This is a genomic window from Tahibacter harae, from assembly GCF_024437735.1.
GTDB classification, from domain to species: domain Bacteria; phylum Pseudomonadota; class Gammaproteobacteria; order Xanthomonadales; family Rhodanobacteraceae; genus Tahibacter; species Tahibacter harae.
The window spans coordinates 1-57,671 of sequence record NZ_JANFQO010000017.1 but is presented as its reverse complement, the minus strand read 5'-3'; the positions used below and the strand labels follow the sequence as shown (position 1 = coordinate 57,671).

Annotated in this window: 47 protein-coding genes and 1 pseudogene (1 of these 48 running past the window's edge); 35 read left to right on the top strand and 13 right to left on the bottom strand. The window is 68.3% G+C overall.

The genetic code is table 11. From position 1 onward, the window contains the following. Positions 1–304 carry the 3' portion of an acetyl/propionyl/methylcrotonyl-CoA carboxylase subunit alpha gene (locus tag NM961_RS17180; RefSeq protein WP_255915643.1) on the top strand. It extends 1,721 nt beyond the left edge of the window, so 304 of the gene's 2,025 nt are visible here — the last part of the coding sequence; its start codon lies off the left edge, out of view; the stop codon is at positions 302–304. A gap of 121 nt (positions 305–425) precedes the next feature. On the opposite strand, the gene NM961_RS17175 is transcribed toward NM961_RS17180, so the two are convergent. The 3 genes from NM961_RS17175 to NM961_RS17165 form a co-directional block, all read right to left on the bottom strand. Next, positions 426–944 carry a phasin family protein gene (locus NM961_RS17175; protein ID WP_255915642.1) on the bottom strand — a complete coding sequence of 173 codons (519 nt, stop codon included), beginning with the start codon at positions 942–944 and terminating at the stop codon, positions 426–428. Positions 945–1,089: 145 nt separating this feature from the next. After that, on the bottom strand, positions 1,090–2,370 hold the full coding sequence (locus NM961_RS17170; RefSeq protein WP_255915641.1) for a patatin-like phospholipase family protein: 1,281 nt from the start codon (positions 2,368–2,370) through the stop codon (positions 1,090–1,092). A gap of 160 nt (positions 2,371–2,530) precedes the next feature. Next, the gene (locus NM961_RS17165; RefSeq protein WP_255915640.1) at positions 2,531–2,812 is read right to left on the bottom strand and encodes a polyhydroxyalkanoic acid system family protein; all 282 of its coding nucleotides are present in this window, start codon (positions 2,810–2,812) and stop codon (positions 2,531–2,533) included. 251 nt (positions 2,813–3,063) lie between these two features. Between NM961_RS17165 and NM961_RS17160 the strand changes: the two genes are divergently transcribed. The 4 genes from NM961_RS17160 (at position 3,064) to NM961_RS17145 (ending at position 8,420) form a co-directional block, all read left to right on the top strand. Further along, positions 3,064–3,699, top strand: coding sequence for a cupredoxin domain-containing protein (locus tag NM961_RS17160; RefSeq protein ID WP_255915639.1), 636 nt, complete (start codon positions 3,064–3,066; stop codon positions 3,697–3,699). Then, positions 3,686–6,355 (top strand): serine/threonine-protein kinase, encoded by a 2,670-nt coding sequence (locus tag NM961_RS17155; protein WP_255915638.1) that lies wholly within the window; start codon positions 3,686–3,688, stop codon positions 6,353–6,355. Before NM961_RS17160 ends, NM961_RS17155 begins: the two co-directional genes overlap by 14 nt. Before the next feature lie 2 nt (positions 6,356–6,357). Beyond that, positions 6,358–7,473 (top strand): putative porin, encoded by a 1,116-nt coding sequence (locus tag NM961_RS17150; RefSeq protein ID WP_255915637.1) that lies wholly within the window; start codon positions 6,358–6,360, stop codon positions 7,471–7,473. An 80-nt stretch (positions 7,474–7,553) separates the two neighbouring features. Then, positions 7,554–8,420 (top strand): FHA domain-containing protein, encoded by an 867-nt coding sequence (locus NM961_RS17145; protein ID WP_255915636.1) that lies wholly within the window; start codon positions 7,554–7,556, stop codon positions 8,418–8,420. 165 nt (positions 8,421–8,585) lie between these two features. Here the strand turns inward: NM961_RS17145 and msrQ are convergent, their stop codons facing one another. Together msrQ and msrP are read right to left on the bottom strand one after the other, a co-directional pair. Then, on the bottom strand, positions 8,586–9,215 hold the full coding sequence (msrQ, locus tag NM961_RS17140; protein WP_255915635.1) for a protein-methionine-sulfoxide reductase heme-binding subunit MsrQ: 630 nt from the start codon (positions 9,213–9,215) through the stop codon (positions 8,586–8,588). Next, positions 9,215–10,201, bottom strand: a complete 987-nt coding sequence (msrP, locus tag NM961_RS17135; protein WP_255915634.1) for a protein-methionine-sulfoxide reductase catalytic subunit MsrP — start codon at positions 10,199–10,201, stop codon at positions 9,215–9,217. Before msrP ends, msrQ begins: the two co-directional genes overlap by 1 nt. Positions 10,202–10,312: 111 nt before the next feature. Here msrP and NM961_RS17130 point away from each other — a divergent pair, with 111 nt between their 5' ends. After that, positions 10,313–13,516, top strand: a complete 3,204-nt coding sequence (locus tag NM961_RS17130; protein ID WP_255915633.1) for a PAS domain S-box protein — start codon at positions 10,313–10,315, stop codon at positions 13,514–13,516. Positions 13,517–13,774: 258 nt separating this feature from the next. Next, positions 13,775–14,857 carry a 3-phosphoserine/phosphohydroxythreonine transaminase gene (gene serC / locus NM961_RS17125; RefSeq protein WP_255915632.1) on the top strand — a complete coding sequence of 361 codons (1,083 nt, stop codon included), beginning with the start codon at positions 13,775–13,777 and terminating at the stop codon, positions 14,855–14,857. A gap of 457 nt (positions 14,858–15,314) precedes the next feature. Here serC and NM961_RS17120 read toward each other — a convergent pair. Then, a pseudogene (locus NM961_RS17120) lies at positions 15,315–16,892 on the bottom strand (ABC-F family ATP-binding cassette domain-containing protein); the annotation flags it as partial. 127 nt (positions 16,893–17,019) lie between these two features. Then, entirely contained in the window at positions 17,020–18,255 is a 1,236-nt protein-coding gene (gene serA / locus NM961_RS17115) for a phosphoglycerate dehydrogenase (protein ID WP_255915631.1), read from the bottom strand. Between the two features lie 155 nt (positions 18,256–18,410). Here serA and NM961_RS17110 point away from each other — a divergent pair, with 155 nt between their 5' ends. The 16 genes from NM961_RS17110 (at position 18,411) to NM961_RS17035 (ending at position 35,894) form a co-directional block, all read left to right on the top strand. Further along, the gene (locus NM961_RS17110; protein WP_255915630.1) at positions 18,411–19,793 is read left to right on the top strand and encodes a D-2-hydroxyglutarate dehydrogenase; all 1,383 of its coding nucleotides are present in this window, start codon (positions 18,411–18,413) and stop codon (positions 19,791–19,793) included. 84 nt (positions 19,794–19,877) lie between these two features. Beyond that, positions 19,878–20,981, top strand: coding sequence for a prephenate dehydratase (gene pheA, locus NM961_RS17105; RefSeq protein WP_255915629.1), 1,104 nt, complete (start codon positions 19,878–19,880; stop codon positions 20,979–20,981). Then, positions 20,978–22,090: a histidinol-phosphate transaminase gene (gene hisC / locus NM961_RS17100; protein WP_255915628.1), complete on the top strand. Its 1,113-nt coding sequence runs from the start codon at positions 20,978–20,980 to the stop codon at positions 22,088–22,090. The genes pheA and hisC overlap by 4 nt, the downstream gene beginning before the upstream one ends. Then, positions 22,087–23,400 (top strand): 3-phosphoshikimate 1-carboxyvinyltransferase, encoded by a 1,314-nt coding sequence (gene aroA / locus NM961_RS17095; RefSeq protein ID WP_255915627.1) that lies wholly within the window; start codon positions 22,087–22,089, stop codon positions 23,398–23,400. The genes hisC and aroA overlap by 4 nt, the downstream gene beginning before the upstream one ends. 19 nt (positions 23,401–23,419) lie before the next feature. Next, a complete protein-coding gene (locus NM961_RS17090; protein WP_255915626.1) occupies positions 23,420–23,812 on the top strand; it encodes a tautomerase family protein in 393 nt (130 codons plus the stop codon). Between the two features lie 293 nt (positions 23,813–24,105). Then, complete coding sequence (gene cmk, locus NM961_RS17085; RefSeq protein ID WP_255915625.1) at positions 24,106–24,792, top strand: (d)CMP kinase; 687 nt, start codon at positions 24,106–24,108, stop codon at positions 24,790–24,792. Positions 24,793–24,849: 57 nt separating this feature from the next. Next, positions 24,850–26,610 carry a 30S ribosomal protein S1 gene (rpsA, locus tag NM961_RS17080; protein ID WP_255915624.1) on the top strand — a complete coding sequence of 587 codons (1,761 nt, stop codon included), beginning with the start codon at positions 24,850–24,852 and terminating at the stop codon, positions 26,608–26,610. Positions 26,611–26,798: 188 nt separating this feature from the next. Beyond that, the gene (locus NM961_RS17075; RefSeq protein WP_133821022.1) at positions 26,799–27,095 is read left to right on the top strand and encodes an integration host factor subunit beta; all 297 of its coding nucleotides are present in this window, start codon (positions 26,799–26,801) and stop codon (positions 27,093–27,095) included. A gap of 43 nt (positions 27,096–27,138) precedes the next feature. Next, a complete protein-coding gene (locus tag NM961_RS17070; RefSeq protein ID WP_255915623.1) occupies positions 27,139–27,423 on the top strand; it encodes a LapA family protein in 285 nt (94 codons plus the stop codon). Positions 27,424–27,433: 10 nt separating this feature from the next. Next, positions 27,434–28,606 carry a lipopolysaccharide assembly protein LapB gene (gene lapB / locus NM961_RS17065; RefSeq protein WP_255915622.1) on the top strand — a complete coding sequence of 391 codons (1,173 nt, stop codon included), beginning with the start codon at positions 27,434–27,436 and terminating at the stop codon, positions 28,604–28,606. Positions 28,607–28,609: 3 nt separating this feature from the next. Continuing rightward, the gene (locus tag NM961_RS17060; RefSeq protein WP_255915621.1) at positions 28,610–29,623 is read left to right on the top strand and encodes an MraY family glycosyltransferase; all 1,014 of its coding nucleotides are present in this window, start codon (positions 28,610–28,612) and stop codon (positions 29,621–29,623) included. Positions 29,624–29,687: 64 nt separating this feature from the next. Beyond that, a complete protein-coding gene (locus tag NM961_RS17055) occupies positions 29,688–31,505 on the top strand; it encodes a nucleoside-diphosphate sugar epimerase/dehydratase (protein WP_255915694.1) in 1,818 nt (605 codons plus the stop codon). A 16-nt stretch (positions 31,506–31,521) separates the two neighbouring features. Continuing rightward, positions 31,522–32,394, top strand: coding sequence for a UTP--glucose-1-phosphate uridylyltransferase GalU (galU, locus tag NM961_RS17050; RefSeq protein ID WP_255915620.1), 873 nt, complete (start codon positions 31,522–31,524; stop codon positions 32,392–32,394). A 38-nt stretch (positions 32,395–32,432) separates the two neighbouring features. Further along, positions 32,433–33,617, top strand: a complete 1,185-nt coding sequence (locus NM961_RS17045) for a trans-sulfuration enzyme family protein (protein WP_255915619.1) — start codon at positions 32,433–32,435, stop codon at positions 33,615–33,617. A 28-nt stretch (positions 33,618–33,645) separates the two neighbouring features. Then, positions 33,646–34,617 (top strand): hypothetical protein, encoded by a 972-nt coding sequence (locus tag NM961_RS17040; protein ID WP_255915618.1) that lies wholly within the window; start codon positions 33,646–33,648, stop codon positions 34,615–34,617. Next, positions 34,614–35,894, top strand: coding sequence for an NAD(P)/FAD-dependent oxidoreductase (locus NM961_RS17035; protein ID WP_255915617.1), 1,281 nt, complete (start codon positions 34,614–34,616; stop codon positions 35,892–35,894). The genes NM961_RS17040 and NM961_RS17035 overlap by 4 nt, the downstream gene beginning before the upstream one ends. Positions 35,895–36,104: 210 nt before the next feature. Here NM961_RS17035 and NM961_RS17030 read toward each other — a convergent pair whose 3' ends face one another. From NM961_RS17030 to NM961_RS17020, 3 genes are read right to left on the bottom strand one after another with little or no spacing between them, the layout of a single operon-like run. Further along, the gene (locus NM961_RS17030; RefSeq protein WP_255915616.1) at positions 36,105–36,755 is read right to left on the bottom strand and encodes a DUF1266 domain-containing protein; all 651 of its coding nucleotides are present in this window, start codon (positions 36,753–36,755) and stop codon (positions 36,105–36,107) included. After that, complete coding sequence (locus tag NM961_RS17025; protein WP_255915615.1) at positions 36,752–37,864, bottom strand: hypothetical protein; 1,113 nt, start codon at positions 37,862–37,864, stop codon at positions 36,752–36,754. Before NM961_RS17025 ends, NM961_RS17030 begins: the two co-directional genes overlap by 4 nt. After that, positions 37,846–40,095: a hypothetical protein gene (locus tag NM961_RS17020; protein ID WP_255915614.1), complete on the bottom strand. Its 2,250-nt coding sequence runs from the start codon at positions 40,093–40,095 to the stop codon at positions 37,846–37,848. The genes NM961_RS17025 and NM961_RS17020 overlap by 19 nt, the downstream gene beginning before the upstream one ends. Positions 40,096–40,311: 216 nt before the next feature. On the opposite strand from NM961_RS17020, the gene NM961_RS17015 reads away from it, so the two are divergent. Then, positions 40,312–40,647, top strand: coding sequence for a tRNA-binding protein (locus NM961_RS17015; protein ID WP_255915613.1), 336 nt, complete (start codon positions 40,312–40,314; stop codon positions 40,645–40,647). Between the two features lie 187 nt (positions 40,648–40,834). Here the strand turns inward: NM961_RS17015 and NM961_RS17010 are convergent, their stop codons facing one another. From NM961_RS17010 to NM961_RS17000, 3 genes are all read right to left on the bottom strand, one after another. Then, on the bottom strand, positions 40,835–42,031 hold the full coding sequence (locus tag NM961_RS17010; RefSeq protein ID WP_255915612.1) for an acetyl-CoA C-acyltransferase: 1,197 nt from the start codon (positions 42,029–42,031) through the stop codon (positions 40,835–40,837). Positions 42,032–42,048: 17 nt separating this feature from the next. After that, positions 42,049–44,415 carry a 3-hydroxyacyl-CoA dehydrogenase/enoyl-CoA hydratase family protein gene (locus NM961_RS17005; RefSeq protein ID WP_255915611.1) on the bottom strand — a complete coding sequence of 789 codons (2,367 nt, stop codon included), beginning with the start codon at positions 44,413–44,415 and terminating at the stop codon, positions 42,049–42,051. A 258-nt stretch (positions 44,416–44,673) separates the two neighbouring features. Continuing rightward, a complete protein-coding gene (locus NM961_RS17000) occupies positions 44,674–45,294 on the bottom strand; it encodes a TetR/AcrR family transcriptional regulator (protein ID WP_255915610.1) in 621 nt (206 codons plus the stop codon). A 298-nt stretch (positions 45,295–45,592) separates the two neighbouring features. Here NM961_RS17000 and ndk point away from each other — a divergent pair, with 298 nt between their 5' ends. The 11 genes from ndk to NM961_RS16945 form a co-directional block, all read left to right on the top strand. Then, positions 45,593–46,018 carry a nucleoside-diphosphate kinase gene (ndk, locus tag NM961_RS16995; protein WP_255915609.1) on the top strand — a complete coding sequence of 142 codons (426 nt, stop codon included), beginning with the start codon at positions 45,593–45,595 and terminating at the stop codon, positions 46,016–46,018. A gap of 12 nt (positions 46,019–46,030) precedes the next feature. Next, positions 46,031–47,140 (top strand): dual-specificity RNA methyltransferase RlmN, encoded by a 1,110-nt coding sequence (gene rlmN, locus NM961_RS16990; protein ID WP_439334225.1) that lies wholly within the window; start codon positions 46,031–46,033, stop codon positions 47,138–47,140. After that, positions 47,130–47,888 (top strand): type IV pilus biogenesis/stability protein PilW, encoded by a 759-nt coding sequence (gene pilW, locus NM961_RS16985; protein ID WP_255915608.1) that lies wholly within the window; start codon positions 47,130–47,132, stop codon positions 47,886–47,888. The genes rlmN and pilW overlap by 11 nt, the downstream gene beginning before the upstream one ends. A gap of 110 nt (positions 47,889–47,998) precedes the next feature. After that, on the top strand, positions 47,999–49,036 hold the full coding sequence (locus NM961_RS16980) for a helix-turn-helix domain-containing protein (protein ID WP_255915607.1): 1,038 nt from the start codon (positions 47,999–48,001) through the stop codon (positions 49,034–49,036). A gap of 201 nt (positions 49,037–49,237) precedes the next feature. Continuing rightward, the gene (locus NM961_RS16975; RefSeq protein ID WP_255915606.1) at positions 49,238–49,915 is read left to right on the top strand and encodes a YfgM family protein; all 678 of its coding nucleotides are present in this window, start codon (positions 49,238–49,240) and stop codon (positions 49,913–49,915) included. Continuing rightward, complete coding sequence (bamB, locus tag NM961_RS16970; RefSeq protein WP_255915605.1) at positions 49,912–51,081, top strand: outer membrane protein assembly factor BamB; 1,170 nt, start codon at positions 49,912–49,914, stop codon at positions 51,079–51,081. Before NM961_RS16975 ends, bamB begins: the two co-directional genes overlap by 4 nt. A 186-nt stretch (positions 51,082–51,267) precedes the next feature. Then, positions 51,268–52,662, top strand: coding sequence for a ribosome biogenesis GTPase Der (gene der, locus NM961_RS16965; RefSeq protein WP_255915604.1), 1,395 nt, complete (start codon positions 51,268–51,270; stop codon positions 52,660–52,662). A 114-nt stretch (positions 52,663–52,776) separates the two neighbouring features. Next, positions 52,777–53,358: a molybdenum cofactor guanylyltransferase MobA gene (mobA, locus tag NM961_RS16960; protein ID WP_255915603.1), complete on the top strand. Its 582-nt coding sequence runs from the start codon at positions 52,777–52,779 to the stop codon at positions 53,356–53,358. Then, on the top strand, positions 53,345–54,586 hold the full coding sequence (locus NM961_RS16955) for a molybdopterin molybdotransferase MoeA (protein WP_255915602.1): 1,242 nt from the start codon (positions 53,345–53,347) through the stop codon (positions 54,584–54,586). The genes mobA and NM961_RS16955 overlap by 14 nt, the downstream gene beginning before the upstream one ends. 10 nt (positions 54,587–54,596) lie before the next feature. Beyond that, positions 54,597–55,763, top strand: a complete 1,167-nt coding sequence (moeB, locus tag NM961_RS16950) for a molybdopterin-synthase adenylyltransferase MoeB (RefSeq protein ID WP_255915601.1) — start codon at positions 54,597–54,599, stop codon at positions 55,761–55,763. Between the two features lie 903 nt (positions 55,764–56,666). Next, on the top strand, positions 56,667–57,671 hold a 1,005-nt coding region (locus tag NM961_RS16945; protein WP_255915600.1), incomplete at its 3' end, for a hypothetical protein.

Below are 57,671 nucleotides of genomic sequence, written 5' to 3'. Positions count from 1 at the left end.
CGACGGCGTACTTCGTTGCCACGAGGACAGAACCTATGCCGCTGCACCTTCGGCCGCAGCCGCCGGCGACGGCCGCCTGCTCGCGCCCATGGACGGCCGTATCGTTGCGCTGGCGGTGCAGCCGGGGCAGGCCGTCAGGCGCGGCGAATTGCTGCTCGCGCTGGAAGCCATGAAGATGGAATTTCCGCTGGCTGCCGCCTGCGACGGCATGGTGCAGACGCTGCACTGTCGTGTGGGCCAGCAGGTACGCCAGGGCCAGTTGCTGGCCGAAGTCGTCGCAACAGCCGCGGACGAACGGGCATAAAAAAACCCATCAACCAGAAACCGGGGGGAGGGATCCCGGCGTCGTTGGTGATTGATGGGCTGGAAAACGCGCGGCCGCCGTGGCGGCCGTGCTGTGATGAAGCGATGCGGCTGCGCCGGGCTTATTCCGCCGTCGGGGCGGGCTTGGCCTTGGGCTGGCGCTTGGCCTTGGGCGCGGCGGGCTTGGCGGCCGGAGCGGCAGCGGCGGCGCTGCGGCCGGGCTTGAGCTTGCGCACTTCGCGGGAGAGTTCTTCCACGCGCTCGGCGATCTCGTTGAGTTCGCGGCGGCCGGGGACGCCCAGCTTGCCCAGGGCCTTGGAAACACGGTCTTCGAACACTTTTTCCAGTTTGTCCCAGGTTTCCTGGGTGCGTTCCTTGACCTGGCTGACGCCGGTCTCGACCGCGTCGCGCACTTCGTCGGCCTTGCCCAGGGCGAGCTTGCGGGTCTTCTGTTCCAGGCTTACGCCTTCGCGGACCAAGGTGTCGAACAGCTTGGTGCCTTCTTCCTGCGCCTTGGCGAAGGCGCCCAGGCCGGCCAGCCAGATCTGCTGGGCCGATTCCATGATCGACTTGCCGAGGTTGTCCGCCGACTTCGGCGCCGGCTTGGCCTTACCTTTGGCTTTCAGTTTCGGTTTGCTCATACGACGCTCCTGAAGAGATGTTCCCCGGTACGCGGATACGCCCAAGTTTGCGCGGCAGTCTCGGGGCGGGGGCTAGAATAATCACACTATGGTCGGAGCGTGTCGCGTGCCGGCGACGCGGCAGCTTGGGTATTAAAATATAGAATTAGCTTTTTATTTTGCGCGCCTGGCGGGCGCGGCCGCGGGCCGGGGCGGCGTCGGCGGCGACCAGGCCTTCCAGCTCGTCCAGCGCCCGGCGCAGGCGCTGCGTCGCCGGCGTGGGCCGGGCCGGCGGCTGGTGCAGGCCGTCGCGCAGGCCGCGGCCGCTGTCGGCGAGCAGGGCATCATCCAGCGCCAGGCCGTGGCGGGCCAGCACCGGCTCCAGCTCGGCGCGCTGGCGGCGCAAATCGTTCAGGGTGGAACGGTAGGCGTGTTCGGCCACCTGCAAACGGTTGTCGTAGCTGAACACATTGGTGAAGAACATCTGCACATCGTCCGGATTGGGCTCGAACAGCACCACGTCGGACTTCTCGTAATGCCGCGCATACTTGGACAGGCTGGCCTGCATGCGCGATTGCAGCAGGGTGCGGAAAGTCTGCGACAGCACGGCCGGCAGGCCGCCTTCGATCAGGCTGCCGACCTCGGCCTGGCCGTTGGCCTGGGCGCGCCGGGCGTCGAAGGGCACCAGCGGATTGATGCCTATGACCAGGTCGGCGCCCTCGTCCAGGGCGACCGAGGCGTGCAAGGTGCGCTGCAGCGCGCCGTCGACATAGAGCTTGTCGCCGATAGACACCGGCGGGTACAGGCCGGGCAGGGCGGAACTGGCCTGGATCGCGCGCGAGATCGGCACGTCGTCGTGGCCCGGTGCGCCGAAGCGCACGGCCTTGCCGGTATCCAGCTCCACCGCGACCACGTACAGCTTGCGCGCCAGTGCGCGGAAATCGTTGCTGCGGCCGCCGTGGCTGAAAATCTCGCGCAGGAAGGCCTCGATCGCGGCGTTGTCGAACAGGCCGGTAGGCACCAGGGCGCCCAGGCGGATGAGGTTGTCGGTGAGGCTCTGGCCCAGCGGATTGGTGGCGACGGCGGCCATCCATTCCAGCAGCACGCGCGGCGCGCGCAGGGCGCGGCGCAGGTATTCGCCCAGGGCGGGCTGCACGAAGATGTCGGGACGGAAGCGGGCCTGGTGCGATTCGCCGGTCAGGAAGATGCGGCACATCTCGACCGTGTCCAGCCGGTTGGCCAGGCCGGCGACGATGAAGGCGCCGGAGCTGACGCCGACATAGACGTCCAGCTCCGTAGGCTCCAGGCCGGTCACCGCTTCCTCGATCGCGCGCAAGGCGCCCAGTTCGTACATGCCGCCGATGGGGCCGCCGCCCGCCACGGCCAGGCCTAGGCGGGGACGGCGACGCGGCTTCTGCGGCTGGCTGGCGGCCTGGATGACGAGCATGGCGATCCGGAAGGATGGGGAGGCGGCCGATTGTAGTCGAGGCGCCGTAGACCGCCTTCTCCCGTCGCCGCGCCGTAGCCACTCGTTGCAGTCAGCCGGTTGCGGCCGTCCCGCCCGGTCCGCCGGGGGCAGGGCGGCCGGCCTGGCCGCCAGGGCCGGCTCAGGCCGTGCCGAAGTGCTGCACCAGGCGCTTCTGGATTTCCTGTTCGACGGCGGGCTTGAGCATGGACAGCAGGAAGCTCAGCTCCGCGGTGACGTGGACCAGGCCTTTTTCCAGCGCGATCTGGCCGTTCACGCCGGAGCGCTCGAAATGCAGCACGTTGCCTTTCCAGCCGTAGCGCAGCTCGAACTTGCGCGAGATTTCCTCGGCCACCTCGCTGACGGCGATCTTGGCTTCCTTGACGGGTTTTGCGTGCTTGTGGCGTATATCAATGGACGGCATCGAAGGTTCCGCTGGTCTGAAGGGTTGCGGGCTGCTCGCCCCGCGGGCTTTGCACTATGATGCCGCGAGGCGGCGGTCTGCGCGTGATGCAGCGCCGCATGCTGCGACGATTGCGGCGGCAGGGGAATTTTCAAGCGAGCCGTTCGATCCGGACTGTCCGCGGCGTTTATCAGGGGAACGCCGGCAGCGATTTCAGGCGACGCAAAGGGGACGATGTGCGAGCAACAGCAGCGCTGCGGTGGGCGGTAGGAATGCTGGCCTGCGCCGGCGCCTCGGCCGCGACGATAGAAGGCCAGGTCACCCTGTCCCTGGACGGCAAGCCGCTGCGGCCCGAGGAGGCCGCGGAAGCCGTGGTGTATTTCCGCCCGTCCACGCCGGTGGCGGCGCCGCCGGCGCGCCGGCCGGTGGACATGACCACGCTGCGCAAGCAGTTCTCGCCGCGCATACTGCCGGTCACGGTCGGCAGCGAGGTGCGCTTCCCCAACCAGGATCCCATCCTGCACAACGCCTTCTCGACCTCGAAAGAAAACAGCTTCGACATCGGTCTGTACGGCCAGGGCGAGGGCAAGGCACAGCGTTTCGACAAGCCCGGCTACGTGCGGGTTTATTGCAATGTGCACCATTCCATGGTCGGCCATATCCTGGTGCTGGACACGCCGTTCTTCGTGCGGCCGGACGCCCAGGGCCGCTTCCGGCTCAAGGACCTGCCGGCGGGCAAGGGCGATCTGGTGGTCTGGCTGGACCGCGCCACGCCCTGGCATGCCCAGCTCGTCGCCGGCAAGGACGGGCCGGTGGAGGTCAAGCTGGAACTGGCGCAGAAGAAGGTTCCCCCGCACATGAACAAATTCGGCAAGCCCTACGGCAGGAGCAGCGATGGCGGCTATTGACGGGCCTGCACGCCAGCGCGGTTTCGCCCTGCCGCTGGCGATCCGTTTCTTTCTCGCCACGGCCGTGCTGATCCTGCTGGCGGTCAGCGCCGCCGTCGTCGTCACCTATGTGCAGGGGCAGCGCATCGCCGCGCGCGCCATCGACAAGACTCTGACCGCCAGTGCCGCGGCCCAGCGCGAGTTCGAGCAGCACCGCCTGGAGCAGCTGGAACTCAGCCTGCGCCTGGTCGCCTCCGACGCCAGCTTCGTCAAATACATCGCCGACGCCAACAGCACCAGCGACCTGCCCGGCCTGGGCGGCGATGCCGCGCCCGATACCATGTCCATGCGCGACCTGCTCGGCGATCGCCAGAAGGACATCGGTTTCAGCCTGGGCATACTGCTGGACGGCAAGGGCGAGGTGCTGGCGCGCACCGACCAGAACGAGGCCTTCACCGAATCGCTGGCGGCCGATGCACTGGTCGCGCCGGCCCTGGCCGAATCGCGCCCGCTCAGCGGCTACTGGCGGCACGAGGGCAAGCTCTACCAGGCCGCGATCATGCCGCTGGCGCAGGACCAGGGTGTGGTCGGCTATCTGCTGCTGGCCCAGGTGGTCGACGATGCGCTCGCGCGCAAGGTGGCCCAGGTCAGCGGCGCGGAGATCGCGTTCTTCATGCCGCTGGGCGGCAAGCCGGGCCTGGTGGCGTCCTCGCTTGACACCACGCCGGCGGCGCAGCTGCGCGAGCACATGGCCGGCCTGGCGCAGGCGGCCATGCCGGCTGGTGCGCGGCTGCAATTGGACGGCCAGGAATGGATCGCGCGCGCAGCGCCGACTGCCGCCGCGGACGCGGCCGATCTGGGCCAGGTCATGGTGCTGGCTTCCTCCGACCAGGTGGTCGCCAGCTATCGCGCCATCCTCAACAGCGTGCTGATCGGCGGCCTGGTCACGCTGCTGCTGGCATTGCCGCTGTCCTATCTCATTTCCAAGGGCATCCTGCGTCCGGTCAGTGCCATGGCCAGCGCGGCCGAACAGGCCGCGGCCGGCAATTTCCAGACCCGCCTGGGCACCGCCGGCAGCGATGAACTGGCGCGGCTGGCGCGGGCCTTCGACTCGTTGCTGTCGGACCTGCGCGAGAAAAGCGACATGGAGGGCTATGTCGGCAACCTGGCGCGCTTCCTGCCCGAACCCGGCCAGGAAGGTTCCGGCCTGGCCGTGCACACGCAGCCTATCGTTGCGTCCACGCCGCCGCGGCGCGAAAGCGCGGTGCTGCTGGGGCTGGAATACCGCCATTTGCTCAGCCTGCCCGCGACCACGGCGCCGGAAGCCGTGCTCGACGAGCGCGCGCAGATCCAGTCCCGCCTCGCGGCCGCGGCGGCGGCCGCGGCCGCACTGCTGCTGGACGCTCCCGGCGGCCGCTGGACCTTGGCCTTCACGGGGGCGCAGCCCCTGCACGCGGCGCTGCGCCTGCTGCGCGACGAATTCAACCGCGAAACGCCGCCGGCCGCGGCGCTGGCCGATGGCAGCATGGTGCTGGCCGAAGGCGGCAGCGCCAGCCAGCTGATCGGCGCGGCCCAGGTGCAGATCGACCGCCTGCTCTGTGATGCGGCGCCGGGCCAGGTGCTGGCCGGCCGCAGCATCGGCGAAAGCCTCAAACGCGAATTCGGCGCCGATGCGGTCGGCGTGGCCGCGGGCGGTTTCAGCAGCCGCCAGTTCTACGCGCCGGCCGCGGCGCTGCTGCAGCGCCTGCCGGCGCCCGCGCAGGACCTCGATGCCAACGACACCGTGCCGCGCGGCACCGCTGCGGTCACGCCGCGCAGCAGCGTGGCGCGCACGCTGCGCGACAGCGGCGAGCTGGCGCCGGGCGCGACCCTGGGCGGGCGCTACCGCGTGCTGTCGGTGCTTGGTGCCGGCGGCATGGGCGTGGTGTACAAGGCGCACGACCTGGAACTCGACGACGTGGTCGCCCTGAAGATGCTCAAGCCCGGCGCGCTGCTGGACGCCGAGCAGCTGGACCGGCTCAAGAGCGAGATCAAGCTGGCCCGGCGCATCACCCATCCCAACGTGCTGCGCACCTTCGATTTCGGCGAAGTCAACGGCCTGCCGTACATCTCCATGGAATACGTGCGCGGCATGACCCTGCGCTATCTGCTGCGCGAGGCCAAGCGCGTACCGTATTCGGCCGGCCTGCGCATCGCGCGCCAGCTCGCCGCCGGCCTGGCTGCGGCGCACGAGGTCGGCGTGCTGCACCGGGATATCAAACCCGAGAACCTGATTCTCGAAGCCAACGGCAATGCCAAGCTGATGGACTTCGGCATCGCCCGGCCGGCGCGCCGGGCCACGCCCGGCCATACCCAGCCGGGCACCTTCCTGGGCACGCCCAATTACTGCGCGCCGGAGCAGCTGGCCGGCGAGGAAGTGGACGAGCGCGCCGACATCTATTCCTGCGGCGTGCTGATGACCGAGATGTTCTGCGGCGCGCTGCCGTTCAGCGGGTCGAACACGATGGAGATTTACATGGCCCAGATGCAGGCCGAACCGACGCGCCCCTCGGCGCTGTGGCCGGAGATCCGGCCCGAACTGGAAACGCTGATCCTGCACTGCCTGCAGCGCCGTGCCGCCGACCGGCCCGCCAGCGCCGCCGAACTGGCCGCGGCCCTGGCCCGGCTGAGGGCCTGACCATGCACAGCGAAGGCTATCTGCTGCGCGCCGCACTGAGCGGCCTGCTGGTGCTGACCGGCCTGCTCGCCGGCCAGGCCCGCGGCCAGGACAGCATTCTCGACGGCAGTGCCGAGGAAGCTGCCGCCGGCGCCGGGCGCTGGAGCTGGTTCGGCGATTTCCTGCTGCGCTACGATCACGTCGAAGGGCTGACCAACGACCGCACCGTCAGCCGCTGGCGCGGCCGCGGCCGCCTCGGCGCCGAATTCGCTGCCATGCCCGAACTCAGCTTCGGCGCCGCGATCGAGCTGGCCCAGGGCAGCGACGACAACGCGACCAACCGCATCAACAACGACAACGAGCGCAGCGACGGCGCCAACCTCGATCAGTTCTGGCTGCGCTGGCAGCCGGCCGAGCACACCCGTGTTCTGCTGGGCAAGGCGCCGCTGCCGCTGGAGCTGTCGCCGCTGACCTGGGATGCGGACCTGCGCCCGGCCGGCATCAGCCTGGACCAGTCCTTCGCACTGGGCGATTTCAGCCGGCTGCAACTCGTCGTCGGCGGCTTCGCTGCGCAGCATCTGTACGAGGACGATACCCGTCTCGCCGCGGCGCAGCTGGCCTGGCGCTGGCGCGAAGGCGCCCCGGGCAATGCCGCCGTGCTGCTGAGCTATCTGGATTTTTCCGATCTGCAACAACTCACGCGGCAGGGCCTGACCCGCACCAACCGGCGTCTGGCCAACGGCCGCCTGGCCAGCGATTACCGCCTGCTCGACCTGCAACTGGTCGGCCGCACCGTACTGGGCGAATGGCCGCTGGAAGCACGCATCGACCTGGTGCGTAACCTCGGCGCCGACACGGCGCGCGACGGCGCGCGTTTCAGCCTGGTGCTGGGCGACCGCTTCCAGCCCGGCGGCTGGGAATTCGGCTATTCCAACCAGCGCATACAGCGCGACGCCGTGCTCGCCGCCTTCAACGAGGACGACTGGTGGTTCCACAGTTTCGCCAACGGCTTCATGCCGTGGATAGGCTATGGCCTGGACCGCAGCTGGAATCTGCGCCTGGCCGCATTCCGCGAGCAGCGCGAGGGCCTGGCCGAACATACCGACCGCATCCTGCTCGACCTCGGCGCACGCTGGTAAACCCCCGGGGCGCTCATGCTAAATTGCCACCGCGTCATCCCACGGAGCAGGCCGGTCAGCTGATGGAAATTCGCGCGCGCTTGAGCTTTCCCAACGGCGAGCACCCTGATTTCGTGCTGACGCCCGGCGTTTGCGGAATAGGCTCGGAGCGGGACAACCAGATCGTGCTGAACGCCTCCGGCGTGGCGGCGCATCACGCCCGTATCGAAGTCGACGGCCGCGGGCTCACCCTCGCCGTGCTGGATCCGCACGCCCATACCCATCTGAATGCGCGGCCGGTGCGCGAGAAGGGCATAGTCCGCCTGGGCGATGTGCTGAGCATCGACACCGTCCAGATCATCATCAAGCCGGAACGGGATGAAGTGATACGCACCACTGTGCCGGCGGATGCGCCCGGTGCGGATACGGCCGAGACGCGCCAGCGCACCATTCCGCCCAAGGTGGTGCTGCGCGGCGTATCCGGCGCGCAGTTCGGCCGTATCGTGCCGGTGCGCGGCCGCCTGACCATAGGCCGTGGCAGCGAATGCGACCTGTCCCTGGACGAACCGGAAATGTCGCGCCGCCATGCCCTGATCGAAAACAGCGGCGACGGCATCTACCTGCGCGACCTGGGTTCGGCCAACGGCACCTTCGTCAACGGCGTACAGGTGCGCGATGCGGTGCTGCATCCGGGCGACCAGATCGCCTTCGACCGCAACCGTTTCCTGCTCGAAGCGCCCGGCCTGCCGCTGCGCGGCGAGCTGGTCGAGGAACGCGGCCCCGGCTTCGCCCCGGCCATCACCCAGACCATGCAGGCGGTGAACCTGCCCGACACCCGGCCGTCCCGGCCGGCGCCGGCACCGGTCAACCCGGACACGGTATCCAGCCGCAACGAGATCTGGTGGCTGATCGCCGCCGCGGCGCTGATCGGCGGTGCGATCGCGCTGCTGCTGTTGTTCGGCTTCTGAGGCTCGGTGCCGCGCCGCTGTTCCTGTTTGCGTAGTGCAAAAGTATTGCAGTCCCGCCGCCGGCTAGGCGCGCCTGCCTGATCGGTGGAAAGGCGCGCAAAGGACTGGCGCGGCGCAGCCATACCGCTGTTCGCCGGCGCGGACTGCGGGCCGGCCCCGGGCAGATCACGCCGCCTTCCCGCGCAGCGCCGCCAGCCAGCGCCGCCACGGCAGCCGCAGGGCCATCAGCAGCAGGTAGATGGCGAGGTAGACCAGCGGCTCGCGCACGGCGATCTTCTGCCCGGACTTCACCAGCCACACATAGTGCAGAACCGCAAAAAGCCCTATCGGGTAGACCAGCCTGTGCAGCCGCGACCAGTTGCGGCCCAGCCGGCGCATCATGCCGCGGGTGGAAGTGACCGCCAGCGGCACCAGCAGCAGCCAGGCCAGGAAGCCGACGGTGATGAAAGGGCGTTTGAAAATATCGCTGAAAATCTGCCGCCAGAAACCGCCCAGGTCGATGAACAGGTATACGGCGAAGTGCAGGCTGGCGTAGAAAAACGCGAACAGTCCCAGCATGCGGCGCAAACGCAGCACTTCCGCCACGCCGCTGAGCTGGCGCAGCGGCGTCACCGCGAGGGTGATCAGCAGCAGGCGCAGCGCCCAGTCGCCGCTGCGATGCTCCAGCGCGGCGACGGGATCCGGGCCCAGGTTCTGCTGCTGCAGATCCCACAGCATTCCCGCCAGCGGCAGCAGGCAGGCGGCGAACAGCACTATTTTGACGATGACCAGGCGGATGTCGGCGGGGCGGCTCATCAGTAGTTCGCGCGCAGATCCATGCCGGCGTAGAGCCCCGCCACTTCCTCGGCATAGCCGTTGAAGGGCAGGGTGGGCACGCGGTTGGCGAACAGGCTGGTGCCGCTGCCGGCGATGCGCCGCTCGCTGGCCTGGCTCCAGCGCGGATGATCCACCGCCGGGTTCACGTTGGAATAGAAGCCATATTCGGACGGTCCGGCCAGGTTCCACGACGTGGCCGGCTGGCGTTCCCAGAACTCGATGCGCACGATGGACTTGGCACCCTTGAAGCCGTACTTCCACGGCACGATCAGGCGCAGCGGCGCGCCGTTCTGATTGGGCAGCTCGCGGCCGTACAGGCCTACGGCGAGTATGGCCAGCGGATGCATGGCTTCGTCGATGCGCAAAGCCTCGCGATACGGCCAGGCCAGCACGTCATAGGCCAGTCCCGGCATTTCTTCCGGGCGGTTCACGGTGGTGAAGGCAACGTACTTGGCGCGCGAGGTCGGCTTGAAGCGCTTGAGGCATTCGCCCAGCGGAATGCCCACCCACGGAATCACCATGGACCAGGCTTCCACGCAGCGGTGGCGGTAGATGCGTTCTTCCAGCGCGTGCGGCTTGAGCAGATCTTGCAGATCGAAGCGGCCTATGACTTCGGCGTGGCCGGCGATCTCCACCGTCCAGGGCCTGGGCTTGAAGCGGCCGGCATTGCGCGCCGGATCGCCCTTGCCGGTGCCGAATTCGTAGTAGTTGTTGTATTGGGTGGCGTCGCGCCAGCTGGTCAGCGCGTCCTTGGCGTCCCAGCGGCTGGGCCGGCTGGCCTGAAGTTCGGCGCCCGTGGGGCCGGTCGGCTCGGGCACCGCGGCGGCCTCGTCGCTGCGGCCGCAGCCGGCCAGCAGCAGCGGTGCGGACAGGCCCAGCTCGCGCAGGAAGCGGCGGCGCTGCAGGTAGACCGGCTCCGGCGTGAGTTCGGAGCTGGGGATGGGCGGTATGCGGAATCGCTTCATGGTCGGCCTCGTTTCCGCTTCAGACCGGGGCGGCGGCGCTGATCTTTCACCCGGCGCTGGCGGCGTGGATGGGCATGGCTATACTGCGGCCAAACCTGCCGATGTCGAGTGATGGAGCACGGGGAAACTCACATTGCCGCGGCCTTCCGTTACTCGCCCAGCCTGGTCATGCTGCTGGCAGCGGGCGACGGCGTCATCGTCGACGTCAATGCCGCGGTGGAGCAGACCCTGGATTTCCGCCGCGACGAACTGATCGGCCGGCGCCCGCTGGATCTGGGCCTGTGGCGGCATCCGGACGCCCGCGGTCTGCTCTGGGCCGAGCTGCGCAGCGCCGGGCGCCTGGCCGAACAGCAGATCGAATTCGTCGCCCGCGACGGCCGCGTGCTGCAGATCGCGCTGAATGCCGAGATCCTCGATCTGGCCGGCCAGCCGCATATCCTCTGCATAGGCCGTCAGGTGCAGGCAGACGGCGCAGTCGTGGCGCCGGACCTGGACCTGACCAGCTTCCGCTCGCTGTTCCTGGCCGCCGCCGAAGGCATCTACCGCAGCCTGCCCGAAGGCAGCCTGATCGACGCCAATCCCGCGCTGGCGCGCATCTTCGGCTACGACTCGGTCGACCAGATGCTGCGCGAATTCCCGCGCCCCTCGCGCCAGGTGTATGCCGATGCCGGCGCCTGCGCCGCCCTCTACGCCGAACTCGAACGCGACGGCCTGGTCGAGAACCGCCGCTCCCAGGTGCGCCGCCGCGACGGCAGCCTGATCTGGATCAATGAGAACCTGCGCCTGGCCCGCGCCGGCGACGGCCGCGTGCTGTTCTGCGAAGGCTCGGTGGTCGATATCACGCGCCAGGAAGCCGCCGAGCGCGCGCTGCGCCAGTCCGAGGAGCTTTACCGCATCTTGGTGGACAACTGCCGCGACGGCGTGTTCCTGATCCAGCGCGGCAAGGTCGTGTTCACCAACGGCGCCATGGCCGACATGCTCGGCTATGCGGTGCAGGAACTGATCGGCTGCGAGTACATGGATCTGGTCGCGCCGGAATCGCGCGCGGCCCAGCTGGAGCGGCGCATCTCGCGCGAAAGCGGCTCGCGCGAAGTGCAGGGCTACGAGATCGCCATGCTGCGCAAGGACGGTTCGCGCCGGCTGGTGCAGGTGCGCGCCGATCCGGTGGTCTACGACGGCGATATCGCCAGCACCGGCACCGCCCGCGACATCACGGAAGAACGCGCCCAGCAGCAGGCCCTGGCCGAGGCCGAGCGCAAGTTCCGCGAGCTGTTCCGGCGTTCCGTGGTCGGCCTGTTCCAGGCCCATCCGGACGGCCGCGTGCTGGAGGTGAACGCGGCGCTGGCGCGCCTGCTCGGCTACGCCTCGCGCGACGAGCTGTTGCAGAAGATGGCGCATATCGACGACATCGACGTGGCGCCGGACCGGCGCCGCCACGTGCTGGAGCTGATCGCGCGCAACGGCCACGTCGCCGACGAGGAAGTGCGCATACGCCGCAACGACGGGCGCATGATCTGGGTTGCACTGAACGTGCATGCGGTACGCGACGCCCAGGGCCGCGTGCTGAGCCTGGAAGGCGCGGTGCAGGACATCACCGCCCGGCGCGACGCCGAACGCGCCCTGCTCAGCTCCGAGGAGCGCTACCGCACCCTGGTCGAGCACGCCCAGATCGGCGTGTACGTGATGCGCGACGGGCGCTACATCTACGTCAACCAGCGTTTCGCCGCGCTCACTGGCTACGACGAGCGCGAACTGATCGGCATGCACTGGAACGAGCTGGCCAGCGAAGCCGGCCGCCGCATCGTCGAGGCGCGCACCGCGGCACGGGCGCGCGGCGAAGTGCTGCCGGCCGACTACGAAACCCTGCTGCGGCGCAAGGACGGGCGCGAGCTGCGCATCAGCGTCAGCGCCGGGCCCATACGCCTGGACGACGGCGACTATTTCAGCGGCACCGTGCGCGACGTGACCGAGCGCCACCGCTTCGAGAACGAGCTGGAACACAACGCCACCCACGACGCGCTCACGGGGCTGCCTAACCGCGTGCTGTTCGAGCGCCATATGACCGCACGCCTGGAACAGGCCAAGGCTGATGGCAGCTGCGCCTACGCCATGCTGTTCCTGGACCTGGACGGCTTCAAGCTGGTCAACGACAGCCTGGGCCACGCCACCGGCGACCGCCTGCTGATCGAGATCGCCGCGCGCCTGCGCCGCGCGGTGCCGCAGGGCTCGGTGCTGGCGCGTTACGGCGGCGACGAATTCACCGTGCTGCCGCCGGGACAGTGGAGCGTGGAAGCGGCCGAGGGCCTGGCCCAGGAGCTGCTGCGGGTGCTGGCCGAACCCTTCGTGCTGGACGGCCATCGCATCTATTCCGGCGCCAGCCTCGGCATCGTCATCGGCCGGCCCGGCTACGAAACGCCGGAGCAGGTGCTGCGCGATGCCGACACCGCCATGTACCGCGCCAAGGCGCGCGGCAAGTCGGCCTACATGGTGTTCGACGAAGCCATGCACCAGGCCGCGCGCGCGCGCCTGCGCCTGGAAACCGATCTGCGCGAGGCGGTGGAGCGGCGCGAATTCCGCGTCCACTACCAGCCCCTGGTCGATCTGCGCAGCGGTGCCGTGGTCGGCTGCGAGGCATTGCTGCGCTGGCAGCATCCGCAGCGCGGCCTGCTGCAGCCGCCGCAATTCCTCGAAGTGGCCGAGGAGACCGGCCTCATCGTTCCCATCGACTGGTGGGTGCTGGAACACACCTGCGCCCAGCTGCTGCACTGGCAGCAGCGCTATCCCGCCTTCCGCACCCTGCGCGCCAATGTGAACGTCGACGACCGCCAGTTCGCCGAACGCAGCATCGCCGCCGGCATAGGCGAAGTGCTGCAGCGCACCGGCCTGGCCGCCGGCTCGCTTGCCATCGAAGTCACCGAGACCGTGTTCCGCGCCGGCCGCATGCAGGCCGAGGCGATACTGCGCGAGGTCAAGCAGCTCGGCGTCAGCCTGGTGGTGGACGATTTCGGCACCGGCTATTCCTCGCTGGATTCGTTCGCATCCTCGCCCTTCGACGCACTGAAGATCGACCGCAGCTTCGTGCGCGACATGGAATCCAACCGCCGCCACCGCGCCATTGTGCGCACGATATCGGGCTTTGCCGAAGACCTGGGCCTGTCGCTCACCGCCGAAGGCGTGGAAACGCCGGCCCAGGCCGAACTGCTGATGGCCATGGGCTGCAGCACCGCCCAGGGCTTCCTCTACGCACCGGCGCTGCCGGCGGAGGAAATGGAGCAGGTCCTGGCGGCGGGATCGGTGTTGCGGCGGCGGGCCTAGGCAAGGTCATCGTCTGCGGCAGGCGCGGCTTTGCCGCCCTGTGGATTTGCGCGTGCAACCAAGCGTGGACGAGCGCCGGCGGGCTGGTGTCAGACGGCGTTGTGCGCTGTGCCAGCCCCGCAGCCCGCAGTTGGCAAGGACTGGCTGTGCGGTACCGCGCGCTGGCAAACCGGCTCCGCGTCACTTATCACCAGGCGGCCCTGGCAACCTTGCCGCACCGCGGCATAATCGGGGTTCGCCCCAGCCGGAGAGAATGCCTTGAGCCGTGGTCACAATTTCAGCGCCGGCCCCGCCGCGCTGCCCGAAACCGTGTTGCGCCAGGCCCAGGCTGAATTGCTGGAGTGGGGCGGTTCGGCCGCCTCGGTGATGGAAGTCAGCCATCGCGGCAAGGAATTCATGGCCATGGCCGCCCAGGCCGAGGCCGACCTGCGCGAATTGCTGGCCATCCCGGCCAACTACAAGGTGCTGTTCCTGCAGGGAGGGGCGACGCAGCAGTTCGCGCAGATTCCGATGAATCTGGCGCGGCCGGATCAGCGCGTGGATTACGTCGTCACCGGCGACTGGGGCGAGAAGGCGGTGCGCGAGGCCGGTTCGCTGGCCCAGGTGCATGTCGCGGCGAATTCCGCCGGCAACAGGCATACGGCGATTCCGCCGCGGGCGGAGTGGGACCTGGATCCGGCCTCGGCCTATGTCCACTACACGCCGAACGAGACCATCCGCGGTGTGGAGTTCTTCGATATTCCCGATGTCGGCGATGTGCCGCTGATTGCCGACATGTCCTCGACCATCCTGTCGCGGCCCATCGACGTGTCGCGCTTCGGCCTGATCTATGCCGGCGCGCAGAAGAACATAGGCCCCTCGGGCATCGTCGTGGTGATCGTGCGCGAGGACTTGCTGCAGCGCTGTCCCAAGTCGTTGCCGAAGATCTTCAGCTTCGCCGAGCATGCGGCGCAGGATTCGCTGCTGAATACGCCGAACACGTTTGGCTGGTATCTGGCCGGGCTGATCTTCAAGTGGCTCAAGGCCGAGGGCGGCCTGGCCGCAATGGAGCTGCGCAATCGGCGCAAGGCGGAAACCTTGTATGCGTGCATCGACGAGTCGGGCTTCTATGCCAATCCGGTCGAGAAGTCCGCGCGCTCGTGGATGAACGTGCCTTTCACCTTGCCGCGGCCGGAGCTGGACGAGCTGTTCCTGCAGGAGTCCAAGGCCGCCGGCCTGCTCGCGCTGAAAGGCCACAAGCTGGTCGGCGGCATGCGTGCCTCGATCTACAACGCGGTGACGCAGCAGAGCGTGGATGCGCTGGTGGAGTTCATGCGCGATTTCGCGCGGCGGCGTGGGTGAAGCAAGGGCGCGGAATTGCGGAGCGCTCGCTCTACCCCGGCTTTGACGGGGGGCGGGTTGGGATGAGGGGGCAGTTTGTCCGATTGTGGAGAAGTCCGGGTTTTTCCGGTTCTTCGTGTGGTGAAAGATCGGGCGAAAATCCTGCCGACGAGGCGTGTTGATCGTCGCCCCCTCACCCCAGCCCTCTCCCCCGAGCAAGCTCGGGGGAGAGGGAGCTTTCCGCCTCTTCTCGAAGAAATCTGGCAAATTTCACTTGCCAAAAATCTCGGATTCCGCCGCACACTCCCTGCGAATCCCGAATCCCGAATCCCGAATCCCGAATCCCGAATCCCGAATCCCGAATCCCGAATCCCGAATCCCGAATCCCGAATCCCGAATCCCGAATCCCGAATCCCGAATCCCGAATCCCGAATCCCGTCTTTCAAGCGACTTTCTTCTCGCCTTTGTCCGTGCGTTCCTGTTTGTTGCCACGCGCGCGCAGCCACGCCGCGTATTCGTCCAGATCGCCCTTGAACGCCTCGACCTTGCCGTCGGCGACGCGCCAGAAGGTGTCGCAGACCAGGCCGGTGAGATGGCGGTCATGCGAGACCAGCACGATGGCGCCGTCGAAATCGCTGAGGGCTTCGGCCAGGGCTTCGCGCATTTCGAGATCGAGGTGATTGGTCGGTTCGTCCAGCAGCAGCACGTTGGGACGGCGCCAGGCGATCAGGGCCAGGGCCAGGCGTGCGCGCTCGCCGCCGGAGAAGCCGTCGATGACCTCGAAGGCGCGGTTGCCGGGGAAATTCCAGCGCGCGAGGAAATCGCGGAATTCCTGCGTGGCCACGCCGGGGGCGATGTCCTTGAGGTGGTCGATGGGACTCTGGCCTTCGTGCAGCGATTCGACCGTGTGCTGGGCGAAGTAGCCCAGCTGCATGTCCTTGTGCGCCATGCGCTCGCCGCTGATCAGGGGCAGTTCGCCGACCAGGGTCTTGACCAGGGTCGACTTGCCCGCGCCGTTGGGGCCGAGCAGGCCTATGCGGTCGCCGGCCTCCAGGCCGAAGCCGACATCGTGCAGGATCTTGATTTCGCCGTAGCCGGCGTCGGTCTCGTTCAGGCGCAGCAGCGAATGCGGCAACTTGGCCGGAGCGTCGAAGTTAATGCGGATCTGGCGCTCGGCGCGCACCGCCTCGGTGCCGCTGAGCTTGGCCAGGCGCTTGACCCGCGACTGCGCCTGGCGCGCCTTGCTCGCCTTGGCCTTGAAGCGGTCGATGAAGGCCTGCAGGTGGGCGCGCTCGGCCTGTTCTTTCTCGAAGGCGATCTGCTGCTGGCGCAGGTGTTCGGCGCGCTGGCGCTCGAAGCTGGTGTAGTCGCCGGTGTACAGCTTGGCGCGGCCGTCGTGCAGGTGCAGGGTATGCGTGCTGACGCCGTCGAGGAACTCGCGGTCGTGCGAGATCATCAGCAGCGTGCCCGGATATTTCAGCAGCCACTGCTCCAGCCACAGCACCGCGTCCAGATCCAGATGGTTGGTCGGCTCGTCCAGCAGCAGCACGTCGCTGGGCATCATCAGCGCGCGCGCCAGGTTCAGGCGCACGCGCCAGCCGCCGGAGAAATCCGACACCGGCATCTGGTGCGTGTCGGCGGCGAAGCCCAGGCCGTGCAGCAGGCGGCCGGCGCGGGCGCCGGCGTCGTAGCCGTTGATCGCGGCGAGCTGCTGGTGGGCCAGTGCCACGGCGTCCCAGTCCTCGCGTTCCGTGGCGGCGGCCTCGGCGCGCAGGATGGCGTGTACCTCGGTATCGCCCGACAGTACGAAATCGATGGCCGCATCGGGCAGGGACGGCGTTTCCTGCGCCACGCTGGCGATGCGCAGGCGCGTGGGCAGATCCAGGTCGCCGCGGTCGGGCTCGACCTCGCCCTGGATCGCCGCGAACAGGCTGGACTTGCCGCAGCCGTTGCGTCCGACCACGCCGACACGCACGCCGGCGTGCAGGGTGAGGTCGATGTCGGACAGAAGCAGCCGTTCGCCGCGGCGCAGGGCGAAGTTGCGGAAGGCAATCATGGGGGGCGGGGATCCGGGAGCGGGAACCCGATAGTTTGAGGCCCTGGATTCCCCCAGGGCAAGGCGCGGCCGCGCCGGACCGCGCCCGCTGCGGTGTTTCCGGTCCCGCTTCCCGGACCCCGGCCCCTCAGTACAGCACGCGGGCGCGCAAGGTCCCCGGAATCGCCGCGAGTGCGTCCTTCAGCTCCGCCGCGCGTTCTTCCGGCATGGACACGTCGATGACCACGTAGCCCACCTGCGGATCGGTCTGCAGGTACTGGCCGTCGATGTTGACGTTCTCGCGCGAGAACAGGTCGTTGATGCGCGAAAGCATGCCGGGCACATTCTTGTGGATGTGCAGCAGGCGCCGGCTGTGCGGATGTTCCGGCAGCGAGGCTTCGGGGAAGTTCACCGCCGACAGGGTGGAGCCGTTGTCGCTGTAGCGCACCAGCTTGGAGGCGACCTCGATGCCGATGTTGTCCTGCGCTTCCAGCGTGCTGCCGCCGACGTGCGGCGTAAGGATCACGTTGTCCATGCCGATCAGCGGCGAGACGAAGGGATCGTTGTTGCCCTTGGGCTCGACCGGGAACACGTCGACCGCGGCGCCGGCCAGATGGCCGCTGCGCAGGCTGGCGGCAAGCGCATCGATGTCGACCACGGTGCCGCGGGAGGCGTTGATCAGCATGCTGCCGGGGCGCATGCGGCCGAACTGTTCGGCGCCCATCATCATCTGCGTGGCCGGGGTTTCCGGTACGTGCAGGGTGACGATGTCGGCGCGGCCGAGCAGGTCGTTCAGGCTCAGCGCCGGACGCGCGTTGCCCAGGGCGAGCTTGGTTTCGATGTCGTGGTAGATCACGCGCATGCCCAGGGCCTCGGCGAGCAGGCCGACCTGGGTACCGATATGGCCGTAGCCGATGATGCCCAGCACCTTGTCGCGCACCTCGAAGCTGCCGGCGGCGGACTTGGACCAGCCGCCGCGGTGGCATTCGGCGTTCTTTTGCGGAATCCGCCGCATCAGCAATATGGCTTCGGCGATGACCAGCTCGGCCACGCTGCGGGTGTTGGAATAGGGCGCGTTGAAGACCGGGATGCCGGCGGCCTTGGCCGCGCCCAGGTCGACCTGGTTGGTGCCGATGCAGAAGCAGCCTATGGCGATCAGGCGCTTGGCGTGCTCCAGCACCTCGGCGCTGAGCTGGCTGCGCGAGCGAATGCCGATCAGGTGGGCCTCGGCGATGCGCTGCTTGAGTTCGGCCTCGGGCAGGGACTTGTCGTGCAGCTCGATCTGCGAATAGCCGGCATTCTGGAAGGTTTCCACCGCGCTGCGGCTGATGCCTTCCAGCAGCAGCACGCGGATGTCCTGCTTGGGGTAAGACGTCTTCTTCATTGTTTGATCGCGCCAGGGAATTGGTGTAGTAGCGCGGCCGCATCGTATCCGCGCAGAAAGCGAACTATGCCAATGGAATCCAGTCTGCCGCAATGCAGCACTGGACGGCTAATGACATCGCTGGCAGGCTCGCCCGATCCCCTGCCGGAGCCCGCATGAACACGCCGTCCCTTGCCGACCTGCGCGCCAGCCTGCCTGGACTGAAGCTTTTGACCGAGGCGGCGGAACTGGAACATTACGGCCGCGACTGGACGCGGCGCTGGACGCCGGCACCGCTGGCGATAGCGCTGCCGGCCAGTGCGGAGGAAGTCCAGGCCCTGGTGCGCTGGGCCAACGCGGCCGGCGTGGCCGTGGTGCCTTCGGGCGGCCGCACCGGGCTTTCCGGCGGCGCGGTCGCGGCCAATGGCGAATTGGTCATCAGCCTGGAGCGCATGAACCGCGTGCTGGGCTTCGACGCGGTCGACCGCACGCTCACGGTGCAGCCCGGCATTGCGCTGGAGGCTGTGCACAACGCGGCGCGTGGGCATGGCCTGATTTACCCGGTGGATTTCGGCGCGCGCGGCTCCTGCCAGATCGGCGGCAACATCGCCACCAACGCCGGCGGCATCCGCGTGATCCGCTACGGCAATACGCGCAACTGGATCGCCGGGCTGAAAGTGGTCACCGGCGCGGGCGAACTGCTGGATCTCAACCGCGGCCTGATCAAGAACGCCACCGGCTACGACCTGCGCCATCTGTTCATCGGTTCCGAAGGCACCCTGGGCATCGTGGTCGAGGCCACCTTGAGCCTGACCGACGCGCCGCCGCCTTCGCAGGTGCTGCTGTTTGCGGTGCCGCACATGGATGCGCTGATGCAGGTCTACGCCACCTGCCGCGCGCGCCTGAGCCTGAGCGCGTTCGAGTTCTTCACCGACCGCGCCCTGCATCACGTCGCCGCGCATGGCGCCCAGCGCCCGTTCGGCGAGGATTCGCCGTACTACGTGGTGACCGAGTTCGACGCCGCCGACGAAGCCGCCCAGGCACAGGCCCTGGCGGTGTTCGAGCATTGCCTGGAGCAGGGCTGGGTCAGCGACGGCGTGATCAGCCAGAGCGAGGCCCAGGCGCGCAGCCTGTGGCGCCTGCGCGAGGGCATCACCGAAAGCCTGGCGCCGCACAAGCCGTACAAGAACGACATTTCCGTGCGCATCAGCGTGGTGCCGGCCTTCCTGCAGGCGATGCAGGCGCTGCTGACGCGGGAATATCCGGCCTTCGACGTGGTCTGGTTCGGTCATATCGGCGATGGCAACCTGCACATCAACATCGTCAAGCCGGCGGAGCTGGACTATCCCGCTTTCATCGCCGAGTGCGAGCGCGTGACCGAGCTGATGTGCGAGGTGCTGCAGCAGCACGGCGGCAGCATTTCGGCCGAGCACGGCATAGGCCTGGTCAAGAAGCCCTATCTGGCCAGCGCGCGCAGTGCAGAGGAGATCGCCCTGATGCGCGGCATCCGCGCCGTGCTGGATCCCAACGGCGTCATGAACCCCGGCAAGCTTTTCTGAGGGCCGGCGCGCTTATCGCGCAATCACATATCCGTACGCGCGGCCGCATCGCGTATAAGCTGCACTGTTGAACCAGAGACCGCAATGAACGCTTCCGATTCCTCCGCACCGCTGGACCTGGCCCAGACCCGCCAGCGCATCGACGCCATTGACCGCGAAATCCAGCAGCTCATCGCCGAGCGTGCCCGCTGGGCGCAGCAGGTCGGCAAGGCCAAGGGCGAACTCAAGGCCGCCGTGGACTACTACCGGCCCGAGCGCGAGGCCCAGGTGCTGCGCATGGTCATCGACCGCAATGCCGGCGGCCCGCTCAGCAACGAGGAAATGGTGCGGCTGTTCCGCGAGATCATGTCGGCCTGCCTGGCCCAGCAGGAGCCGCTCAAGATCGGCTTCCTCGGCCCGGAAGGCACCTTCAGCCAGCAGGCCGTGCTCAAGCACTTCGGCCATTCCATCAAGGGCCTGCCGCTGGCGACCATCGACGAAGTGTTCCAGGAAGTGGCGGCCGGCAATGCCGACTTCGGCGTGGTGCCGATCGAGAACTCCAGCGAAGGCACGGTGAATTCCTCGCTGGACCTGTTCGTCACCTCGCCGCTGAAGATCTGCGGCGAGATCGAGCTGCGCGTGCACCAGCACCTGCTCGCGCGCAGCGGCCGGCTGGAAGACATCGAGCGCGTGTACTCGCATCCGCAGTCGCTGGGCCAGTGCAAGGCCTGGCTGCGCGCCAATCTGCCCAAGGCCGAACGCATTCCGGTGTCTAGCAATGCCGAGGCCGCGCGCCGCGCGCGCAACGCCGACGATGCCGCGGCGATCGCCGGCGAGACTGCCGCGCATATCTACGGCCTCAAAGTGGTATCGCGTTCGATCGAGGACCGCCCGGACAACACCACGCGCTTCTTCGTGATCGGCCGCGAGCTGTTCCCGGCCTCGGGCCATGACAAGACCTCGCTGCTGATGTCGGTCAAGGACAAGCCCGGTGCGCTGTACGAACTGCTCACGCCGTTCGCCGAGCAGGGCCTGTCCATGACCAAGATCGAATCGCGCCCGGCGCGTACGGGAAAATGGGAATATGTGTTCTTTGTCGAAGTGGAAGGGCATGTCGAGGATCCGCGCATGAGCGGCGCCATTGCCGCCGCGGCGGCGCGCGCGGCCGAGCTGAAGGTACTGGGTTCCTATCCGGTGGCACTGCTGTGAGCCGGGAAATCCTTTCGCTGGCCAACGCGGCGACGCAGAAACTGCGCGCCTATGATCCGGGCCATGACCTGCCCGCGCTGCGCACGGAATACGGTGCGCGCCTGATCGAGCTGGGTTCCAACGAGACCTCGCTGGGCGCGAGCCCGGCGGTGGCGGCGGCGATCACCGCGGCGCTCCCTGACATCTACCGCTATCCCGATCCCAAGGGCGGCGCGCTCAAGCGCGCGCTGGCCGCACAGCTGGGGGTGGAGACGGCGCAGATCGCGCTGGGCAACGGCTCGCACGAACTGCTGATGCTGATTGCGCAGTGCTTCGCCGATGCGCAGAGTTCGGTGGTGTATTCGCAGTACGGCTTCGCCGTGTTCGCCATCGGTACGGCTGCGGCCGGCGCCCAGGCTATCTGTGTGCCGGCGCTGCCGGCCGACCATGCGGCGGCGCCGCTGGGACACGATCTCGCCGCCCTGGCCGCGGCGGTGCGGCCGGATACGCGGCTGCTGTTCGTCGCCAATCCGAACAATCCCACCGGCACCTGGTTCGACGACGCGGCGCTGGACGAATTCCTGGGCCGGCTGCCGGATCATGTCGTCGTTGTCGTCGACGAGGCTTATGCCGAGTACGTCACCGCGCCGGGCGCCAGTTCGGCTGTGCGCCTGCTGCGCGGCGGCGGCCGGCGCAATCTCATCGTCACCCGCACGTTCTCCAAGGCCCACGCCCTGGCCGGCCTGCGCGTGGGCTATGCGGTCGGTTCGGCTGAGGCCATCGCCGTGCTGGAGCGCCTGCGCGAATCCTTCAACGTCAACAGCCTGGGCCTGGTCGCTGCCGAGGCGGCCCTGGCCGATACGGCGCATGCGGCACGCATCCGCGAGCACACCGCGGCCGAGCGCGAATGGCTGGCGGCACGGCTGCGCGAGCGCGGCCTGCGCGTGTTCCCGTCGCAGACCAATTTCCTGCTGGTGGATTTCGGCCGCGACGCGCGCGAAATCGAAGAAAAGCTGTTCCGTCATGCGGTGGTCGTGCGGCCCATGGCCGGCTACGGCCTGCCCAACTGCCTGCGTATCAGCGTAGGCCTGCGCAGCGAGAGCGAGCGCCTGCTGGAGGCGCTGGCATGAGCGGCGGCGATGTCTGGACCAGCCTGCGCGCCGGTCCGCTGCAAGGCGACGTTCGCGTACCCGGCGACAAGTCCATCTCGCATCGTGCGGTGATGTTTGCCTCGCTGGCCGATGGCATTTCCTCCATCAGCGGTTTTCTCGAAGGCGAGGACACCCGCGCCACCGCGCGCGCCTTTGCCGCCATGGGCGTGCGTGTGGAGCAGCCCAGCGCCAGCGAGCGCCGCGTGCACGGCGTCGGCCTGCACGGCCTGGCCGCGGCCGCCGGCGCGATCGACTGCGGCAATGCCGGCACCGGCATGCGCCTGCTGGCCGGCCTGCTCGCCGGACAATCCTTCGATTCGCGCCTGATCGGCGACGAATCCCTGTCGCGCCGGCCCATGCGCCGGGTGATCGAACCGCTGGGCCGCATGGGCGCGCTGATCGAGGCGGAGGAGGGCGGCCTGCCGCCGCTGCGCATCCATGGTGGACGCCGCCTGCGCGGCATCGATTACGCACTGCCGGTGGCCAGTGCCCAGGTCAAGTCCGCGCTGCTGCTGGCCGGTCTCTACGCCGAAGGCGAGACCACGGTGGTGGAGCCGCATCCCACGCGCGACTACACCGAGCGCATGCTGGCCGCCTTCGGCTGGCCCATCCGCTTCAGCGAAGGCCGCGCCAGTCTGAGCGGCGGGCACAGCCTGCGTGCGGCCGATGTGGTGGTGCCGGCGGATTTCTCCTCGGCGGCATTCTTCCTGGTCGCGGCCAGCATCGTGCCGGGCTCGGACCTGCTGCTGCGCGAAGTCGGCATCAATCCGCGCCGCACCGGACTGCTCGAGGCGCTGCGCCTGATGGGCGCGGACATCGTGCAGGAAAACCGGCGCGAACTCGGCGGCGAAGCTGTCGCCGACCTGCGCGTGCGCCATGCGCGCCTGCGCGGCATTGCCGTGCCCGAGGCGCTGGTGCCGGACATGATCGACGAATTCCCGGCCCTGTTCGTGGCCGCGGCCGCGGCCGAAGGCGAGACCCGCATCACTGGCGCGGCGGAGCTGCGGGTCAAGGAATCCGACCGTATCGCCGTGATGGCGCGCGGCCTGCGCACCCTGGGCGCGGCGATCACGGAAACGCCGGACGGCGCGGTGATCCAGGGCGGCCGTTTCGGTGCGGGAGAGGTCGACAGCGTTGGCGACCACCGCTGCGCCATGAGCTTCGCCGTTGCCGGCCTGCTGGCCGACGGCGCGGTGCGCATCCGTGACTGCGCCAATGTGGCGACCTCGTTCCCCGGCTTCGTCGAGCTGGCCAACGGCTGCGGCTTTGCGCTGGGCACGGCGGCCTGAACACGTTCAGGAGTGACGCATGGCCCAGGTCAAGATCTACGCGCGGCGCGAATGGCTGCAGGGCCGCCGCGGGGCACTGTCGGAGCTGATCCAGTCCTGCCTGGCCGAGGCGCTGGGGCTGCCGGCGGAAAAGCGCTTCCAGCGCTTCATCGCGCTGGAGGCCGAGGATTTCATCCACCCGGCCGACCGCAGCGAGCGCTATACCATCCTGGAAATCCACCTGTTCGAAGGCCGCAGCGTGGATGTCCGCAAGCAGCTGATACGGCTGCTGATCGCTCGCCTGTCGGCGCAGCTGGAACTGCATGTCAACGACATCGAGATCACCCTGGTGGAGACGCCGCGGGCGAATTGGGGCATACGCGGTCTGCCGGGCGATGAGCTGGCGTTGAATTACGCGGTCGACAAAGCCTGAATCCACTGGGCGGGGCGGCAGAACCTCGACATTCCTTGCCATGACTGCCGGGCGCGGTGCGTTTTCGTCCTGGTGCGCAGGAGCCGGCGCGGTTTTCTGAACCCAGGTGCCGCGAGCCGGGATGCTGCCAGCAGAGCGGAGCCTTGGCCCTGCCGGCGCCGTCTGAATGGAACAGGCTCCGCGGTGCCGCGCCGCTATATTGTGGCCGGGCCTGGCAACATCCAGCCGGACGCGGCACTCACCCCGGCCAAGCTGCTAGAATCCGCAGGTTTGTTCCGACCGCCAGAGCGCCCATGAGCCGATCCGACAAGCCCATCCCCGTGTTGACCATCGACGGGCCCTCGGGCTCGGGCAAGGGCACCGTCGCCCGTGTGGTGGCCGAACGGCTGGGCTGGCATCTGCTGGACTCCGGCGCGCTGTACCGGGCGGTGGGCTATGCCGCTTCCATGGCCGGGCTGGACCTGTCCGATACCGAGGCCATGACGCGCTGTGCCGAGACCACCAAGATCACCTTCCGTGATCCGAAAGATGGTCGCGAAACAAGGGTTTACGTCAATTCTCACGACTCCACCGACGATCTGCGCACGGAAACCGTCGGTGCTGTCGCGTCCGCCATCGCGGCGATTCCGTCGGTGCGCGCGGCCCTGGTCGACAAGCAGCTCAGCTTCCGCCGCGCCCCGGGCCTGGTCGCCGACGGGCGCGACATGGGCACGGTGATTTTCCCGGACGCCGGGGTCAAGGTCTTTCTCACCGCCAGCGCCGAGGAGCGCGCGAAGCGGCGCTATAAGCAGTTGAAGGACAAGGGCCTCGCCGTTACACTTGCATCCCTTTTGCGCGAGATCGAAGCGCGCGACGCCCGCGATGCGGCCCGTCCCGTGGCTCCGCTGAAGCCGGCAGCCGATGCCGTCCTCATCGACTCGACCGGAATGCCCGTCGACGCCGTCGTGGAACAGGTGCTGAGCCTGATCCGGCCGGCCTGAGCATCGCCTTCTTCGGTTTTGCACAAAGGGAAAAGGTCCCGCATCGCGGGGAATTCAATGGTGTCCGCAAGGGCGCCCCAACAGGCAAGCCGGTCGTGCCGGGACAGTCTCCATGCTGCCCGCACTGCGGCTTTTTTCCATTCTGGAATCAACATGACTGAAAGTTTTGCCGAACTGTTTGAACAGAGCGAAGCCCTGATCAAATTCAAGCCGGGCACCATCGTTACCGGCGTCGTGGTCGACATCAAGTCGGACGTCGTCGTCGTCAACGCCGGGCTCAAGTCCGAGGGCATCGTGCCCATCGAGCAATTCCGCAACGAACGCGGCGAGCTCGAAGTGGCCGTGGGCGACGAGGTCAAGGTCGCCCTGGATTCGCTGGAGAACGGGTTCGGCGAGACCATGCTCTCGCGCGAGAAGGCCAAGCGCTCGCTCGTGTGGGACGAACTCGAAGAGGCGCAGAAGGCCAACGCCACCGTCACCGGCCGCATCAGCGGCAAGGTCAAGGGCGGCTTCACCGTCGACATCAAGGATGTGCGCGCGTTCCTGCCGGGCTCCCTGGTCGACGTGCGCCCGGTGCGCGATCCGGTCTACCTCGAGGGCAAGGAACTCGAGTTCAAGATCATCAAGCTCGACCGCAAGCGCAACAACGTCGTGGTCTCGCGCCGCGCCGTGGTGGAAAGCGAATTCAGCGCCGAGCGCGAATCGCTGCTGGAAAAGCTGCAGGAAGGCGCGGTCATCAAGGGCGTGGTCAAGAACCTCACCGACTACGGCGCGTTCGTCGACCTCGGCGGCATCGACGGCCTGCTGCACATCACCGACATGGCGTGGAAGCGCGTGCGCCATCCGTCCGAAGTGGTCAACGTCGGCGACGAGCTGGACGTCCGCGTGCTGAAGTTCGACCGCGAGCGCAACCGCGTCTCGCTGGGCCTCAAGCAGATGGGCGAGGATCCGTGGGTCAACATCGCCCGCCGCTATCCGGCCAACACCCGCCTGTTCGGCAAGGTCTCCAACGTCACCGACTACGGCTGCTTCGTCGAGCTGGAGCCGGGCGTGGAAGGCCTGGTGCACGTGTCCGAGATGGACTGGACCAACAAGAACGTCAACCCGAGCAAGCTGGTTCAGGTCGGCGACGAAGTGCAGGTCATGGTGCTCGACGTGGATGAAGAGCGCCGCCGCATTTCGCTGGGCATCAAGCAGACCCAGTCCAACCCGTGGGAAACCTTCGCGGCCATCCACAAGAAGAACGACAAGGTGCGCGGCCAGATCAAGTCGATCACCGACTTCGGCATCTTCGTCGGCCTGGAAGGCGGCATCGACGGCCTGGTTCACCTGTCCGACATCTCCTGGCAGGCTACCGGCGAAGACCTCGTCCGCCAGTTCAAGAAGGGCGACGAAGTCGAGGCCGTGGTGCTGGCGGTGGATCCGGAGCGCGAGCGCATCTCGCTGGGCATCAAGCAGCTGGAACAGGATCCGTTCGGCCAGTTCATGGCCGGCTCGCCCAAGGGCAGCATCGTCACCGGTACCGTCAAGGAAGTGGACGCGCGCGGCGCGACCATCGACCTGGGCGACGGCGTCGAGGGCTACCTGCGTGCCAACGACATCGCCAAGGAACGCATCGACGATGCGACCCAGCACCTGAAGGTGGGCGACAAGGTCGAAGCCAAGTTCATCGGCATGGACCGCAAGGGCCGCACCCTGCAGCTGTCGATCCGCGCCAAGGACGAGGAAGAGCTTGCTTCGGCGCTGGAGGAATACCAGTCCTCCACCCTGGGCACCGCCAAGCTCGGCGCGCTGCTCAAGGAACAGCTGAAGAAGTAAGCACCGGGCCGGCCGGGCAGGGCCTTCCTGTACCGGCCGGCAGGGGTTTTCTGAATGGCGGCTTCGGCCGCCATTCTTTTTGGCCATGATTTGACGCAGTTGGCCGCTGCAACTACGTGAATGGATTCGCGGAATGCGCTAAGCTCGCGTTCCGTAACGGAACTCTACCCGGCGGAGCCGAACTACCCATGACCAAGTCCGAGCTGATCGAGGCCCTGGCCGACCGGCAGAAGCACCTTGCGTTCAATGATGTCGAGCTGGCGGTGAAAAACCTGCTTGAGCAGATGAGCCAGGCCCTGTCTGGCGGCGAACGTATCGAGATACGCGGCTTCGGCAGTTTTTCCCTGCATTTCCGTCCGCCGCGCATGGGGCGCAACCCCAAGACCGGCGCCGCCGTCGCGCTGCCGGGCAAGCATGTGCCGCACTTCAAGCCGGGCAAGGAATTGCGCGAGCGGGTGAACCAGTCCGAAGATCCCATCCGCTGAGCCCTGCGCCCCCGGCGCAGGCGCGCCCCGACCCGGATCTGCCATGCGAGTCGTCTGGACCCTTCTTGCTCTGTTGTTTGTCCTCGCCGGCGCCGTGTTCGGCGCGCTGAACGGCGACAGCGTCGCGTTCGATTTCTATTTCTTCCAGCCTGCCCTGCACAAGGGCGCGGCCCTGCTGGCGGCCTTCCTCGCCGGCTGGCTGGTGGCCGGCCTGACACTGTGGCTGGGCGTGATCCTGCCGCTGAAGCGCCGCCTGGCGCGGCAGCGGCGCGATCAGCTGCAGCGCGAGCAACGGCGCGAGGCGCCCGAAGCCGCAGCGGCGGAGTGAACGGCGCTCAATGAATCCGCTCTACCTGCTGTTCCTGCTGTTGCCGGTGGCCGCGTTCTCGGGCTGGTGGATCGCCCGCCGCTCCAGCGCGCGCACGTCGGGCGAACGTGTCAGTGCGCTCAGCAGCAGTTATTTCCGCGGCCTGAACTATCTTCTGAACGAGCAGCAGGACAAGGCCATCGAGGTCTTCGTCAAGCTGGCCGAGGTCAACCGCGATACCGTCGAAACCCACCTCGCCCTGGGCAACCTGTTCCGGCGCCGCGGCGAAGTGGACCGCGCCATCCGCGTACACCAGAACCTGATCGCCCGCGAAGACCTCAGCGATGCGATGAAGACCGTCGCCCTGCTGGAACTGGGCGAGGACTACATGCGCGCCGGCCTGCTCGATCGCGCCGAAACCCTGTTCTCCGACCTGGTCGCGATGCGCGCCCACGCGCCGTCGGCGCTCAAGCATCTCATCGCGATCTACCAGCACGAGCGCGACTGGGACAAGGCCATCGCCCATGCGCGCCGGCTGGAGGAAATGACCGGCGAGACGCAGTGCGCGCTGATCGCCCAGTTCCATTGCGAACTGGCCACCGAGGCGCGCGCGCAGAAGCGTTTCGCCGATGCCAGCGAGCATATCCAGGCCGCGTTCGACTGCGCCCCGCGCAATGTGCGTGCGAGCATGCTGCAGGGCCAGGTGCTGGCCGACCAGGAACGCTATGTCGAGGCGGTGACCGCGTTCGAGCGCGTGGCCGAGCACGATGTCGATTTCGTGCCCGAGATCCTGCCGCTGCTGCTGGACGCCTATGCCAAGAGCCAGCAGATGCAGCGCGCCGAGGAATTTCTCTGCCGCATCATCGAGCGCTACCACGGCATCTCGCCGGTACTGGCGCTGAGCAAGCTGTACGCGCGCAACCAGGGCGAGGAAGCGGCAGTGGATTTCCTCACCCGCCAGCTGCGCCAGCGGCCTTCGGTGCGCGGCCTGATGGCGCTGATCAATGCCACCTTGCACAGCGCCACGGGCGAGGCGCGGGAGAACCTGCTGATCCTGCAGGACCTCACGCGCAAACTGGTGGAAGGGCAGGCCATGTACCGCTGCAACCGCTGCGGCTTCGGCGCCAAGGCGCACCATTGGCAATGTCCCAGCTGCAAGAGCTGGGGCTCGGTGCGGCCCATCCATGGCGTGGCCAACGAATAGCCCGTGAATTCCCAACCGATCTTCTGGTGCATCGCGGCGCTGCTGCTGGCGGCGCTGCTGACCGAGGCGGTGATCCGCTATGCGCAGGCCCGGCGCATGCTGGACCTGCCCGGCCAGCGCCGCGCCCACAGCGTGCCTACGCCGCGCGGCGGCGGCATGGCCATTGTCGTCGCCGTACTGGTCTGCGCCGGGCCGCTGCTGCCGCCCTGGGCCGGTGCTGGCCTGCTGCCGGCGCTGGGCCTGGCTGCGGTCGCCCTGGTCGGCTGGTGGGACGATCACGCCTCGCTGGAGCCGCTGCCGCGCATCCTGGTGCACCTGCTGGCCGGCCTGCTGCTGGCGCTGGCCTTGCCCCTGCCGGCGCTGGCGCTGCCGTGGCAGATCGCGCTGGGCGCGGTGGTGCTGCTGAGCACGGTATGGTCGATCAACCTGCACAACTTCATGGACGGCATCAATGGCTTTCTCAGCCTGCAGGCGGTCTGGATCTTCGGCGCTGTCGCCGGGCTGGGCGCGCTGGGCCTGGCGCATGGCCTGGGCAGCCTGCCGCTGCTGTTGGCCGCAGCCAGTCTGGGCTTTCTGCCGTTCAACTTTCCGCGCGCGCGGACCTTCCTCGGCGATGCCGGCAGCGGTGCGCTGGGTTTTCTGATCGCCGCGGTGCTGTGGGCCGCGGCCCTGGCCGACGCGCGCTGGTTCGCGGTCGGCCTGCTGCTGGGCAGCAGTTTTTTCATCGACGCCGGCGCCACCTTGTTCTACCGCTTTGTCCAGGGACGCCGCTGGTATAGTGCCCACCGCGAACACCTTTATCAGTGGCTGGTCCGTCGCGGCTGGTCGCATGCCCGCATCGTGAGTCACTACATGGCGTGGAACCTCCTTCTGATCGCTCCGCTGGCGCTGTTCGCCGGCCTCAGCCGTGGGCTGGCGCCGGGCTTTGCCGCCGTGGCGCTGGCCTATGCGGGCGGTCTGCTGCTGCGCCACCGCGCGCGGCTGGCCATACTGGCCGGAGCGCGCCGCCGTGCCTGACCTGATCCGCCGCAGCATAGGCCTGATCCATCCGCGCCTGGCCGTGGTCGTGCACGACCTGGCCATGACCTGGGCCGCCTGGATTGCGACCTATGCGATCCGCAACACCGTGCTGCCCGAGCCGCAGCCGGTGATCTGGTTCGGTCCCGAAGTCGTGGTGCTGCTCGCGGTGCAGGCGGCGGTGTTCTGGTGGACCGGCCTCTACCGCGGCCTGTGGCGTTTCGCCAGCCTGCCGGACCTGTGGAACATCGTCCGCGCCGGCGCCACCGGCGCGGTGCTGGTCGCCATCACCCTGTTCCTCTACAACCGCCTGCACACCGTGCCGCGCGGCGTGCTGCTGATCTATCCCGCCGCCCTGGTGGTGTTCCTGGGCGCGCCGCGGCTGAGCTACCGTTTCTGGAAGGATTCGCGCCTGGACCTGTTCAACGACAGTCCCAGCCAGCGCGTGCTGGTGCTCGGTGCCGGCCGCGCCGGCGAGGCGCTGGCGCGCGATCTCAAGCGCGAGAACCGCTACCGCGTGGTCGGCTTCGTCGACGACAACCCGCAGCTGCGCGGCGCCAAGCTGCACGGCGTGCCGGTGCTGGGCACGCTGGAGAAACTGCCGCAGATCGCCACCGAAGTCGCGGTGGAAATGCTGCTGATCGCAATGCCGTCCTCCAGCAATGCGCAGATGCGCCGGGTGGTGGAGCTGTGCGAGTCCACCGGCCTGCCGTTCCGCACCGTGCCGCGGCTGGACGATGTGGTCTCGGGGCGTTCGCAGTTCAATGAATTGAAGGAAGTCGCGATCGAGGACCTGCTCGGACGCGATCCGGTGCAGCTGGACTGGACTGCGATCCGCGGCGGCCTTACCGGCAAGCGCGTGCTGGTCACCGGCGGCGGCGGTTCCATCGGCTCGGAGCTGTGCCGCCAGGTCGCGCGCCTGGGCGCGCATTCGCTGACCATCCTGGAACTGTCCGAGTACAACCTGTACCGCATCGAGCAGGAACTGCGCGCGGCCTGGCCGGAGCTGATCCTGGACGCGCGCATCGGCAACGCCGGCGACGCGGCGACCTGCGAACACGTGCTGGCCGCGGTACAGCCCCAGGTCGTATTCCACGCCGCCGCCTACAAGCACGTGCCGCTGCTGCAGGGCCAACTGCGCGAGGCGGTGCGCAACAACGCGCTGGCCACGCGCTGCGTCGCCGATGCCTGCGACCGCCACGGCGTGGAATGCATGGTGCTGATTTCCACCGACAAGGCGGTCAATCCCACCAGCGTGATGGGCGCATCCAAGCGCGTGGCCGAGATCTACTGCCAGAACCTGGCCAGCCGCTCGCGCACCCGCTTCATCACGGTGCGTTTCGGCAACGTGCTGGATTCGGCCGGCTCCGTGGTGCCGCTGTTCCGCGAGCAGATCCGCGCCGGCGGCCCGGTCACCGTGACCCATCCGGAGATCACCCGCTATTTCATGACCATTCCGGAAGCCTGCCAGCTGATCCTGCAGGCCGAGGTGCTGGGCAAGGGCGGCGAGATCTTTGCGCTGGACATGGGCGAACCGGTGCGCATACGCGATCTGGCCGAGCAAATGATCCGCCTCAACGGCAAGCTGCCCGGACGCGACGTGCAGATCGTCTACACCGGCCTGCGCCCCGGCGAGAAGCTGTTCGAGGAACTGTTCCACCCGCTGGAAAACTACCGCAACACGGCCCACGCCAAGATCTTCCTGGCGCAGCCGCGCAGCATGAGCTGGGAACTGCTCAACGCCCAGCTCGCCCGCGCCGCCCAGGCCGTGCAGGAATTCGACGAGGAGCAGCTGCGCCGCTGTCTGGCCGTGCTGCTGCCCGATTTCGCCTGGCGCGAGAACGAGCAGGCCGCCGTTCTCCCGTTCGGCCGCAGCCAATAACCCGCAAGGAGCACGCATGTCGCAACGTCTTCGCAAGGTCGTCTTCCCGGTCGCCGGCCTGGGTACGCGCTTCCTGCCCGCGACCAAGGTGGTCGCCAAGGAAATGCTGCCGGTGCTGGACCGCCCGCTGATCCAGTACGCGGTCGACGAGGCCGTCGACGCCGGCGCCGATACGCTGATCTTCGTGACCAACCGCTACAAGCACGCCATCGCCGACTACTTCGACAAGGCCTATGAGCTGGAGACCAAGCTGGAACAGGCCGGCAAGAAGGAACTGCTGGCGATGGTGCAGAACGTGCTGCCCAAGCACGTGCGCTGCGTGTTCGTGACCCAGCCCGAGGCCCTGGGCCTGGGCCATGCGGTGCTCTGCGCCAAGCCGGTCGTCGGCAACGAGCCCTTTGGCGTGATCCTGCCGGACGACCTGATCTGGAACCGCGGCGCCAGCGCGCTGCGCCAGATGGCGGAACTGGCCGCGTTCGAGAATTCCGGCGTGATCGCCGTCGAAGAAGTGCCGCGCGAGCAGACCAACAAATACGGCATCGTGGATGCGACGCCGGTCAGCGACCGCGCCGCGCTGATCCGCCTGATGGTGGAAAAGCCCAAGCCCGAGGAGGCGCCGTCCAACCTGGCCGTGGTTGGCCGCTACGTGCTGCCGGGACGCATCTTCTCGCTGCTGGAATCGACCAAGCCCGGCGCCGGCGGCGAGATCCAGCTCACCGACGCGATCGACGCGCTGCTCAAGCAGGAGCGCGTGCTGGCCTACCGCTTCGAGGGCGAGCGCTTCGACTGCGGCAACAAGCTGGGCCTGGTCAAGGCCACGCTGCATTTCGCCCTGCAGGACGAAAGCCTGGCCGCCGCGACGCGGGAATTCGTCGCCGCCGCGAAGTAAGCCGGGCGGGGCAGGGAAGCAGGAGCGCGGTTTTGGCCATGCAGGAACACGACCTCAGCTACATCCTCAACCACCTGGGCGAGGAAGACCGCGCGCGCCACCGCGGCGCGGTCGCGCCGCCGGTCTACCAAAGCGCGATCTTTGCCTTCGATTCGGTTGCGGCCATGCGCCGGGGCTTTGCCGACGAGCTGGACCAGACCGTCTACACCCGCGGCAACAACCCGACGGTGGAGATCCTGCGCAAGAAGCTGGCCGCGCTGGAGGGCGCCGAGGATGCGCTGCTGTTCGGCTCCGGCGCCGCGGCCATCGCCGCGGGCGTGCTCGCCGGGCTGCGCGCCGGCGATCATGTGGTCTGCGTGCAGAAGCCGTATTCCTGGACGCGGACCCTGGTACGCGATTTCCTCGCCCGCTTCGGTGTGGCGCACAGCTTCGTCGATGCCAGCGATGTCGAGCAGATCGAGGCCGCGCTGCGCGAGAACACGCGTCTGGTCGTGCTGGAAAGCCCCAACACCATGACCTACGAGCAGCAGGACCTCGCTGCCGTGGCCCAGCTTGCGCGTGCACGCGGTATCCGCACCCTGGTCGACAACAGCTATGCCACGCCGCTGAACCAGAATCCGCTCGCCTTGGGCATAGACCTGGTCGCGCATTCGGCCACCAAGTACCTCAACGGCCACAGCGACGTGCTGGCCGGCGTGCTCTGCGGCAGCAAGGCGCTGATCCGCGAGGTGTTCCAGGGGCCGTACATGACCCTGGGCGCGATGTTGTCGCCGCATGATGCCTGGCTGATGATCCGTGGCCTGCGCACCTTGCCGCTGCGCATGCGCCAGGTCGCCGAAACCACGGCGCGAGTGATCGAATTCCTCAAGGCGCACCCCAAGATCGAGCAGATCTGGTATCCGCACGACGCGGACTATCCCCAGGCCGGGCTGAGCCGGCGCCAGACCCGCGGCGCCAGCGGCCTGCTCTCGTTCACCATCCGCTGCGACACGACGGCGGCGGTGGAGCGCTTCTGCGATGCGCTGCAGCGCGTGCTGATGACGGTGTCCTGGGGCGGCTACGAATCGCTGCTGTTTCCGGTGGCCGTGGTCTATCCGCCGGATACGCGCGTGGGCCAGCAGCGGCCCGGCCAGGTGCCGGTGAATCTGGTGCGGCTGTCGGTGGGCCTGGAAGAGGCCGATTCGCTGCTGGCCGATCTCGCGCAGGCCCTGGATCGCGTGTAGGGTTCGGCCATCCGTCTGCGGAGGAAGCATGCGCCATTCACTGTGTCTCGTACTGGGTTCCAGCCTGCTGCTGTCGGCCTGCGCCACGCTGTCGGCCGGCGGCACCAAATCTGCCGCGCCGGTGGGCGCACCGCCGGAGCTGGCCGGCGAATACGACAACCATGCCGAGCGCTGGAGCGCCTCGGCCGGCGGCAAGCAGGCGCCGGCGGCCAATGCCGCGCCGGCTATCCATCATTGGATCAGCCATCCCGGCGGCGACCGCAGCCAGCTGCTCTGGCGCGTGGTGCTGCCCGACACCACGCCGGTGCAGGAGGCGCGCTGGCTGCTGCGTAATGAGAAGAATGGATTTGTACCGTACCGGCCGCTCAACGCCGCGGCCGAGGCGGTGTTCCAGACGCCGGACAAGGCCGTGCGCGTGGACGAGAAATCCTGGGCGCCGCTGACCGCCTGCACGCTCAAGGCGGCCGCCTCACGCAACGGTCTGGCCTTCGCCGCCGATCCCTCCGCCTGCAGCGCACTGCTGCCGGGCATAGGCGCGACCGCGGCGCTGCTGCCGCTGCGCTTCGAGCTGATCGAGGACCGCCTGCGCGTAGTCACCGTGGCCGACCAGGCCCGCGGCGTCGATGCGGCTACGCTGTCGCAGCGCGTGCGCTGGTTCACCGGCTGGGATGCGCTCAACGGCGCCGGCGCGCGCGCCGGTGCGGAGAACAATGACTGGCATCTGCAGCGCGACCTGCGCCTGCACAGCGAAGGTGGCCGCGTGGCGCTGAAATACCGCGACGGCGCGGCATCGGGCTATTCGCTGGAACTGGCCCGCCTGACCTACCGCGAGAGCAACACCGAAGTGCTGCGCCTGGCGGTGATGGAAGATGCCACCGGCAAGATGATGTCGTATGTCTGGGCCGATCCGGATTCGCGCCGCATAGGCCTGAGCCTGGGCTGGCTGCAGGTCGGCCTGGAACAGGAACTGCCCAACAACAAGGGCAAGCGGCCGGAATGAGCGGACTGCCCGCCAGCTACTACCGCGCCACGGCCACGGCCTACGGCGGCTTCGCGCCGCTGACGGGCCGGCATGCCAAGCGCGTGGTCGTGGTCGGCGGCGGCTATGCCGGGCTCAACACGGCGCTGGGCCTGGCCGAGCGCGGCGTGCAGGATGTGCTGCTGCTGGAGCAGGACAGCGTCGGCTTCGGCGCCTCCGGCCGCAACGGCGGCTTCGTCTTCGCCGGTTATTCCCGCGGCGAGGAATCGCTGGTGGAAAAACTCGGCCTGGAGCAGGCCAAGGCGCTGTTCCTCAGCACCCTGGGCGGGGTGCAGCTGATCCGTTCGCGCGTGGGCAAGTACCGCATTCCCTGCGCCATGGTCGACGAGGGCGTGATCTGGGCCAACTGGTTCCGCGATCCGCGCGTGCTGCGCGAACGCCAGCAGTTCCTGGCCGAGAAATTCGGCGTGCACTGGGACTGGGTGCCGCGCGCGACCCTGCGCGAGCTGCTGCGCACCGACCGCTACAGCGACGGCCTGTGGGAACGCAACGCGGTGCATCTGCATCCGCTCAATTACGCCATAGGCCTGGCCCAGGCCGCCGCGGCCCGCGGCGTGGCGGTGCACGAGCATTCGCCGGTGCAGCTGCTGCAGCGCGCCGGCAACGGCTGGCGCCTGCGCACGTCCCAGGCCGAGATCGAGGCCGAGCACGTGGTGCTGTGCTGCGGCGGCTACCTGGCCGGGCTGGACGCGGCAGTGGACCGCGCCGTGCTGCCGATCGCGACCTATGTGATGGTCACCGAGCCGCTGGGGCCGCGGCTGCGCGAATGCATCAACACCCGCGCGGCGATCTACGACACGCGCTTCGCCTTCGACTACTACCGGCCGCTGCCGGATTCGCGCCTGCTCTGGGGCGGCCGCATCTCGGTGCGCGACCGCGCGCCGGAGCGGGTGCGCGATCTGCTCTACCGCGACCTGCTCAAGGTGTATCCGCAGCTGGCCGGTATCCATGTGGATTTCGCCTGGTCCGGCCTGATGAGCTACGCGCGCCACCAGATGCCGCAGATCGGCCGCCGCGCCGACGGCCTGTGGTATGCGCAAGCCTTCGGCGGCCACGGTGTGGCCCCGACCACAGTCGCCGGCGAGCTGCTCGCCGCCGCGATCGCCCAGGACGACGACGCCTGGCAGCGCTTCGCCCCCTTCGGACTGGTCTCCAGCTTCCGCCCGTTCGGCTTCGCCGGGGCCCAGGCCAGTTACTGGTGGTATCAGTTCAAGGACTGGCTGGCCGACAGGGATTGAAGCCGGGATTCGTGATTGGGATTCGGGATTTGTTGCAGCCGGGATTCGCGATTCGGATTGGCAGACGCGAGGTTGGTGGATATCGGCATTCCCCGAACTGCCGTGTGAGCGAATGCCTGGAATCCCTGCTGCAACGCCGACACGAAGCCGTCGGCGTCCGCGGGACCCTGTTTTCGCCAAGCCCAAATCCCGGTTTCAGCGAGTCCCGAATCACGAATTCCAGCCTTTCCGCCAGGGATGCCGCCGCTGCCGCGTCCACGCCAGCGCCTGTTCCACGGTGAAGGCGACGCCGAGGCTGTCGGCGCGGGAGCCGGCCACCCACTGGCGCCGGCCGCGGGCCAGGGCCGCGGCGTAGTCGGGCCAGCCGGAGAAGCATTCCCGGGCGCGGGCGGCGTTGAGCTCCTGCAATTGCCAATGCAGCCCGGTGTCCAGCCAGCCCAGCAATTGGGCTGCGCGCAGGGCGAAGGCGACGCGGGCGCAGGCGAAGGCCATGGCGTCGCGCGGGTCGTCGCCGGCCTGCAGCGATTCCAGGCCGAGCCGGAACCAGCGCTGCGGCAGCTGCGCCTGCAGCGTGGCGCGGATCTGCGCCGCGTCCTGGCCCTGGCGCAGGCCGAACACATGCAACAGCGACGGCTCCAGCCTGCGCAGCGGATCGCCCGCCGGCAGCGCCGCGTTGCTGCGGCCGTAGATCGCGCCGAGATGGGCCTTGCCGGCGGGATGGGCCAGTGCCAGCGCGCGGTTGCGTGCCGCCGGGAACAGATACAGCGGCTCACTGCCGGGGCCGCCGGGCGCCGGGCGCCGCAGCGCCTTGGCCACGCGCAGGCCGACAAGAATCAGCAGCACCGTCGCGAACAGGCTCACGCAGGTTTGCCCAGGGCCAGGCTGGCGCGCAGGGCCGGGCTCAGCGCCAGTCCGGCCAGCAGCTCCGGATTGCGTGCGGCCACCAGCCAGTGCAGCAGCGGCGTGGTGCAGGGCAGGGCCTGGATCAGTTCCGGCTGGCGTTGCACCAGTTGCAACTGGTCGGCTTCCTCCGTGACCTGCGACGGCAGCCGCCAGCCGGCACGCACGCGCACCACGCCGAGCGCCAAGGCGTCCGGTGGCGTGTGCCCGGTGCTGTCCAGCGTGGCGAGGAAACCCAGGATCTCGTCGCGGTAGCGCGCCACCGGCGGGCGGTTCTGCTTGCCCTTGATCTGGTCCACGCGCAGCCGGCCGTCGGTTTCGACCACGGCGCTGATGGTCACATGCGGCTGCTGATTGCCGCCGCGGTAGCTGAAAAGACGCAGCCGGCCGGTGGCGCAGGCTTCGGCATAGCTTTCGCCGTAGCCGCCGGCGAGGTTGCGGCGGTCGGCGAACTGGCCCAGGCAATGGCGCATATGCTGACTTTCATAGGCCAGCTCGCTGCGCAGCTGCGGGCTGTCGGGACGGAATTCGACGAATACGCCGTCGCGGCCGCGCCAGTGCTCGCGCACGGCTTCGGGCGAGTGCTCGCGCCAGCCGGCGGCGCGGCCGGCCTCGAACGCGGCGTGTTCGGCCGCCCACAGTGCCAGCGCCTGGGGCGCGTTGACGCGCATCAGCTTGCCTTGCAGCGAGGTACCCTGGCGCGAGCCCAGGAATTCGACCAGGCGAAGTTCCAGTGCGAGCAGGGCTTCGCCGTCGGGCTGTATCCACAGCGGCGGAACGCCATCGCCGCGTTTCAGCCGCTCGGCCAGCCAGGCAGGCACGGCCGCCGGGCGGAAGCAGTCAGCGGCCTGGGCCGCCGTGCCTATCGCCGTCACCGCCGGCGCCGGCGCGCTGAAATTGCCGATGAGGTGGCGGTAGAAATGGTTCAGCAGCCAGGCCTGCACTTCCTCGCTGTCGCCGCGGGCGCGGCTGCGCCGGGCGATGGCCTGTTTCAGCGCGGCCGCGTTGGCGACGTCGCGCGCGGCGTAGGCGCTACGGCGCTTGCCGGCCGTCACCAGAAACGCCACCACGGCTTGCCGCCGCCCAGCGCCTGGCGGCATTCGGCGATCTCGTCGGTGAGATAGCCGTATTGTTCGTCGTCGTAGGTATTGCCCGGCCGGTGCCAGGGCGCGGCTTCCTCGAAAATCTCCAGCGCGCGGCGATGGTCGCCGGCGATCTGCAGCACGCGGCCGGCGAAACGGCTGGTACCGAGTTTCTTCAGCGCGCGGATCTGCGGCAGCGAGCGCTCCAGCCGCAGCACCGCGTCCTCGGGCTGGCTGTGAGCCTGCTGTACCAGCGCCATGGCCAGGGTTTCCAGGTAGCTGGCGGCGTTTTCCGCCTGATCGTCGGCATCCAGCGTGTTGAACCAGCCGTCCAGGCGTTCCAGCCAGATCGCGATTTCGCCCGGCCGGCCCAGGTTGCGCAGCCTGTAGGCGACGCGGTGGATGTAGTCGTCCGGCGAATGGCGGCTGTAGCCGTGGTCGGCCGCGTACTGCCACAGCTGTTCGGCCGCGGCGACGTAGCTCGCGTCGTCCCCGGCGGCGTAGGCGCAGGAAAGCAGGCCGTCGTAGTGCTCGGCGAAGGGGCTGGCGGCGATACCTTTGCCGTGCAGGGCGATGCGGTCCTCGGGCGGGCGCCCGGCCTTGCGGTACTGGATCGCCAGGTTGTTGCACAGCATGGAATAAGTGTGGATGTTGCCGTCGATATAGATGCCGCTGCCGCTCTCGATGAAGCGTTCGAACTGGGCCAGGCCGGCTTCGTAGTACTGCAAGGCCAGGCGCTGCATGGCCTCGTCCGGCCAAGTGCCGCCCGGCGGCAGGCTGGCGTGCAGATCGGAACTCAGGATGCAGCCCAGGCGATAGTTCCAGCCGGCGCCGGCGGCGGCGACGAACGGTTTGAATGCCGCATCGCGCAGTTGGTCGAGCCGGGCGCGGCAATGCCACAGAAGTTCCAGATTGGCCGAGTTGGCCTGGCCGGGCTGCTGCACCACGCGCTCCAGCAGGGCGAGTGCACCGGCGTCGTCGTTGCCGAAGCGGGCCAGGTAGTGCGCCTGGGCCGCATCCAGCGCGGTGTGGCCCGGGCTCTGTGCTGCCGCCAGGTCCAGCAGGCGGCGGGCGTAGGCGGCCGGGGTTTCCCTGCCGCAGACCGACGTGTCGTCGCCGGCCGCCCGGGCCAGCAGCAATGCCCAGTAAGGCGCGCCGGCGCTGCAGTCGGCGACGCGCGACTGGGCCAGGGCGCGCGCGTGGCCGGAGGAAATGGCGCGCTGGTTGATGGAACATTCGTAGGCCAGCTCCGCGGCTTCCGCTGCGCGCCCGGCCTGCAGCAGCCAGTCCAGCATCTGCGCGCTGAAGTCGTCGTCGGAATCCACTACCAGGCCGAAGCGGCCCTCGCGGCCGCGGGCGATGGCCTGGTCGAGCTGACCCAGCCGGGCCAGGGCCACGGCCTGCAGGCGCGCCATGCGGGCCTCGACCGTGCGCCGCTCGGCCGCACCGGCGGCGGCCGGCACGCGGGCGCGCACCTGGCCTATGACCAGGCCGGCCTGTTCTGGTGCGAAGCCGATCAGCTCATGGCCCAGGCGCAGCCAGTCGTCGTAATCGACATCCTGGCCGGGCGCCGCTTCAGCCAGGCTGTCCAGCGCCGCCAGCGCCGACAGGCGTGCGTTTTCCGCTTCGCCGGCGCGCGCATGGCTGGCGCCTTCGCGCAGGTGCATGGCGGCCTCGTCCCAGGCCTGGCAGGCCGCCCGGTTGGGCAGTGCAGCCTGCAGTGCGCGGCGGCCGCGGATGGCGCGCCGGGCGCTGGCGCCTTCGCCCAGGTAGTCGGCCACGTCGGCCAGCTGGTTCCAGGCGCCGGTGTAGCGTTCCTCCGGCGGCAGTGCCGCCAGCCGCTGTTCCTGCGCCAGCAGGGCCTGCTGGGTGCCGGCGCGGTCGGGAATGGTGTGCAGCGCCTGGATGCGCAGGAAGCCGCACAGCAGTTCGGCCTGGCCGCGCTCCGCCGGCGGCAGTGCGGCGATGGCGGCGGGGGCGTCGTTGTCGAGCAGGCGCAGGGCCGCCGCCGGATCGCCGGCCTGCAGCCAGAGATAGCCCAGGCGTTCGACCAGGTCGAAGGTGTCCGCGCGCAGCGGCTGGCGCCGCAGTGCCGCGCCCAGGGCGGCCTGGCGCAGATCCTCGGCCACGCCGGCTTCGGCCTGCTCGTACTGGGTTTCGTCGGTCTGGTCGAGGAAGTGTTCGAGCTGGCCGCCGTGCAGGGCGTCGCTGGTGTGCATGGAAGATCCTTCTTCGGCGGAATTCGGCGCTCCGGCGCCGGAAGGCGCTGCAGGCGAGCCGATAAGAATAATCGCGAAATCGCCGCGGCCAGGATCTTTTCCGCCGCCGCGGCGGCGGCGCAATCTGGTGCAATACCCGGCGCCGGCGGCGGCGCGAGAATCGGCGCCGCACCGCGCGGCCTGGACCGCGGCAACAGATCACGGGAAGCGAGCGGAATGAGCGAGACCATCAGTTGGGGCGATTTCGAGAAAGTGCTGCTCGTGGCCGGCACCGTGCTGCGCGCGGAGATCAACGAACAGGCGCGCAAACCCGCGCTGAAAGTGTGGGTGGACTTCGGCCCCTACGGCGAGAAGAAAACCAGCGCGCAGATCGCCGCGCTGTACCGGCCGGAAGCGCTGGTCGGCCGCCAGGTCGTCGGCGTGATCAATTTCCCGCCCAAGCAGATTGGGCCGTTCATGTCGGAATTCCTGCTGACCGGATTCCACACGGACGAAGGCATCGTACTGACGGCGCTGGAGCGGCCGGTGCCGAACGGCGCGCGGCTGGCCTGAGGCGAAGATCGAGGCGCGGAGTGCGCGCGGGATGGCGCCGGCCGACCGCTGGTTGACGATCCAGTTGAATGAGCGGACCGAGGTTCAGTCGTGTTCTGCACCTGCGCAGACCCGTATCCGGCTGAAAAACAAAAAGCCGGGGCACCAGGCCCCGGCTCGTTGCTCACGCCCGCGTTTCAATATGGAATCAAAGCGCTTCGAAGATTCCCGCCGCGCCCATGCCCGTGCCTATGCACATGGTGACCATGCCGTATTTCTGCTGGCGCCGGCGCAGGCCGTGCACCAGGGTGGCGGCGCGGATCGCGCCGGTGGCGCCCAGCGGATGGCCCAGGGCGATGGCGCCGCCCAGCGGATTGACCTTGGACGGATCCAGGCCCACGTCGCGGATCACCGCCAGCGCCTGCGCGGCGAAGGCTTCGTTGAGTTCGATCCAGTCCAACTGATCCTTGCTCAGGCCGGCCTGCTTGAGCGCCTTGGGAATCGCGGCGATGGGGCCTATGCCCATGATTTCCGGCGGCACGCCGGCCACGGCGAAGGAAACGAAGCGGGCCAGTGGCGTGAGGCCGTAGTCCTTGACCGCCTGTTCGCTGGCCAGCAGCACCGCGCCGGCGCCGTCGGACATCTGCGAGGAATTGCCGGCGGTGACCGAGCCGCCCATGCGGAACACGGGCTTGAGCTTGGCCAGGCCTTCCACGCTGGTGTCCTTGCGCGGGCCTTCGTCGGTGTCGATGGTGCGGGTGTCGGAGACGACGCCGCGGGTGGCCAGGTTGGGGTAGTGGTCGGCCAGCGTGTACGGCGAAATCTCGCTCTTGAATTCGCCCGCGGCGATGGCGGCCAGCGCCTTCTGGTGCGAGGCCAGGGCGAAGGCATCCTGGTCATCGCGGCTGACCTTCCACTGCTCGGCCACCTTTTCCGCGGTGATGCCCATGCCGTAGGCGATGGCGACGTGTTCGTTGTCGAACACGGCCGGGTTCATCGCGATCTTGTGGCCCATCATCGGCACCATCGACATCGACTCGGTGCCGCCGGCCAGCATCAGATCGGCCTCGCCGGTGCGGATGCGGTCGGCGGCCATGGCGATGGCCTGCACGCCGGAGGAACAGAAGCGGTTGATGGTCACCGCCGCGACGGTGTTGGGCAGGCCGGCCAGCAGGGTGCCGATGCGGGCGACGTTCATGCCCTGCTCGGCCTCCGGCATGGCGCAGCCGATCACGGCGTCGTCGATGCGGTTCACGTCGATGCCCGGCGCCTGGGCCACGACCGCCTTGAGCACGTGGGCGAGCAGGTCGTCCGGACGGGTGTTGCGGAACGCGCCGCGCGGGGCCTTGCCCACGGCGGTGCGGGTCGCGGCGACGATATAGACATCCTGGATTTGCTTGGTCATTGCTGTGTCCTCGTCGCTCAGTTGCGCAGCGGCTTGCCGGTGGTCAGGGTGTGGACGATGCGGGCCTGGGTCTTGGGCATCTGCGCCAGTTCGACGAAATGCTTGCGTTCCAGCGCCAGCAGCCATTCCTCGTCGACCAGCGAGCCGCGTTCGATCACGCCGCCGCAGAGGGTGTCGGCGATGCGCGCGCCGATCTCGAAGTCGTGCTCGGAGATGAAGCGGCCTTCCAGCATGTTGACCAGCATCATCTTGAGGCTGGCCGTGCCCACGTCGCCGCAGACCGGGACCTGCGCCGGCAGGGCCGGGCGGTAGCCGGCGTCGGCGAGAGCCGCCGCTTCGCGCTGGGCCACCCACAGCACTTCGTGGGTATTGAACACGACCGTGTCGTTGGCCCGCAGCAGGCCCATTTCCTTGGCATCGAGCGCGCTGGTCGAGACCTTGGCCATGGCCACCGTCTCGAAGAACGCCTTGATGCCGTTGAACGGGTCGGCCGGATTGGCCCTGGCGCAGCGCACGGCGATTTCCTTGAGGCCGCCGCCGGCCGGCAGCAGGCCTACGCCGGCCTCGACCAGGCCGATATAGCTTTCCAGTGCGGCAACCGTCTTGGTGCAGTGCATCTGGAATTCGCAGCCGCCGCCGAAAGCCATGCCGCGGATCGCCGCGACCGTGGGCACCAGCGAGCGCTTCAGACGCATGCTGGTGGCCTGGAAGTTGGCGATCATGGCCTCGAACTCGGCCACCTTGCCGGCCTGCAGCAGGCCCATGGCGCCCTTGAGGTCGGCGCCGGCAGAGAAGGGCTCCTTGTGCTGCCAGATCACCAGGCCCTTGAAGCGTTGCTCGGCCTCGTCCACGGCGCGTTGCAGGCCGTCGAGGACGAAGTCGTTGACCGTGTTCATCTTGGTCTTGAACGAGACGATGCCGATGTCGTCGCCCAGGTGCCACAGGCGCAGGCCGTCGTTCTCGAACACCGTCGTGCCCTGGTCGAATTTCTCGCCCAGGATGGGATCGGGGAAATGCTGGCGCTTATAAACAGGATGAGAGGAGCGCGGCAAAGCCTTGTTCTGGCTGGCCGAATACGAGCCGTCCTTGCCGTGCACGCCGTTACGGCCGTCCGTCACCCAGGCCGGCAGCGGCACGCTGCTCATGGCCTTGCCGGCGGCGATGTCCTCGGCGATCCAGCCGGCCACCTGCTGCCAGCCGGCGGCCTGCCAGGTCTCGAACGGACCCAGCTGCCAGCCGTAGCCCCAGCGGATGGCGAAGTCGACGTCGCGGGCGGTCTCGGCGATATCGGCCAGATGGAAGGCGGTGTAGTGGAACAGGTCGCGGAACACGGCCCAGAGGAACTGGGCCTGGGGATCGGCGCTGGCGCGCAGCTTGGCGAACTTCTCGCTGGGATCCTTGATCGCGAGGATGGCGGCGACTTCGTCGCTGGCCTTCTGGTCGGCGGCGCGGTAGTCCTGCCTGGCCAGGTCCAGCACGACGATGTCCTTGCCGACCTTGCGGAACACGCCGGCGCCGCTCTTCTGGCCCAGCGCGCCCTTCTCGATCAGGGCCTTGAGCCACAGCGGCGCCTGGAAGTACGAATGCCAGGGATCATCCGGCAGGGTGTCGGCCATGGTCTTGATGACGTGGGCCATGGTGTCCAGGCCGACCACATCGGCGGTGCGGTAGGTCGCGCTCTTGGGGCGGCCGATGGACGGGCCGGTCAGCGCATCCACGGCGTCAAAGCCCAGGCCGAATTTCTCGGTGTGGTGCATGGTCGCCAGGATGGAGAACACGCCGATGCGGTTGCCGATGAAGTTCGGCGTGTCCTTGGCATAGACCACGCCCTTGCCGACCGTGGTAGTCAGGAAGGCTTCCAGGCCGGCCAGGATCTCCGCGTCGGTGTTGCGGTTGGGGATCAGCTCGACCAGGTGCATGTAGCGCGGCGGGTTGAAGAAATGCACGCCGCAGAAGCGGTGGCGCAGGTTTTCCGGCAGCGCCTCGGCCAGGGTGTTGATGGAAAGGCCGGAGGTGTTGCTTGCAACTACCGCAGAATCAGGCAGATACGGAGCAATCTTCTTGTAGAGGTCGAGCTTCCAGTCGGTGCGTTCGGCGATCGCTTCGATGACCAGGTCGCAGCCGCGCAGCAGTTCCAGGTGCTCGTCGTAGTTGGCCGGCACGATGGCGGCCTGGCGCGACTTGTCGGCCAGCGGGGCGGGCGAGAGCTTGGCCAGGTTCTGGATCGCCTTGATCGCGATGCCGCTCTTGTCGCCTTCCTTGGCGGGCAGGTCGAACAGCACGGTTTCGACGTCGGCATTGGTGAGATGCGCAGCGATCTGCGCGCCCATCACACCGGCGCCGAGTACCGCAGCCTTGCGGATACGTAGCGGTTTGAAGCTCATGATGACCTCGTCATGGAAGGAACCGGAAAAGGTGAAGCCCGGCGACTGTGCACCGTTGCTCTGGAGCTGTTGCTCGCGTTGCAGCGCAGCAAGCGCGGGGAGGCAGCAGCCGGCCGCGGCGCGGACGGCTGCCCGTGAAGCGATGGCGGGAAAAGGCGGGATCGGATGCGACAGCACCGGAAATCAAGCGCTTGCACGACCATCTTGCAGTTGATCCTGGTCCGGACTGCGCTGGCAGGCTGATGTCCAACCGTCGGCTTAGGGCGCGCGCAGGCCGGCGGCGGCAAAGCGGATCAGGTGTTCGGCCGAGCGTTCGCGGTGCTGCTGCTCGGTCACGCCGCTCTTGCGCTTGATGACGCCGAAATCCGCCATGGCATAGGTCAGCGCGCCGGCGACGATGTCCAGGCGCCAGTAGAGTTCTTCCTTGTCCAGGTCGGGCAGGCGCTGGGCGAAGGCAGCGTGGAAGCGCTTCATCACGTGGCCGTAGTTGTCCGACAGGAACTTGCGCAGGGCGTCGTTGTGCTCGGCGTAGGCGCGCGCCAGCACGCGCACGAAGGCACCGCCGCCGCCGCGGTCCAGGGACAGGTCCAGGGCGGGGTTGATGAAGGCGCTGAGCAGCGGTTCCAGTCCGGTGTCGGGCAGCTTGAGGGCTTCGTCCAGGGCCTGCAGGCGGTGCGCGTTGAGTTCGTCCAGGCGGCGCCGGAACACCTCGTTGATCAGGTTTTCCTTGGAACCGAAGTGGTAGTTCACCGCGGCCAGGTTGACATTGGCGGCGGCAGTAACCTGGCGCAGCGAGGCGCCGGCGAAGCCCAGGCGGGCGAACAATTGTTCGGCCGCGCCCAGGATGCGTTCCTTGGTCGAGAAGTGCTGCGAGTTCATGAAATCCTTGCTGTCCGGTCCTGCCACGGCGATGGCCTTGCTGTGATGGGGTGGCCCGGATGCGGATCGTAGGTAAAACGGGCGTTTGAATGCTACGAGAGCATACCGGCGCGGTCAAACCCGTTCAGCCACGGGCGCTCACCGCCGCGCGGCTTGCACGGGGGCCATGCATTCGGCGTGTGAATCAGCTAGAATTCAGAAGGATTTTGTCTGCTAACCCCGCATTCCTGCGCGTGTTTGGTGATACCATCGCGCGCGGCGGCGGGAAACTGTTCCTTTCAATCTGGAGTATTCCGACATGGCGCTGGAGCGCACCCTGTCCATCATCAAGCCCGATGCCGTCGCCAAGAACGTGATCGGCGAGATCTACACCCGTTTCGAGAAGGCCGGTCTCAAGATCGTCGCGTCGAAGATGAAGCATCTCTCGCGCAAGGAAGCCGAAGGCTTCTACGCCGTGCACCGCGAGCGTCCCTTCTTCAACGCGCTGGTCGAGTTCATGATCTCCGGCCCGGTCGTGATCCAGGCCCTGGAGGGCGACAACGCCGTGCTCAAGCACCGCGACCTGATGGGCGCCACGGATCCGAAGAAGGCCGAGAAGGGTACCATCCGCGCCGATTTCGCCGATTCCATCGACGCGAACGCGGTACACGGTTCCGACTCGCTCGAAAATGCCGCTGTGGAAATCGCCTACTTTTTTGCAGCCACCGAGCTGTGCCCGCGTTGAGGAAATGATCTGGTGACTGTGGTGAAACCCAACCTGTTCGACTACGACCGCCAGGGACTGCGCGATCTGTTCGCGTCCGTCGGCGAGAAGCCCTACCGGGCCGACCAGGTCATGAAGTGGATGTACCACCGCCACGTCACCGATTTTTCCCAGATGACCGATGTCGGCAAGGCGCTGCGCGACAAGCTCAGCGCCGCTGTCGACATCGTTCCTCCCAAGACCGTGTTCGAGAAGCAGTCCGCCGACGGCACCCACAAGTGGCTGCTCGGCATGGATGGCAGCAATGCCATCGAAACCGTGTTCATCCCGGAAACCACGCGCGGCACGCTGTGCGTTTCCTCGCAGGTCGGCTGCGGCCTGAACTGCCAGTTCTGCTCCACCGCCACCCAGGGCTTCAACCGCAACCTGTCCACGGCCGAGATCATCGGCCAGGTCTGGGTCGCCGCGCGCCACCTGGGCAATGTGCCGCACCACCAGCGCAAGCTCACCAACGTCGTGATGATGGGCATGGGCGAGCCGCTGCTGAATTTCGACAACGTCGTGCGCGCCATGAGCGTGATGCGCGACGACCTCGGCTTCGGTCTGGCCAACAAGCGTGTGACCCTCTCCACTGCCGGCCTGGTGCCGATGATCGACCGGCTCAGCGAGGAGAGCGATGTCTCGCTCGCGGTCAGCCTGCACGCGCCCAACGACGAACTGCGCACCGAACTGGTGCCGCTGAACAAGAAATACCCGATCGCCGAACTGCTCGGCGCCTGCCAGCGCTACGTGGCCAAGCGCCCGCGCGCCTCGATCACCTTCGAATACACCATGATGAAGGGGGTCAACGACAAGCCCGAGCACGCGCGCCAGCTGGTCAAGCTGATGCGCAAGGTGCCGTCCAAGGTCAACCTGATCCCGTTCAACCCGTTCACCGGTACGCGCTTCGAGCGCTCCGAGGACGAGGTCATCCGCAGCTTCCAGAAGATCCTGCTCGACTCCCATGTATTGACCACGGTGCGGCGCACCCGCGGCGACGACATCGACGCGGCCTGCGGCCAGCTCAAGGGCCAGGTCATGGACCGCACCCGCCGCCAGGCGGAATTCCGCCGCAAGGTCGAGGGCCAGATCGATGCGGCTTAGGCTCAGCCTGGTCCTGCTGCTGATCCTGGGGCTGGCCGCCTGCGCCTCGGCCGCGCCGCGCTCCAAGAACAGCGAGAAGGCCCGTGCCGCGGCCGAAGTGCATGTCGCCCTGGGCCAGCGCTACATGCAGCAGGGCAAGCTGGAACTGGCGCTGGAAAAGCTCGAAAAAGCGCTGAAGTACGACAATTCCTATGTCGACGCCCACACCGTGATCGCGGTGCTGTACGAGCGCATCAACGATTCGCGCAAGGCCGCCGAGCATTACCGCCGTGCCGCCGAACTCGCTCCGCGCAACGGCGCGGTCAACAACAACTACGGCGCTTTCCTCTGCCGTGCCGGCAAGCTGGATGAAGCCGCGCAGCGCTTCGCCGCGGCCCTGGCCGATCCGTTCTACAAGACGCCGGACATGGCCTATACCAATTCCGGCACCTGCTTCCTCCAGGCCGACCGGCTCGACCGCGCCGAGCAGGATTTCCGCAAGGCGCTGGAAACCAATCCGAACAACGGCGAGGCGCTGTTCCACCTCGCCGGCATCCTGTTCAAGAAGAACGATTTCCTGCGCGCCCGCGCCTTCCTGCAGCGCTTCGAGGCGCAGGGCGTGGCCAATGCCGACGCCCTGCTGCTGGGGCACAATATCGAGAACCGTCTCGGCAACGCACGCGAAGCCAACGAGTACGCGCGCCGCCTGCGCACCGAATTTCCGGACTCGCCCCAGCTGCGCCAGCTGGAATCGAGCACTCCGTCATGAAACGCAAAAACAAACCTTCGCACTCTGGCGCCGAAGTTGCGGCGGCGCCCGCGGCGATTCCAGCCCCTGTCGACAACAACCAGAACACTACCGATCTCGCATCGCCGCCGATGACCAGCCCCCACGACGACACCTACACCGCAACGGCAACGGACAGTGCTGCGGGTGCGCTCACGGATGAAAGCCCGTCCGCCTTCGCTGACGACAGCGACAGCCGCGAGCTGTTCGTGCTGCCGCCCCAGGCGGAAGACGATCCCACCCTGGGCCAGCGCCTGCGCGCCGCGCGCGAGCGCCGCGGCTGGAGCCTGGACGAGGTCAGCACCCGCCTGCGCCTGCCGCAGCGCGTGGTCACCACGCTGGAGAACAACGATTTCCAGCGCATCGAGTATGACGTCTACCTGCGCGGCTACCTGGCCAGCTACGCGCGCCTGCTGGAGATCCCGCTGCAGGCCGTGGACAGCCAGTTGCGCGAGCGCCAGGCGCCGCCGCCGGCCCTGGTAGCGACCGGGCGCATCTCGCATTCGCGCTATCTGTTCCAGCGCTATTCCGTGCCCACGGTCTACGTCATCCTGACCGGCCTGATCGTCGCGCCGGCGGTATGGCTGGCCACGCATGGCGGCCTGGACCAGAACCTGGCCCGGCTCGCGCCGCTGGAACAGGCCCAGCCCGATGTCGCGCCGCGCACGCCGGTCACCTTGCCGCTGGATTCCACCGCCGCGGCGGATCCGGCCGCCCTGGCGGCACCGGCGCCCGCGCCGGCCGAGGAAGCCGCCAAGCCCGCCGTGGAACTGCCGCTGATGGCCTCCATGGTGCCGGCGATCAAGCATGAGGAACCCGCCGCGCCGCCGGCGCCGGCCCTGCCGCCGGGCAGCTACGAAGTCAGCCTGCGCCTGAAGGATGCGAGCTGGGTCGAAGTGATAGGTGCCGACGGCCAGCGCGTGGAATTCGGCCTGCTGCCGGCCGGCAGCAGCAAGACGTACGCGATAGGTCAGCCGGTCAGTGTGCGCCTGGGCAATTCGGCCAACGCGGAGCTGCTGGTGAACGGCAAGGCCGTCGATCTGACCCCGTTCCGCCGTGCCGCTGTCGCCCATCTCAAGCTGGTCGACGGCGCCGCCGTCGCCCCGGCCGCCGCACCCGCGGATAACTGAATCGCGCCGCACTGTCGGCTTCGGCGCAGGTTCGCCGCCTGCGCTTCCTGTTACTCTACGGCGCCTCCCGGTCCGGCCTGAGCCCGGTCCGGGGCGTTGCCTCCGCGGCAGCGCAGGCGGTGCTTCCGCGCCGTCGCTGGCCGCCACATTTCGACGAAGAACCGCTTGTCCTCACGGCACGGGCGCAACCTGGATTACGACATGGCTTTCGATCAACTCGACGAACACGAACAAAGCGAAATCGTGCGCAAATGGATGCGCGACAACGCGGCTTCGATCCTGGTGGGCATAGCGCTGGGTCTGCTGGTCATCTTCGGTTACTTCCAGTGGCAGGGCCACCAGGGCCGCCAGAAGCTCGTCGCCGCCGGCGAATTCCAGACCTTCGGCGCCGCCGTCGGGGCCAAGAACGACGAAGCCGCCAAGACCGCCCTCGAGAAGATCCAGAAAGAACATGCCGGCAGTTCCTATGCCGTGATCGCCTCGCTGCGCTGGGCCGAGACGGCCGTGGCGCGCAAGGACCTCGCTGCCGCCGAGCAGGCGCTGCAGTGGGCGTATGACAATGCCGGTACCGACGCGCTCAAGAGCCTGGCCGGACAGAACCTGGTCAAGGTCAAGTTCGCCGCCGACAAGGCCGACGAAGCGCTGAAGCTGCTTTCCGCGCTGCCGGTCGCCGGCTACGCCGCCAGCATCGCCGAACTGCGCGGCGACATTCTTCTTTCCCAGGGCAAGCGCGACGAAGCCCGCAGCGCCTACCAGGCCTCCCTTGATGCGCTGGAGCCGATGGCTCCCGGCCGCCAGGGCCTGGAAATGAAGCTCGATGATGCCGGCGGCGCCGCTCCGGCCGTCGCCGTAGCGACGACGGAGAAGCAGAACTCATGAAGAAGTCGGCCCTCCTCATCGGCGGCCTGGCGAGCTTGGTTCTGCTGAGCGGCTGCGGCTGGTTCCAGCGCAGCAGCTCCAAGCGCGAGAACATCGCCGAACCCAAGGAACTGACCGAGCTGGCCCCCAGCCTCGGCGTAAAGGAAATCTGGAGCCGCGGCCTGGGCAAGGGCGCGGGCATGTCGGGCATCCGCATGATGCCGGCCCTGGCCGGCGGCAATCTGTACTCGGCCGGCGTCGACGGCGAAGTGCTGGCGCTGGACGCCGCCAGCGGCAAGCAACTGTGGAAGAAGGACTTCGACCTGCGCTTCTCCGGCGGTCCCGGCGTGGGGCAGGGCGTGGTCGCCATCGGCGGCCTGGACGGCGACGTGATTGCGCTGGACGCGGCCAACGGCACCGAACGCTGGCGCGCGCGCGTCTCGGCCGAAGTGGTGGCCGCGCCGGCCATCGGCGACGGCACGGTTTATGTGCGCAGCAACGACGGCCGCGTCTACGCCTTCGACATCAACGACGGCAAGCAGCGCTGGGTCAACGACCGCGGCACCGTGCCGCTGCTGTCGCTGCGCGGCAATGCCGCGCCGCGGCTGGCCGGCGAACTGGTGCTGAATGCGACCGACGCCGGCAAGATCATGGCCATGCGCTCCAGCGACGGCGCCGCCGCCTGGGAACAGGCCCTGGCCGTCAGTGAAGGCCGCACCGAGGTCGAGCGCCTCAGCGATATCGACGGCGACATCTTCATCGACGGCGACGTCGGCTTCGCCGGCGCCTACCACGGCCAGGTCGTCGCCTTCAGCGTCACCAGCGGCCGCCAGCTGTGGAACCGCACGCTGTCCGGCTATACGAATGTCGGCGTGTCGGCCAGTCAGGTCTATGCGGTGGATGACCAGTCCCAGGTGTGGGCGCTGGACCGCGCCAGCGGCGCCTCGATGTGGAAGCAGGATGCGCTGCTGCACCGCTGGCTCAGCGGTCCGGCGGTGCAGGGCGACTACGTCGTCGTCGGCGATCTGCAGGGCTATGTGCACTGGCTGGCGATCGCCGATGGCAAGCTGGTCGCGCGCGAGCGCCTGTCCAAGGACGCCATCCGCGCCACACCGCTGGTCGTCGGCGACACGGTCTACGTCGTCGATGCCAAAGGCAAACTGGGCGCCTTCCGCGCCCAGTTGTAAGCAGTTTCACGGCGCGCCGCCGCGAGGCGGCGCGGCCGGGACGGTGCGGCGGCTCCGGTCGCACCGGACAGGGTTGCAGGTCCGGCTGACAGCGGTGTATTCCCGCGTTCGGGCGATGCATCGCTTGTTCTTCGTATCCACCAGGCCCGGCGCTCGCCGTCCGGCCTGACTCAGCAGGTTCCGCGCATGTTGCCCGTCGTCGCTCTGGTCGGTCGTCCCAATGTCGGCAAGTCGACCCTGTTCAATGTGCTCACCCGCACGCGGGATGCCCTGGTCGCCAATCAGCCCGGCCTGACCCGCGACCGCCACTACGGCATCTGCCGCCTGGGCTCGCGTCCGTTCGTGGTGGTCGATACCGGCGGCCTGTCCGGCGATGACGAAGGCATAGACGCGCTGACTGCCAAACAGGTGCAGCTCGCCGTCGACGAAGCCGCCGTGGTCGTGTTCGTGACCGATGCGCGCGCCGGCCTGACCGCGCTGGACCGCGACATCCTGGCCGACCTGCGCAAGCGCGGCAAACCGCTGCTGGTCGGCGTCAACAAGACCGACGGCCTGGACGAAGCCGGCAGCCTGGCGGAATTCGCCGCGCTGGGCATCAGTACCCTGGTGCCGCTGGCCGCCTCGCACGGGCGCGGCGTCGACGGCCTGATCGAGGCGATAGAACCGCAGCTGCCGCCGGACGATGAAGTCGAGGCGGAAGAAGCCGCCGACCAGGGCATCCGCGTCGCCATCGTCGGCCGGCCCAACGTTGGCAAATCCACCCTGGTCAACCGCCTGCTCGGCGAAAACCGCGTCGTCGTCTCCGACATCGCCGGCACCACGCGCGATTCGATCCGCGTCCCTATCGAGCGCGACGGCAAGAAATACACCCTGATCGACACCGCCGGCGTGCGCCGCCGCGCCCGTGTCGAAGAGGCGATAGAGAAGTTCAGCGTGATCAAGACGCTGCAGTCTATCGCCGCGGCCCAGGTCGTGCTGGTCATGATCGACGCGCAGGAAGGCGTGTCGGAGCAGGATGCGACCTTGATCGGCCACGTGCTGAACGAAGCGCGCGCGCTGGTCGTCGTGGCCAACAAATGGGATGACCTGTCGAAGTACCAGCGCGAGCAATGCGAGAAATCGCTGGAGCGGCGCCTGGATTTCGTCGCTTGGGCCGAGCGCGTGTTCATCTCGGCCAAGCACGGCTCGGGCCTGCGCGAACTCATGAAAGCGGTCGATCGCGCGCATGCTTCGGCGACGCGCCAGTTCAGCTCATCCGAACTGAACAAGGCCGTGGAAATGGCCTACGAGTCCTACCAGCCGCCGCTGGTGCGCGGCCATGCGCCCAAACTGCGCTACGCCCATCCCGGCGGCAGCAACCCGCCGACCATCGTCATCCACGGTTCGCGCACCAAGCACCTGGCCGACAGCTACAAGCGCTATCTGGAGAACTTCTTCCGCAAGCGCTTCAAGCTGGTCGGCACGCCGCTGCGGCTGGAATTCCGCGACGGCGAAAATCCCTTCGCCGGGCGCAAGAACGAACTGACCGAAGGGCAGCAGCGCAAGCGCCAGCGCATGATCCGCAACGCCAAGAAGCGCTGATGCGGTGATGGCCGCCCATGCCGGCAGCGTGCAGTCCGCGTGTCGCCGCAGGCGCAGGCGCGCGAGCAGCCGCGGCCGCGCACACCGGGAAAGCGCCTGAAGGGCAGGGCCGCAATGGCAGATCCAGCACGCAGCGCCAGCCTCGCCGCCGCCATCCTGGCCGGCGGCGCCGCGCGCCGGCTGGGCGGCGTGGACAAGGGCCTGGCCCTGTTGCAGGGCCGGCCGCTGATCGCCTGGGTCACGGCCGCCATCGCGCCGCAGGTGGACGGGATCCTCATTCTCGCCAATCGCCATGCCGACGAATACGCCCGCTACGGCCGCGTCTGCGCCGACCGCCGGCCCGGTTTCCGCGGCCCGCTGGAAGGCATAGCGACTGCGCTGGGCGAATGCCGCAGCGAATGGCTGCTGACCGTGCCCGTGGACAGTCCCGCGCCGGGCGCGGACCTGGTACGACAGCTGTGGCAGCGGCGCGGCGATGCCGCCGTCGTCGTCGCCCATGACGGCCTGCGCCGGCAGCCGCTGTTCGCGCTGTACCACTGTGCGCGCGTCGTGCCGCCGGGCCTGGACGAGGATCCGCAGCGTCCGGTCTGGCGTTGGCAGGACTCGTATTCTTGTACTGAAGTGGATTTCAGCGCCAGCGCCGGCCGCTTCGCCAATCTCAACACTGCGCAGGATTTCCGCGATGCCGCCCTCTGACCCCGCCCAGCCGCCGGTGGCCATGCTTTCTGTCGCCCAGGCCCGCGCCCGCGTGATAGCCCGCGCCGCGCGGCGCCTGCTGCCGCCGGAAACGGTGGAACTCGATGCTGCGCTGGGACGCATCCTGGCCGCAGACGTGGTCGCCTCTATCGACGTGCCCGCCCAGGCCAACTCGGCCATGGACGGTTTCGCCCTGCGCAGCGCGGATCTGCCGGCGGTGGGCGAGCAGGCATTCCGCCTGGTCGGCACACGCCTGGCCGGCGACGCACGCGAGGCCGCAGTCGGCCCGTTCGACTGCCTGCGCATCACCACCGGCGCCCCGCTGCCGCGCGGCGCGGACACCGTGGTGATCAAGGAAAACGTGCGCGTCGAAGGCGATGCCGTCATGGTCGCCGCCGGCGAAACCGCGGGCGCCAACGTGCGTGCCGCCGGCGAGGATTTCGCCAGCGGCGAATGCGCGCTGCGGGCCGGCGTTCGCCTGAGCCCGGCGCGCGTGGGCGTGCTGGCATCGCTGGGGCTGACCGCGGTCGAGGTGGTGCGTGCGCCGCGCGCCGTGCTGCTGACCACCGGCGACGAGATCGTCGCGCCCGGCATCCCGCTGGGCCACGGCCAGGTCTACAACTCCAATCGCTACAGCCTGGGCGGCCTGCTGCGCGAGCAGGGCGTCACGCTGCTGCGTCACGAGCACGTGCGCGACGATGTCGACGCACTGCGCCGCGCTCTGCAGCAAGCGGCCGGCGAGGCCGATCTGGTGCTCAGCTCCGGCGGCGTGTCGGCCGGCGAGGCGGATTTCCTGCCGCGCCTGCTGGCCGAGATCGGCACGGTGGATTTCTGGAAAGTCCGCATGAAGCCCGGCATGCCGCTGTTGTTCGGGGCGATCGGCGAGACGCCGGTATTCGCCCTGCCGGGCAATCCGGTGTCGGGGCTGGCCACCTTCCGCCTGCTGGTCGCACCGCTGCTGCAAACCTGGGCCGGCCGCGATGCGCTGGCCGCGCCGTGCTGGCACGCGCGCCTGGCTGCGCCCATCGTGAAGAACCATCGCCGCGCCGAATTCCAGCGCGCCTGGCGCGAGTCGCGCAGCGATGGCACGCTGTGGGTCACGCCGTTTCCGCGCCAGGGTTCCGGCGTGCTGCGCAGCGTGGCCGAAGCCGATTGCCTGATCGTGCTGCCCGAAGAACCGCAGGCGCTGGCCATCGGCGATTGCGTGGAAATACTGCCGCTGGACTGAGGTCGTACCCATGTCACAAGCCCCGAATCGCGATCAACTGCTGGCCGGCCTGCGCCGGCGCATCGCGGAAATTTCGCCCGCCGATGCGGCGCGCGAGGCCGCGGCCGGCGCCGTCCTTATCGACGTGCGCGAGGACGCCGAACGCGCTCCCGGCACGCCCCAGGGGGCATTGGGAATTTCGCGCGGTTTTCTCGAATTGCGCATCGCCGAGCAGGTGCCGGATCGCACACGCCGCGTGCTGGCGCTGTGCGGCAGCGGTCAGCGCTCGCTGTTCGCCGCGGATACCCTGCAGCAGCTGGGCTATGCCAACGTCGCCTCCGTCGCCGGCGGCTACGCCGCCTGGCTGGCCGCCGGCCTGCCGGTGCAGCGCGGCGGACTGGATGCCGACAGCAGCGAACGCTATTCGCGTCATCTGCTGCTGCCCGAAGTCGGTCTGGCCGGACAGCAGCGCCTGGGCGCGGCGCGCATCGTGCTGATCGGCGCCGGCGGTCTGGGCGCACCGGCGGCGCTCTACCTGGCCGCCGCCGGCGTGGGCCGCCTGCGTCTGATCGACGACGACAGGGTGGAGCGTTCCAACCTGCAGCGCCAAGTCGTGCACGCGGAAGCGCGCGTGGGCATGCGCAAGACCGAATCGGCGCGCATGGCTTTGCTCGCATTGAATCCGCGCATAGACATCGAGACCGTGGAGCAGCGCCTGCTCGCGGCCAATGTCGAGGACTGCCTGGCCGGCGCCGATGTCGTCATCGACGGCGCGGACAATTTCCCCACCCGCTACCTGCTCGATGCCGCCTGCCGCCGCCTGCGCATCCCGCTGGTTTACGGCGCGGTACATCGCTTCACCGGCCAGGCCAGCGTATTCGACGCACGGCGCGAAGACTCGCCCTGCTACCGCTGCCTGTTCCCCGAACCGCCAGCCGCCGCCGATGCCCCCAACTGCGCCGAAGCCGGCGTACTCGGCGTACTGCCCGGCGTGATCGGCCTGCTGCAGGCCACCGAAGCACTCAAGCTGCTGCTCGACCGCGGCGACAGCCTGGTTGGCCGCCTGCTGTGCTACGACGCGCTCGCCGCCAGCTTCCGCGAGCTGCGCCTGAGCCGCGACCCGGGCTGCCCCGGCTGCGGAAAGAGTGCGGTGTTTCATGGCTACGAGGATATTGCGCGGATCTGTTCGGCGGCTTGAGGGCGGTGGCTGCGCCTCGTTGAAGGGGTTTGCCGCCCAGCGCGCTCCACTGCGGCCGCCCGCGGAACTCGGTTCGCTGATCCGCGACCACTACCGCGGCGAAGCCCAGACCGGAGGCGCTCGCGCCGAAGAAAGCCTGCTCAAGCTGTCGTAGCCCGATCGGTTTACCGGACGAAGCCGGGCAAGCGCGCTGGTTCCGGCTGCAGTCGAGGGCTTCCTGTCGCACGGTGAACTGACTCGGTGATGATTGGTTGCCCGCGATGACCGGGATCCACCCATTACCCGGTGCGTTCAGGTGCTGCCGCCGGACCAGGCTTGGGCCTTCGGCAGGACGCCTGTCCGCGAATTCCACGCAGCGACCCAGCACCGGGGCCGGCTCCCTTCCGCACGCCTTGAGCTGGCGTCGCATCCGCGGAGACAGCATCTGGTTGTAATCCCGTGGCCGGCTTTGGCGAGACCGCGGTCAGCACCTGGCGGAGCGGGGCGCTCCTGATTCCCCGATCCCACTTCCCGGCGCCCGCTGCCGTCGCCCGGCCGCGGCCGTCAGGTACCGGCGCCCGCCGGGGGGCGCAAAGGAAGCAGTCCCTGGATTTTCCGGCGGCAGTTGGGCAGGGCCCGGTGTGATTCGCCGCAAGCCGCCCGCTGCGCTTGCTGGTTTGCGCGGAATGATCACGTTTCTCACCGAATGTCGGTCACGGGAAGACGCCGCCGCCAGCCCAGGCTGGAGCCGCCTTCCGTGCATCCGGGGAACCTCATGCAGAACGCTTTATTTGATCCGCGCGGCGCCCGGCGCCGGCCCGCACAGCCGCTGTCGGGCGGGCTGTCCATCCGTAACTACGCATTTTCCAGGGGTTGACCATGGCGTGTCGTCGGTTGAATGTTTTCCGCCGGGTTCTTGCCGGCGTGTTGGGTGTACTGGCCGCCGTGCCGGCGCTGGCCCAGGTGCAACGCACCTTCGTCAACCTGGGCTTCGAGCTGCCGAGTGCGGCGCCGTCGAACTGCTATTTCCAGGTATCCGAGGCGCTGGTGCCGGGCTGGACGACGACGCATCCGTCGCAGAACGGCGTGGGCTGTGCGCCGAACGTGGCGCAGACGCCGGGGCCGCTGATTGAAATCTGGCGGTCGGGGTACAACAGCGTCGTTGCGCGCTCGGGGTCCCAATTCGCCGAGCTGAATGCCGAGGCCAGTTCGCGCATCTACCAGAACGTGTGCCTGGCCACGGGCGAGCCCATAGGCTGGCGCTTCAGCCACCGCGGCCGGCAGAGCGCGACGGTGAATGACGTGACCGAGTTCCGCATCGGCAGCAGCGCGGGCACCAACCGCGTCGTGCGCGCGGCCACGCAGAACGACGGCGACGGCGCGGTGAACACCTGCTACGGCACCAGCACGGCCGACGGCGGCGTCAGCGGCAACAGCTGCAACCACGCGGCCGCGAGCAACGGCTGGCGCGACTATTCCGGCCAATTCACCTGGCTGGGTTCCACCGCGGTGCATGCGATCGGCTTTGAATCGATCTTCGCCGGCGGCGGTAGCGCGACCATCGGCAACTTCATCGACGATATCCAGGTCACCCTGCGCCCGTTCGTGGAATTGAGCAGCGCGACGGCGACGGTGCGCGAAGGCGAAGCCACGCCAGCATTGCCGACACTGCGCGTGGTCGGCACGGTGCCGAGCGGCGGCATCACCGTGCAGCTGGCCGTGCAGGGCGCGAGCACCGCGACGCGCGGCAGCGATTTCAGCACGGCCAGCGGCACCGACACGCTCAGCGTGACCGTGCCGGCCGGCGTCTACGACGGCAACGATTTTCCGCTGCCGCTGAGCCTGATCGACGATGCGGCGATCGAGAACGGCGAGACCCTCGTGCTCGCGATCACGTCCTCGCCCAGCGACTACGTGCTGAGTTCCACC

Coding starts and splice junctions, on each gene's coding strand:
- NM961_RS17040 (WP_255915618.1), top strand. CDS start 33,646: ATGCGCCATTCACTGTGTCTCGTACTGGGTTCCAGCCTGCTGCTGTCG.
- galU (WP_255915620.1), top strand. CDS start 31,522: ATGTCGCAACGTCTTCGCAAGGTCGTCTTCCCGGTCGCCGGCCTGGGT.
- msrP (WP_255915634.1), bottom strand. CDS start 10,201: ATGAAGCGATTCCGCATACCGCCCATCCCCAGCTCCGAACTCACGCCG.
- NM961_RS17110 (WP_255915630.1), top strand. CDS start 18,411: ATGAACACGCCGTCCCTTGCCGACCTGCGCGCCAGCCTGCCTGGACTG.
- NM961_RS17045 (WP_255915619.1), top strand. CDS start 32,433: ATGCAGGAACACGACCTCAGCTACATCCTCAACCACCTGGGCGAGGAA.
- NM961_RS17055 (WP_255915694.1), top strand. CDS start 29,688: ATGACCTGGGCCGCCTGGATTGCGACCTATGCGATCCGCAACACCGTG.
- NM961_RS17075 (WP_133821022.1), top strand. CDS start 26,799: ATGACCAAGTCCGAGCTGATCGAGGCCCTGGCCGACCGGCAGAAGCAC.
- NM961_RS17035 (WP_255915617.1), top strand. CDS start 34,614: ATGAGCGGACTGCCCGCCAGCTACTACCGCGCCACGGCCACGGCCTAC.
- NM961_RS17170 (WP_255915641.1), bottom strand. CDS start 2,370: ATGCTCGTCATCCAGGCCGCCAGCCAGCCGCAGAAGCCGCGTCGCCGT.
- aroA (WP_255915627.1), top strand. CDS start 22,087: ATGAGCGGCGGCGATGTCTGGACCAGCCTGCGCGCCGGTCCGCTGCAA.
- NM961_RS17130 (WP_255915633.1), top strand. CDS start 10,313: ATGGAGCACGGGGAAACTCACATTGCCGCGGCCTTCCGTTACTCGCCC.
- NM961_RS16980 (WP_255915607.1), top strand. CDS start 47,999: ATGACCAGCCCCCACGACGACACCTACACCGCAACGGCAACGGACAGT.
- NM961_RS17020 (WP_255915614.1), bottom strand. CDS start 40,095: ATGCACACCAGCGACGCCCTGCACGGCGGCCAGCTCGAACACTTCCTC.
- NM961_RS17070 (WP_255915623.1), top strand. CDS start 27,139: ATGCGAGTCGTCTGGACCCTTCTTGCTCTGTTGTTTGTCCTCGCCGGC.
- ndk (WP_255915609.1), top strand. CDS start 45,593: ATGGCGCTGGAGCGCACCCTGTCCATCATCAAGCCCGATGCCGTCGCC.
- NM961_RS17165 (WP_255915640.1), bottom strand. CDS start 2,812: ATGCCGTCCATTGATATACGCCACAAGCACGCAAAACCCGTCAAGGAA.
- NM961_RS16955 (WP_255915602.1), top strand. CDS start 53,345: ATGCCGCCCTCTGACCCCGCCCAGCCGCCGGTGGCCATGCTTTCTGTC.
- NM961_RS17175 (WP_255915642.1), bottom strand. CDS start 944: ATGAGCAAACCGAAACTGAAAGCCAAAGGTAAGGCCAAGCCGGCGCCG.
- rpsA (WP_255915624.1), top strand. CDS start 24,850: ATGGTGTCCGCAAGGGCGCCCCAACAGGCAAGCCGGTCGTGCCGGGAC.
- NM961_RS17005 (WP_255915611.1), bottom strand. CDS start 44,415: ATGAGCTTCAAACCGCTACGTATCCGCAAGGCTGCGGTACTCGGCGCC.
- NM961_RS17155 (WP_255915638.1), top strand. CDS start 3,686: ATGGCGGCTATTGACGGGCCTGCACGCCAGCGCGGTTTCGCCCTGCCG.
- NM961_RS17150 (WP_255915637.1), top strand. CDS start 6,358: ATGCACAGCGAAGGCTATCTGCTGCGCGCCGCACTGAGCGGCCTGCTG.
- moeB (WP_255915601.1), top strand. CDS start 54,597: ATGTCACAAGCCCCGAATCGCGATCAACTGCTGGCCGGCCTGCGCCGG.
- der (WP_255915604.1), top strand. CDS start 51,268: ATGTTGCCCGTCGTCGCTCTGGTCGGTCGTCCCAATGTCGGCAAGTCG.
- pilW (WP_255915608.1), top strand. CDS start 47,130: ATGCGGCTTAGGCTCAGCCTGGTCCTGCTGCTGATCCTGGGGCTGGCC.
- NM961_RS17000 (WP_255915610.1), bottom strand. CDS start 45,294: ATGAACTCGCAGCACTTCTCGACCAAGGAACGCATCCTGGGCGCGGCC.
- pheA (WP_255915629.1), top strand. CDS start 19,878: ATGAACGCTTCCGATTCCTCCGCACCGCTGGACCTGGCCCAGACCCGC.
- lapB (WP_255915622.1), top strand. CDS start 27,434: ATGAATCCGCTCTACCTGCTGTTCCTGCTGTTGCCGGTGGCCGCGTTC.
- serA (WP_255915631.1), bottom strand. CDS start 18,255: ATGAAGAAGACGTCTTACCCCAAGCAGGACATCCGCGTGCTGCTGCTG.
- NM961_RS17160 (WP_255915639.1), top strand. CDS start 3,064: ATGCTGGCCTGCGCCGGCGCCTCGGCCGCGACGATAGAAGGCCAGGTC.
- NM961_RS17010 (WP_255915612.1), bottom strand. CDS start 42,031: ATGACCAAGCAAATCCAGGATGTCTATATCGTCGCCGCGACCCGCACC.
- NM961_RS16975 (WP_255915606.1), top strand. CDS start 49,238: ATGGCTTTCGATCAACTCGACGAACACGAACAAAGCGAAATCGTGCGC.
- msrQ (WP_255915635.1), bottom strand. CDS start 9,215: ATGAGCCGCCCCGCCGACATCCGCCTGGTCATCGTCAAAATAGTGCTG.
- NM961_RS17015 (WP_255915613.1), top strand. CDS start 40,312: ATGAGCGAGACCATCAGTTGGGGCGATTTCGAGAAAGTGCTGCTCGTG.
- NM961_RS17090 (WP_255915626.1), top strand. CDS start 23,420: ATGGCCCAGGTCAAGATCTACGCGCGGCGCGAATGGCTGCAGGGCCGC.
- mobA (WP_255915603.1), top strand. CDS start 52,777: ATGGCAGATCCAGCACGCAGCGCCAGCCTCGCCGCCGCCATCCTGGCC.
- bamB (WP_255915605.1), top strand. CDS start 49,912: ATGAAGAAGTCGGCCCTCCTCATCGGCGGCCTGGCGAGCTTGGTTCTG.
- cmk (WP_255915625.1), top strand. CDS start 24,106: ATGAGCCGATCCGACAAGCCCATCCCCGTGTTGACCATCGACGGGCCC.